This is a genomic window from Hydrocarboniphaga sp., assembly GCF_028291725.1.
Classification (GTDB): Bacteria; Pseudomonadota; Gammaproteobacteria; order Nevskiales; family Nevskiaceae; genus Hydrocarboniphaga.
The window spans coordinates 56353-114023 of record NZ_JAQGNT010000036.1; the positions used below are offsets into that span (position 1 = coordinate 56353).

The 57671-nt window shown below is 65.0% G+C and carries 50 protein-coding genes, 1 other RNA gene and 1 CRISPR repeat array (2 of these 52 only partly in view); of the genes, 27 read left to right on the forward strand and 24 right to left on the reverse strand.

Going from position 1 to position 57671, the window contains the following annotated elements; genetic code table 11:
- The 8 genes from JWQ90_RS09580 to sohB form a co-directional block, all read right to left on the reverse strand.
- On the reverse strand, positions 1–169 hold the beginning of the coding sequence (locus JWQ90_RS09580; protein ID WP_366919483.1) for a 5-formyltetrahydrofolate cyclo-ligase. The gene continues 431 nt to the left of window position 1, outside the view; 169 of the gene's 600 nt are visible here — the first part of the coding sequence; its start codon is at positions 167–169; the stop codon falls past the left edge of the window.
- Positions 159–341, reverse strand: a non-coding RNA gene (gene ssrS / locus JWQ90_RS09585) — 6S RNA. Before ssrS ends, JWQ90_RS09580 begins: the two co-directional genes overlap by 11 nt.
- 107 nt (positions 342–448) lie before the next feature.
- Positions 449–784: a cell division protein ZapA gene (locus JWQ90_RS09590; RefSeq protein WP_299692707.1), complete on the reverse strand. Its 336-nt coding sequence runs from the start codon at positions 782–784 to the stop codon at positions 449–451.
- The gene (locus tag JWQ90_RS09595) at positions 781–975 is read right to left on the reverse strand and encodes a hypothetical protein (protein WP_299692709.1); all 195 of its coding nucleotides are present in this window, start codon (positions 973–975) and stop codon (positions 781–783) included. Before JWQ90_RS09595 ends, JWQ90_RS09590 begins: the two co-directional genes overlap by 4 nt.
- A gap of 104 nt (positions 976–1079) precedes the next feature.
- Positions 1080–2486 (reverse strand): DegQ family serine endoprotease, encoded by a 1407-nt coding sequence (locus JWQ90_RS09600; RefSeq protein ID WP_299692712.1) that lies wholly within the window; start codon positions 2484–2486, stop codon positions 1080–1082.
- Between the two features lie 110 nt (positions 2487–2596).
- Positions 2597–3229, reverse strand: coding sequence for a YbhB/YbcL family Raf kinase inhibitor-like protein (locus JWQ90_RS09605; protein ID WP_299692715.1), 633 nt, complete (start codon positions 3227–3229; stop codon positions 2597–2599).
- Between the two features lie 156 nt (positions 3230–3385).
- A complete protein-coding gene (locus JWQ90_RS09610; RefSeq protein WP_299692718.1) occupies positions 3386–5806 on the reverse strand; it encodes a DUF1302 family protein in 2421 nt (806 codons plus the stop codon).
- A gap of 169 nt (positions 5807–5975) precedes the next feature.
- On the reverse strand, positions 5976–7007 hold the full coding sequence (gene sohB, locus JWQ90_RS09615) for a protease SohB (protein WP_299692721.1): 1032 nt from the start codon (positions 7005–7007) through the stop codon (positions 5976–5978).
- A 224-nt stretch (positions 7008–7231) separates the two neighbouring features.
- Here sohB and JWQ90_RS09620 point away from each other — a divergent pair, with 224 nt between their 5' ends.
- Positions 7232–8323 carry an OmpA family protein gene (locus tag JWQ90_RS09620; protein ID WP_299692724.1) on the forward strand — a complete coding sequence of 364 codons (1092 nt, stop codon included), beginning with the start codon at positions 7232–7234 and terminating at the stop codon, positions 8321–8323.
- Positions 8324–8442: 119 nt separating this feature from the next.
- Complete coding sequence (locus JWQ90_RS09625; RefSeq protein ID WP_299692727.1) at positions 8443–9504, forward strand: OmpA family protein; 1062 nt, start codon at positions 8443–8445, stop codon at positions 9502–9504.
- A gap of 13 nt (positions 9505–9517) precedes the next feature.
- Here the strand turns inward: JWQ90_RS09625 and hemH are convergent, their stop codons facing one another.
- The 5 genes from hemH to JWQ90_RS09650 form a co-directional block, all read right to left on the reverse strand.
- A complete protein-coding gene (gene hemH / locus JWQ90_RS09630) occupies positions 9518–10642 on the reverse strand; it encodes a ferrochelatase (RefSeq protein ID WP_299692730.1) in 1125 nt (374 codons plus the stop codon).
- 58 nt (positions 10643–10700) lie between these two features.
- Positions 10701–12371, reverse strand: coding sequence for an alanine/glycine:cation symporter family protein (locus JWQ90_RS09635; protein WP_299692733.1), 1671 nt, complete (start codon positions 12369–12371; stop codon positions 10701–10703).
- 3 nt (positions 12372–12374) lie between these two features.
- Positions 12375–13817, reverse strand: a complete 1443-nt coding sequence (locus JWQ90_RS09640) for an amino acid permease (protein WP_299692736.1) — start codon at positions 13815–13817, stop codon at positions 12375–12377.
- Between the two features lie 225 nt (positions 13818–14042).
- Entirely contained in the window at positions 14043–14810 is a 768-nt protein-coding gene (locus JWQ90_RS09645; RefSeq protein ID WP_299692739.1) for a hypothetical protein, read from the reverse strand.
- Positions 14811–14897: 87 nt separating this feature from the next.
- Positions 14898–16175: an OmpA family protein gene (locus JWQ90_RS09650; protein WP_299692742.1), complete on the reverse strand. Its 1278-nt coding sequence runs from the start codon at positions 16173–16175 to the stop codon at positions 14898–14900.
- A gap of 343 nt (positions 16176–16518) precedes the next feature.
- On the opposite strand from JWQ90_RS09650, the gene JWQ90_RS09655 reads away from it, so the two are divergent.
- The 12 genes from JWQ90_RS09655 to cas2e all read left to right on the forward strand — a co-directional run bounded on the left by JWQ90_RS09655 (position 16519) and on the right by cas2e (position 28177).
- Positions 16519–16809, forward strand: a complete 291-nt coding sequence (locus JWQ90_RS09655; protein ID WP_299692745.1) for a co-chaperone GroES — start codon at positions 16519–16521, stop codon at positions 16807–16809.
- Between the two features lie 45 nt (positions 16810–16854).
- Entirely contained in the window at positions 16855–18510 is a 1656-nt protein-coding gene (gene groL, locus JWQ90_RS09660) for a chaperonin GroEL (protein ID WP_299692748.1), read from the forward strand.
- A gap of 181 nt (positions 18511–18691) precedes the next feature.
- A complete protein-coding gene (gene cas3, locus JWQ90_RS09665; RefSeq protein ID WP_299692751.1) occupies positions 18692–21382 on the forward strand; it encodes a CRISPR-associated helicase Cas3' in 2691 nt (896 codons plus the stop codon).
- A 55-nt stretch (positions 21383–21437) separates the two neighbouring features.
- Positions 21438–23174, forward strand: a complete 1737-nt coding sequence (gene casA / locus JWQ90_RS09670) for a type I-E CRISPR-associated protein Cse1/CasA (protein WP_299692754.1) — start codon at positions 21438–21440, stop codon at positions 23172–23174.
- Complete coding sequence (gene casB / locus JWQ90_RS09675; protein WP_299692757.1) at positions 23171–23722, forward strand: type I-E CRISPR-associated protein Cse2/CasB; 552 nt, start codon at positions 23171–23173, stop codon at positions 23720–23722. Before casA ends, casB begins: the two co-directional genes overlap by 4 nt.
- 46 nt (positions 23723–23768) lie before the next feature.
- Positions 23769–24815 carry a type I-E CRISPR-associated protein Cas7/Cse4/CasC gene (gene cas7e / locus JWQ90_RS09680; RefSeq protein WP_299692760.1) on the forward strand — a complete coding sequence of 349 codons (1047 nt, stop codon included), beginning with the start codon at positions 23769–23771 and terminating at the stop codon, positions 24813–24815.
- Between the two features lie 3 nt (positions 24816–24818).
- Positions 24819–25640: a type I-E CRISPR-associated protein Cas5/CasD gene (cas5e, locus tag JWQ90_RS09685; protein WP_299692763.1), complete on the forward strand. Its 822-nt coding sequence runs from the start codon at positions 24819–24821 to the stop codon at positions 25638–25640.
- Positions 25637–26296 carry a type I-E CRISPR-associated protein Cas6/Cse3/CasE gene (cas6e, locus tag JWQ90_RS09690; protein WP_299692766.1) on the forward strand — a complete coding sequence of 220 codons (660 nt, stop codon included), beginning with the start codon at positions 25637–25639 and terminating at the stop codon, positions 26294–26296. The genes cas5e and cas6e overlap by 4 nt, the downstream gene beginning before the upstream one ends.
- A gap of 54 nt (positions 26297–26350) precedes the next feature.
- Complete coding sequence (locus JWQ90_RS09695) at positions 26351–26590, forward strand: DUF433 domain-containing protein (protein WP_299692769.1); 240 nt, start codon at positions 26351–26353, stop codon at positions 26588–26590.
- The gene (locus JWQ90_RS09700; protein ID WP_299692772.1) at positions 26587–26958 is read left to right on the forward strand and encodes a DUF5615 family PIN-like protein; all 372 of its coding nucleotides are present in this window, start codon (positions 26587–26589) and stop codon (positions 26956–26958) included. The genes JWQ90_RS09695 and JWQ90_RS09700 overlap by 4 nt, the downstream gene beginning before the upstream one ends.
- Entirely contained in the window at positions 26955–27878 is a 924-nt protein-coding gene (cas1e, locus tag JWQ90_RS09705) for a type I-E CRISPR-associated endonuclease Cas1e (RefSeq protein ID WP_366919484.1), read from the forward strand. Before JWQ90_RS09700 ends, cas1e begins: the two co-directional genes overlap by 4 nt.
- Positions 27875–28177 (forward strand): type I-E CRISPR-associated endoribonuclease Cas2e, encoded by a 303-nt coding sequence (cas2e, locus tag JWQ90_RS09710; protein WP_299692778.1) that lies wholly within the window; start codon positions 27875–27877, stop codon positions 28175–28177. The genes cas1e and cas2e overlap by 4 nt, the downstream gene beginning before the upstream one ends.
- A 107-nt stretch (positions 28178–28284) precedes the next feature.
- Positions 28285–30205: a CRISPR direct-repeat array (repeat unit 29 nt; unit sequence GCGTTCCCCGTGTGAGCGGGGATGAACCG).
- 156 nt (positions 30206–30361) lie between these two features.
- Here cas2e and JWQ90_RS09715 read toward each other — a convergent pair.
- From JWQ90_RS09715 to JWQ90_RS09725, 3 genes are all read right to left on the reverse strand, one after another.
- On the reverse strand, positions 30362–30808 hold the full coding sequence (locus JWQ90_RS09715) for an RES family NAD+ phosphorylase (RefSeq protein WP_299692781.1): 447 nt from the start codon (positions 30806–30808) through the stop codon (positions 30362–30364).
- Positions 30808–31251, reverse strand: coding sequence for an antitoxin Xre/MbcA/ParS toxin-binding domain-containing protein (locus tag JWQ90_RS09720; protein WP_299692784.1), 444 nt, complete (start codon positions 31249–31251; stop codon positions 30808–30810). Before JWQ90_RS09720 ends, JWQ90_RS09715 begins: the two co-directional genes overlap by 1 nt.
- A gap of 164 nt (positions 31252–31415) precedes the next feature.
- Positions 31416–32633 (reverse strand): MFS transporter, encoded by a 1218-nt coding sequence (locus tag JWQ90_RS09725; protein ID WP_299692787.1) that lies wholly within the window; start codon positions 32631–32633, stop codon positions 31416–31418.
- Positions 32634–32824: 191 nt separating this feature from the next.
- Between JWQ90_RS09725 and JWQ90_RS09730 the strand changes: the two genes are divergently transcribed.
- Complete coding sequence (locus tag JWQ90_RS09730; protein WP_299692790.1) at positions 32825–33400, forward strand: Ig-like domain-containing protein; 576 nt, start codon at positions 32825–32827, stop codon at positions 33398–33400.
- A 108-nt stretch (positions 33401–33508) separates the two neighbouring features.
- On the opposite strand, the gene JWQ90_RS09735 is transcribed toward JWQ90_RS09730, so the two are convergent.
- The 5 genes from JWQ90_RS09735 to JWQ90_RS09755 all read right to left on the reverse strand — a co-directional run bounded on the left by JWQ90_RS09735 (position 33509) and on the right by JWQ90_RS09755 (position 38543).
- Positions 33509–35632, reverse strand: a complete 2124-nt coding sequence (locus JWQ90_RS09735) for a family 2A encapsulin nanocompartment cargo protein cysteine desulfurase (protein WP_299692793.1) — start codon at positions 35630–35632, stop codon at positions 33509–33511.
- The gene (locus JWQ90_RS09740; RefSeq protein WP_299692797.1) at positions 35607–36533 is read right to left on the reverse strand and encodes a family 2A encapsulin nanocompartment shell protein; all 927 of its coding nucleotides are present in this window, start codon (positions 36531–36533) and stop codon (positions 35607–35609) included. Before JWQ90_RS09740 ends, JWQ90_RS09735 begins: the two co-directional genes overlap by 26 nt.
- A gap of 69 nt (positions 36534–36602) precedes the next feature.
- On the reverse strand, positions 36603–36878 hold the full coding sequence (locus JWQ90_RS09745) for a helix-turn-helix transcriptional regulator (RefSeq protein ID WP_299692799.1): 276 nt from the start codon (positions 36876–36878) through the stop codon (positions 36603–36605).
- Positions 36875–37852: a serine O-acetyltransferase EpsC gene (gene epsC, locus JWQ90_RS09750; protein WP_299692801.1), complete on the reverse strand. Its 978-nt coding sequence runs from the start codon at positions 37850–37852 to the stop codon at positions 36875–36877. Before epsC ends, JWQ90_RS09745 begins: the two co-directional genes overlap by 4 nt.
- Before the next feature lie 172 nt (positions 37853–38024).
- Positions 38025–38543 (reverse strand): rhodanese-like domain-containing protein, encoded by a 519-nt coding sequence (locus JWQ90_RS09755; protein WP_299692803.1) that lies wholly within the window; start codon positions 38541–38543, stop codon positions 38025–38027.
- A 220-nt stretch (positions 38544–38763) separates the two neighbouring features.
- Between JWQ90_RS09755 and JWQ90_RS09760 the strand changes: the two genes are divergently transcribed.
- From JWQ90_RS09760 to asnB, 5 genes are all read left to right on the forward strand, one after another.
- Positions 38764–39906, forward strand: coding sequence for a cellulase family glycosylhydrolase (locus JWQ90_RS09760; RefSeq protein ID WP_299692805.1), 1143 nt, complete (start codon positions 38764–38766; stop codon positions 39904–39906).
- A 97-nt stretch (positions 39907–40003) separates the two neighbouring features.
- Positions 40004–42751, forward strand: a complete 2748-nt coding sequence (glnE, locus tag JWQ90_RS09765) for a bifunctional [glutamate--ammonia ligase]-adenylyl-L-tyrosine phosphorylase/[glutamate--ammonia-ligase] adenylyltransferase (RefSeq protein ID WP_299692807.1) — start codon at positions 40004–40006, stop codon at positions 42749–42751.
- 154 nt (positions 42752–42905) lie between these two features.
- Entirely contained in the window at positions 42906–43586 is a 681-nt protein-coding gene (locus JWQ90_RS09770; RefSeq protein ID WP_299692810.1) for a sulfotransferase family 2 domain-containing protein, read from the forward strand.
- A gap of 12 nt (positions 43587–43598) precedes the next feature.
- The gene (locus tag JWQ90_RS09775; protein ID WP_299692813.1) at positions 43599–44939 is read left to right on the forward strand and encodes a hypothetical protein; all 1341 of its coding nucleotides are present in this window, start codon (positions 43599–43601) and stop codon (positions 44937–44939) included.
- A gap of 2 nt (positions 44940–44941) precedes the next feature.
- Entirely contained in the window at positions 44942–46759 is a 1818-nt protein-coding gene (gene asnB / locus JWQ90_RS09780; protein ID WP_299692816.1) for an asparagine synthase (glutamine-hydrolyzing), read from the forward strand.
- A 17-nt stretch (positions 46760–46776) separates the two neighbouring features.
- On the opposite strand, the gene JWQ90_RS09785 is transcribed toward asnB, so the two are convergent.
- Positions 46777–47616 carry a sulfotransferase gene (locus JWQ90_RS09785; protein WP_299692819.1) on the reverse strand — a complete coding sequence of 280 codons (840 nt, stop codon included), beginning with the start codon at positions 47614–47616 and terminating at the stop codon, positions 46777–46779.
- Between the two features lie 250 nt (positions 47617–47866).
- On the opposite strand from JWQ90_RS09785, the gene JWQ90_RS09790 reads away from it, so the two are divergent.
- From JWQ90_RS09790 to JWQ90_RS09805, 4 genes are all read left to right on the forward strand, one after another.
- Positions 47867–49012 (forward strand): glycosyltransferase, encoded by a 1146-nt coding sequence (locus JWQ90_RS09790; RefSeq protein WP_299692822.1) that lies wholly within the window; start codon positions 47867–47869, stop codon positions 49010–49012.
- Entirely contained in the window at positions 49009–50103 is a 1095-nt protein-coding gene (locus JWQ90_RS09795) for a glycosyltransferase (protein ID WP_299692825.1), read from the forward strand. Before JWQ90_RS09790 ends, JWQ90_RS09795 begins: the two co-directional genes overlap by 4 nt.
- Before the next feature lie 279 nt (positions 50104–50382).
- Positions 50383–52140: a glycosyltransferase gene (locus tag JWQ90_RS09800; protein WP_299692828.1), complete on the forward strand. Its 1758-nt coding sequence runs from the start codon at positions 50383–50385 to the stop codon at positions 52138–52140.
- 10 nt (positions 52141–52150) lie between these two features.
- Complete coding sequence (locus tag JWQ90_RS09805) at positions 52151–53209, forward strand: hypothetical protein (protein ID WP_299692831.1); 1059 nt, start codon at positions 52151–52153, stop codon at positions 53207–53209.
- A gap of 86 nt (positions 53210–53295) precedes the next feature.
- On the opposite strand, the gene JWQ90_RS09810 is transcribed toward JWQ90_RS09805, so the two are convergent.
- Together JWQ90_RS09810 and JWQ90_RS09815 are read right to left on the reverse strand one after the other, a co-directional pair.
- Positions 53296–54369 (reverse strand): glycosyltransferase, encoded by a 1074-nt coding sequence (locus JWQ90_RS09810; protein WP_299692834.1) that lies wholly within the window; start codon positions 54367–54369, stop codon positions 53296–53298.
- Positions 54366–55400, reverse strand: a complete 1035-nt coding sequence (locus tag JWQ90_RS09815; RefSeq protein WP_299692837.1) for a glycosyltransferase family 9 protein — start codon at positions 55398–55400, stop codon at positions 54366–54368. Before JWQ90_RS09815 ends, JWQ90_RS09810 begins: the two co-directional genes overlap by 4 nt.
- 133 nt (positions 55401–55533) lie before the next feature.
- Here JWQ90_RS09815 and JWQ90_RS09820 point away from each other — a divergent pair, with 133 nt between their 5' ends.
- The 3 genes in view from JWQ90_RS09820 to hldE are tightly spaced (at most 28 nt apart) and all read left to right on the forward strand, a layout consistent with a single transcriptional unit that may run on beyond the window.
- On the forward strand, positions 55534–56454 hold the full coding sequence (locus JWQ90_RS09820; RefSeq protein ID WP_299692841.1) for a branched-chain amino acid transaminase: 921 nt from the start codon (positions 55534–55536) through the stop codon (positions 56452–56454).
- Positions 56455–56482: 28 nt separating this feature from the next.
- A complete protein-coding gene (locus JWQ90_RS09825; RefSeq protein WP_299692844.1) occupies positions 56483–57085 on the forward strand; it encodes a Uma2 family endonuclease in 603 nt (200 codons plus the stop codon).
- Positions 57082–57671: the 5' end (the start) of a bifunctional D-glycero-beta-D-manno-heptose-7-phosphate kinase/D-glycero-beta-D-manno-heptose 1-phosphate adenylyltransferase HldE gene (gene hldE, locus JWQ90_RS09830; protein ID WP_299692846.1), read on the forward strand. Its footprint extends 856 nt past the window's final position; the window shows 590 of its 1446 coding nt (coding positions 1–590); it begins with the start codon at positions 57082–57084; the stop codon falls past the right edge of the window. The genes JWQ90_RS09825 and hldE overlap by 4 nt, the downstream gene beginning before the upstream one ends.

Genomic DNA, 57671 nt, shown 5'->3' on the forward strand with positions numbered 1-57671 from the left:
CGACGCGGCGTGCGTTGCGCGCCCTCAGCGCACGCAGCGCACGACGCGCACAGCGCGCGGCGTGTTCTCTGCGGATGCGCATCGCGACAGCCGCGCGCTGCTGGCGCAGCCTCCGGCGGAGCTGGCTTTTGCCGTCCACCGGTAAAGAATTAAAAGCGGTGCCTCCCACCTGCGCCGTCATTCGCTCGGTACCTTGAGACGAGGTCTCAAGTGGGTGCCGCAATCCGTTTTTCGGGCTTCCCGCCAACAGCGCGGGCTTGCACGCCCAAACAGAATTGGCTCCCGGGGTTTGCAATTAGGCTCAAGGGGATTAGAGCAATCGTCGAACACTGCAGGAGACACCGAGGTCATCATAACACTGCATTCCCGTGCTGCCCGGATCGCTGCTGCCGCTTGTCGCAAAAGCCGCCTCCGCCCAGCGGTGATGCCTGCGGGCGCAGCGCGATGGCTACTCGAGTGTCAGCGTCGAGTCGATGTCGAGACGCATCTGGCGTACGCGCGCCAAGGCCGCGTCATCGGGATGCGCAACCGCATCCGAGCCTTTCAATTCCAGCAGTTCGCGCGCGATATTCAGCGCCGCCATCACCGCGATGCGCTCGGCGCCCAGCGCCTTGCCGCGTTTGCGGATCGCGGTCATGCGCTCATTGAGGAAATCGGCCGATGCGACCAGCGCCTCATGTTCTTCCGCCGGACACATCACCGTGTATTCGCGGCCCATGATGCGCACCGTGACACTGCGTGCGTCGCTCTTGCCGTCGTTATCTGTGGAGACTTTTGGGTTCACGGATCCTGCTCGGTTTCCAGCTGCCGCACACGCTCGACGATGCCTTCGATGCGTCGCCGCAGTTCGCTGTTCAGGGCGACCATGCGATCGCGCTCCTGTTGCGCGCGGCGCGCCTCCAGGCGCGCCTGCCGGTAGGCGGCCGCGAGTCGCTGTATGCGCTGTTCGAGTTGCTCGAGTTCGGCTTCCAGCATGGCGCTGCGCTGCTTGTAGATGTCGCCGCAGTATAGCCGCGGGACGATGAGAAAAACCTCTCTCCGGGGAACGGGAGAGAGGCGGGCAGGCGGCAGGATCGGGATCAGCGGATGATCAGGAACAGCGCGCCGGTGCCGCGCTGAATGTGCAGCAGCAGTTCGCTGGCCTTGGGGCCGGCGAGCTTGCTGAACTGGTCGATGGTCGTCACCGGCTGGCGGTTGACGCTGAGAATCACGTCGTCGGGGCGCAGGCCTGCATGTGCCGAAGCAGAACCCGGGGTAACTTCCTTGACCAGAATGCCGCCGGTGCGCAGGCGTTTGGCGGTCGCCTCGTCGATCGCGGTGAAGCTGGCACCGGCCAGCGCCGGATGCAGCTTGCTGCCGCTGGTGTCGCTGCCGCCTTCGGCCGTCGCCGCCGCCACGTCGGCACTCTTGCCGATCACCACGGTGACGGTCTTCGGCTTGCCGTTGCGCAGGATGTCGAGATCCACTTTCTCGCCGATGCGCATCAGGCCGACGATGTTGCGCAGTTGCTGGAAGCTGGAGATTTCGCGGCCGTTGACTTTGAGCACGATGTCTTCGGACTTCAGGCCGGCCTTCTCGGCGGGCGAACCGGGCAGGATCTGGTTGATGACTGCGCCGCGCGTGGTTGTCAGGCCGAAAGCCTTGGCCAGAGCCGGATCCAGATCCTGGCCACCGATGCCGATGCGGCCGCGCTCGATGCTGCCGTATTGGATCAGCTGGTTCATCACCAGCTTGGCGAGGTTGGCCGGGATCGCAAAGCCGATGCCGATGTTGCCGCCGCTGCGCGACAGGATCTGGCTCGGGATGCCGACCAGTTCGCCGCGCAGATTCACCAGAGCGCCGCCGGAATTGCCCGGGTTGATCGACGCATCGGTCTGGATGAAGTCCTGATAGCCCGCGCCCATGCCCTGGCGGCCGAGGCCGCTGACGATGCCCGAGGTGACCGTGGTGCGCAGATCGAACGGCGAGCCGATCGCGACCACGAAGTCGCCGACTTCGAGTTTGTCGGAGTCGGCCATCGTCAGCGCCTTCAGGTCGTCGGCCTTGATCTGCAGCAGCGCGATGTCGGTGTCGGGGTCCTTGCCGATCAGCTTGGCTTCGAACTCGCGCCTGTCGACCAGGCTCACCTTGATCGTCTCGGCCTGATCGACGACGTGGTTGTTGGTGAGGATGTAACCCTTGGCGGCATCGACGATCACGCCCGATCCGACCGCCTGGGTTTCGCGTTCCTGGGGTTCGTCCGGCACGTCGAAGAAGCGACGGAAGAACGGGTCCTGCAACAGCGGATTCTGCATCTCGGCCTTGGCCGTGACGGCGATGTTGACCACCGCTGGTGTTGCGATCTTGAGCATCGGCGCCAGTGACGGCAGCCCTTGCTGCAACGGCAGCCCCTGGGCCTGCGCTTGCGCCTGCGCCGGCAGCGCGGCGAGGTTGAACACCAACAACAGCGCCAGCGGCGCAACGATCTTGAAGACGGGTCGGAACATCGGGGCAATCTCGGCAATGACGAAAGGAGCGGAGCGGTGGCGCGCGAACTGCGGCGCGCCTAGGACCGTATACCGATACGCGAGTTCGCGCGTCGGGACGGCTGGCGATCTCAATTCAGACGAATGCGCGGATTCAGGCTGTAGCGGCCGGTGATGCTCGCGCTGGCCAGCACATGCGGCCGGATCGCAGCCAGTACATCAGTCGCGGAGAACCTGTCATCGACCGGGCAGCGCTCGATGTCGAGCGCGAAGACTTCGAAGCGGTAGTGATGCGGCACGCTGTCGTTCCACGGCGGACAGGGGCCGTCGTAGCCGAGATAGCTGCCTTCCATATCGGCATCGCCCTTGAACCAGCCGGTGTAGTCGTTGGTGCCCTGGCGCGAGCCTTCGGGGCCGGCCGGCTGCTGCTTGCCGCGAGCGATCACGCCGTTGGAAGACGCACCTTCTTCGATCGAGCTGACACTAGCTGCGATATCGATCATCACCCAGTGCACGAACGCGCTGCGCGGCAGTTTCAGCGGTACTTCGCGATCGTCCTTGTTGACGTCGTCGGCTTTGCTCGGCGCATCCGGATCGATGCACAGCAGCGCGAAGCTCCTGGTATCGGACGGCACGCCGCTCCAGCTCAGCTCGGGATTCAGATTGTCCGACAGGCGCACGCGACCCTTCGGTGCCTTGATTGCGAATGCGCAGCGGCCCGGTACCACGCCACCATCGGGAAAGCTCTTGCTCGTCAGTTTCATGCGGTTCGTCCTGATTGTCGTTTTATGTTCCGGGGCGTCTGCGTGAAGCAGCGACGGCCGCACTCCTGCGAGCACGATCCGCCGATTATGAAACAGAGCGCCGTGAACCGGCCAGCGGATGCGCAGCTGTCGAGCGCATCCGCTGCTGCACGAGCTTCAGAACTGGTAGCGCAAGCCAACCTGCACGAAGTCGCGATCACGCAGCAGATTGTGGCTGCCGCCGCCGAAGAAAGTGGTGTAGCCCACCGCCGCCGCCCAGGCCTGAGTAAAGCGCACCGTGGCGCTGGCGATCACCGACTTGCGGCCTTCAACGAAATTCTCGCCGGGGCCCGGCGACACGCCGGACACGTCGTGCGACCAGATGATGGTCGGCTCGACGCCGATGCCGGGGATCACGTTCTCGTAGCGCATGATCGCGATGACGCGATAGCCCCACGAGAAGTCGGTGACGAAACCGCTCTTGGTCTGGGTCGGGTTGAAGCGGATGCCGGACGGCCCGATCACCGCCGAATTGGACTGCGCCGAACCGTCGGCACCGGTGCCGTCGGCGCCGGCGCCGGCCGAGGTGAACGTGGCCGGGCCTTCGATCTGCAGCTTGGACGTCGGCGGCAGGTCGAAGATCTGGCTGGCGCCGAGTTCGCCGATCAGGATGATCTGGTTGGCGCCGAGCCAGTTCTCCGGGCCGATCACATTGGTGATGCCGAGGTCGTAGTTCGCGGTCTTGAACTTCTCCCAGCCGCGAATGTACTGGCCGGGTGCATAGCCCAGCGGGTCGAGGCCGCGGTAAGCCGAGACGAAATCCGGCACGCCATAGCGCGCGCCCGGCAGCTGCGCGATGGTGCCGGCGCCGGCGAGCACCGCAGGTACGCCGGGCAGATCGCCGACCAGGCCGAAGTCGTAGCTGTCGCCCTGCGCGCCGGTGCCGTTGCCGCGGGGGAAGATGTTCTGCAGCGCCGCGAACGCGAGGTCGGTGTCGTCGACCTGCAGCGGCTGGTTCGGGCGGTACGCGACCTCGCCCTGCAGCGAGATGTCGCCGAAAGCGGTGTTGAAGCTGAAGCCGTAGAGGTCGATGTCTTCCGGGTATTCCAGACGCGCCTTGACCGTGTCGAGCACGAAGGCGTCGCCGTTGGCGCCGATGTTCTGATCCCGGTTCGGCACCAGGCCGCCCGGCAGCGCGCTGGTGACGAACAGTGCCGCATCCGAGCCCGGACAGGCGCCCAGAACGCCCAGGGTGTCCTGCAGGGTTTTGCCGACGCCGATCGCCGCGGGCTGCAGCGCGCCGGGGCCGGACAGGCAGCCATAGTCGCCTTCGTAGAAGCTCAGGTACGGCAGGCGGCTGTGATAGCGGCCGGCATACAGCGCCAGCTCGGTGCCGCTGTTGAGCCACTCCGCGTAGTACTTCAGCGAGATGCCGAACTGGCCGCTGCTCTTGGCCTTGTTCTCCGGCAGCAGTTCGATCGTGCCCGAGGTTTCGGTGATCGCCGACAGCATGATCTGGTCGGGCAGAGCGAGGCGGTCAGGATCTTCGGCGGTCTTGCCGAAATCCAGGAAGATGTAGTCGCGCTGGTTGCCGGAGCCGATGTCGACCGTCGACAGATACGATCCCGCCGGCGGGATTTCGGCCGGTTTCCAGGCGTATTGATAGAAGGCCTCGAGCGTGACGTTCTCGACCAGGCTGGTCGAAATCAGCAGCGCAGGCGTCGGCTCCAGCACTTCCGAGAGTTCCAGGAATGCCGGGCGATACAGCGAGTTCACGTTCGGTGTCGAGAACGAATTGAGGCTGCCGACGACCAGCAAGGTGCTCTCGCCCCAGTTGATGTTCTGGCTGCCGAGCTTGACCGTCACGTCACGGCTTTCGCCGAGCGGGAACGAGGTCGAGATATAGGCGTCGAGCAGCTTGGCGCCGACGCCGATCTGGTCCTCGGTAACGCCATTGCGCGAACGCTTGGCACCCTCGCCGATGCCGCGGCGAATCTGGCCGGGGCCGCTGGTGGTGTTCGCGGTCTGGATGTTCGGGTTGAAATCGCTGCGGTTGTGATTCTCGGCATCGTAGAAACCGTAGCCGCGCACGAACAGATCGAAGCCGCGGTAGTGCGCGGTGATGTCCATCGCCAGCTTGCCGACGGCCTGGGTCAGATCGCCTTTGTCGTAGTTGATGTCGCCGTCGTCGTTGTTGTTCGAGAACTGGCCAGGTGCATCGACCGCGACCTGGTTGGCGCTCGAGCCTTCGCCGATGTAGCTGTTAAGGCCCAGCAGGGCGTGCGAAGGGTCGGCGTAATCGAGGTGGCCCTGGCATGAGGTGCCGGCGCCGTTGGGCGCGACCGGGCACAGGTTGGGGTTGACCTTGTTCTTGGCGATCAGGTCGTTCGAGCGGTTCTCGACGCGCCACTGCGCGCCGACGCTGAGACTGGTGTTGATGATGCCGTTGAGCGACTCGTCCGCAAGGTCGAAATCGAAAGGCGTCGCCTGCGCGACGCAGGGGCCGATGATCGTGGCCGCGATCAGCAGCCTCGCAAAACGGCGCCGGCAAGTACGGGCGAGCAAAGGTGGGCAAGGGCCGCCATTGGCGTTATGCATCGGACTCTCTCCTCTTTTTTGACTCTAATTTTTATTGGTGCCGTAACGGCCAATGGCTGCCGGGCTACTCTTGCCCGAATCACGACAGGCTACCAAGCCCTTGCACTCACCGATAGCGGGTCCACCCCCGGCAACGGTAGTTAATTTGATAGTTAATTTAAAGGGGCTGCTAAAGGGGCTGCAGCATCTCCGAACGCGCCCCGCGCCGCAGGCTCGTTGCCAGCCGCGTCAGGCTGTCGCCGACTCTTTCGCTGAGCGGTCGACGCCGGCGGTAACGCAATTCGTAGACGTCGGCATCCTTGGTGCGCCCCAGCAGATAGTCGTCCGACGTGGCGATCTTGTCGATCAGCTTGAGATCCAGTGCCTGGGTGCCGAACCAGTGCTCGCCGGTGGCGACTTTGGCCAGGTCCAGGCTGGGCCGGTTCTGGGCAACGAAGTTCTTGAACAGATCGTGGGTCGCCTGGATTTCCTCACGGAACTTGGCGCGGCCGGCTTCGGTGTTCTCCCCGAACAGGGTCAGCGTGCGCTTGTGTTCGCCGGCGGTATGCAGCTCGAGGTCGATGTCGTGCTTGCGCAGCAGACGGTTGAAGTTCGGGATCTGGGCGACGACGCCGATCGAGCCGACGATTGCGAACGGCGCTGCGATCACCTGGTCGGCGACACAGGCCATCATGTAGCCGCCACTGGCCGCGATCTTGTCGACGGCAACGGTCAGCTTGAGCCGGCGCTGGCGCAGCCGCACCAATTGAGACGAGGCCAGCCCATAGGAGTGCACCAGGCCGCCGCCGCTTTCCAGGCGCAACAGCACTTCGTCTTCGTCGCGGGCAACCTGGAGCAGCGCGCTGATCTCTTCGCGCAGGCTGGTCACGGCCGAGGCCTGAACGTCGCCATCGAAGTCAAGCACGAAAACACGCGGCTTCGGCGGCGGCGGGGCCTTCTTGTTCCTTTTTTCTTCCAGTTTTTGCTGCTTCTTGCGGGCGGACGATAGTTTTTTCAGATCGGCGGCATCCAGAAGCTCTTCATTCAGGCCATCCGCCAGTTCGCGCAAGCGCTGATTGACGTTCTTAATCTCCAGACGGTTGCCCGTTTGTTGCCGGGCGGAACGTAGCAAGCTGCCAATTCCGGCTACCAACAGCAGGAGAGCCGCGACCCAGGTCACGGTTTTGGCAAGAAACAGCCCGTATTGGGCCAAAAACTGCATCACAGTTTGGAACTCCGTTGAAAGCGGGTATTGCGATCGTAATGTTCCAAGCCCAGGCGTTCAGTCACGGTTTGGTCGTTGATGGCAATGCTGCATAGCGGAAGAAAGGGAAAAATCGGGGGTTTGAGACTTGCCGAGTCTCATTCAGGTACGCCTATAATAGCCGCGCGGTAAGAAGGCTTGGCCAAAAGCTGTTCCGCTTTGCATGAAGGGAGTTTAATTTAATGAAGAGAATCATCCGGGCAGGTCTGCTTCTGGGACTGCTGTCCACCGCATCCATCGGCCATGCTCAGGACTCGGTGGCAGACTCACCGTACGAGATGCGTCCGTATATCTCCGAGCTGTATACCTATACCTTCGAGAACAACGACCGCATCGGAACTGAGCCCGGCCAGGGTGCCCAGCTTAGCGTCGGCAAAGCGATAAACGAGCACTGGGGCTTGGAGATCGGGGGCTTCTACACCAATTTCCCACATGACGACGTACCGGGCTCCTTTGCACAGCGCGAGTATGGTGCCAAGCTCGACGGCCTGTATTTCTACAGCCGCAACCCGTCATTCTCTCCTTACTTCGCAGTCGGTGTCGGCGGTGTCCGCACGGAAATGCGCAACCCGGGAAATGACCGCACGACCGACCCCTTGGCGGATGCGGGCCTTGGATTCATCAAGTATTTCACGATCTGGAATACCGACCTGGGTTTCCGTGCCGATCTGCGCTATCGCCACATATTCTTCGACAAGGATTCGGTGCCAACCGCTGGTAGCGATCTCGGCGAAGCCGTACTGAAGTTCGGCCTGGTCATTCCGCTGGGTGCGCGCGCTGTTGCCGGCGAGACCGTGGTGCCTCCCGGTCCGTGTGCGGACAGCGATGGTGACGGCGTCTGCGACACCGCCGATCTGTGCCCCGGTACGCCAGCGGGTACCGCCGTCGATGCCAAGGGCTGCCCGAAGGTTCCGGCTGATGGCGCCAAGAAGAAGTTCGACGACGTCTACTTCGCCTTCGATCACTCCGATCTGGCCGATTCCGAGAAGGCCAAGCTCGACGCTGATGCGAACGTGATCGGCGGGCTCAGCCAGAAGTACCCGAGCCTCAAGGTCGACGTGTCCGGTCATACCGACTGGGTCGGCACCGACGGCTATAACCAGGGTCTGTCCGAGCGCCGTGCCAACACGGTGAAGAGCTACCTGGTTCGCAAGGGCGTCGATGCCGGCCGCATCAACACCTACGCGTTCGGCGAGTCCAAGCCGGTTGCCACCAACGAGACGGCCGAAGGCCGCGCTCTGAACCGTCGCGCCGAGATTCAGACTCACGAGTAAGCCTGAAGAATAGCCGGGAACTTCTCGGTCTTTAAAAACCCGCCGGTGATACCGGCGGGTTTTTTTTATGTTCAGCGGCTGGACGGTAGTTCCTACAAGCTGTAGGAACTTGGCCGGTAGTGAGCAGCCCGCTAACCTTCCGATTCGCGCCTGGAAAACAGAAGAACGGCGAAGGCATGCGGCTATATCGGGCAAGCATTTATCCGCGGCATCGCGGCAAGACGCGTTTTGGCGCGATTCTGGTCGCGCTGTTGGCGGCCGCGTTGAATGTGGGGGAGTCTCAGGCGCGTGCGCCTATAGTCGACGGCGACGCAGACGGCGTCGACGATGCGGTGGATCAGTGCATATACACGCTGCCGCATGCGGCGGTCGATGCCCGGGGTTGTTCTGCGCAATCGGATCATGATGGTGACGGTGTCCCAGATGGTGCCGATGACTGCCCATATACGCCCTCCGGCGCCGAAGTCGATGGCCGCGGCTGTGCGGTCGATGATGATTTCGACGGCGTTGCAAATGGGCTCGATATGTGCCGGGACACCGAACTGGGTGCGGTTGTCGATCGGCGGGGTTGCGCCAGCGGCCAAGTCGCGCAGTCGATAGTCCAGAGGCCGACGATCTCTAGGCCGGCCACGGCCGCGGCGGCATCGGCCACGAAGCCAGCGCTTGGACCAATTCCGCAGCCACAGGCACCCGTGCAGATTTCAGCTGCTGTTGCCCCGCCGCCTTCGTCGCTGCCACAGGTCCAGGCCAGGGCACCGGTCCGGATCGTGATCCCGGCAGCGCCGGCCGTTGCTTCGGCTGCTGGTGTAACCCCACCAGCTGTGAAGCTCGTCACCCAGTCAGCTGCAGCTCCGAAACCGGCCACCTTGCTCAGCCTGTCGTTCGCGGCGCGCAGCAGCAACGTAGGTGCGAACAGCATGGCCAAACTGCGTAAGACGCTACCCGAACTGCGCGAGGCTTTGAGCGCTCACCGACAATCCGTCCTGCTCGTCGAGGCTTATGCGGACACCCAGAGCGATGGCGTTGCTGCGGACAAGCTTGCGCGTTCGCGTGCCAACACGCTGCGGCGTCTGCTGGAGCAGCAGGGCATCGACGGCAGGCGCCTGCGCAGCGTCGGGCATCCGGCGACCGATGCAGGCCAGGAATTCCGCCGTGCCGATGTGGTGCTCGAAACCGAGTGACGCGCCGGGGTTTCTACGCCGGCCGATCCAGCAGCGTCGGTGATTTCATCTGTGCCTCTGCGGCTTTTGCGCGCGCGATGCGTACAGCGCCATCGGTGTCCGCTTCTGGCAACCAGCCGGTGAGATGTCGCGAAATCATTCTGCCCAGCGCATCGATATGCGCCGGCGCCGCATTCAAGGCGGGCACGTAGCGGAAAGTCCTGCCACCGGCATTGATGAAGTCGTCGCGATAACGCAGCGCCACTTCTTCCAGTGTTTCGAGGCAGTCTGCCGAAAATCCGGGGCAGATCACGTCGAGTGCATGCACGCCGCTGCGCGCCAGCTGCGGAATCACCAGGTCGGTATACGGCTGCAGCCAGGGCTGATTGCCGAGGCGGCTCTGGTAGCTGACTGACCAGCTGTTTCTCTCGAGCTGCAACTTTTCCGCAATCAGGCGTGCGGTCTTTTCGCAGTAGCAGTAATACGGGTCGCCGTCGAGAAAATACTGGCGCGGAATCGAGTGAAACGAGATCAGCAGGTGCTCGGCGCGGCCCTTTGTGTCCCAGTGGTCGCTCAGACTCTGCGCTAGTGCCGTTATCCACGCCGCTTCGTCGTGATAGCTGTTGATCGTGCGGATCTCCGGCATCCAGCGTCGTGTCTGCAGCGCGCGAAACACCGCGTCGAGCGCGGCGCCGGTGCTGCTGGCCGAGTACTGCGGATAGAGCGGCAATACCAGGATGCGGCGCACGTTCTGAGCTTCGAGTTCGGCGAGAGCGCCTTCGATGCCGGGCTGGCCGTAGGTCATGCCGAGTGCAACCGGAACCGGCTGGCCAAGCTCCTGTGCGAGCCACTCGCGCAGACCGTCGCGCTGCAACTGCGAGTGATGCAACAGCGGCGAACCCTGCGGCCCCGGCGTCATCCAGATACTGGCGTAACTGTGCGCGAGCCGGCGTGGGCGCAGCGGCAGGATGAAGGCATACAGGATCGTCAGCCACAGCGCGCGCGGCAATTCGACGACGCGGCGGTCCGACAGGAACGGTTTCAGGTAGCGGCGGATCGCAGCCGGCGTCGGGGCTTCGGGGGTGCCCAGGTTCAACAGCAGAACGCCGGTTGTCGCCAGCACGCTGTGGCGCCGGTCTATCGAATCGATTGCGGACATCGGCTCGGCTCGAACTACCTGGGGCTGCGGAGGTGGCCGCCATGATAGCGGCGCGTCGCTACTTCAGCGCGATTTCACCCGACTTCAGCCGACGGAAATAGCTGTGATAGCTGCGCATCGCCCGGCTGCCCAGTATCAACAGCAGCGGCAGGTTGATCGCGTACATGAAGCCCATGCCGATCGTGCTGATGGTGTCGAGCTGGCCCGAGGTCTTGATGAAGCCGAAGCAGGCCGCGGCCGCAGCAACGCACCAAAGCCAGCGGAACGGCGTGACGGCACGCTCGCCGAACAGATAGATCACACCCTGCTCGCCGTAGTAGCCGTAGCTGATGATGCACGACAGGCCGAATACCCAGACCGCAATCGTGATCAGCCAGCGGCCGAGACCGTCGTGCACGGTATCGAAGCCCTTCGCGACCAGGGTCGATCCGCGGAAGTCGGCGAATACGCCCGGTTCGACCAGTTTCGGCATCTCCACGCTCGCCAGCGGTTGCCAGTCGAAACGGCTGCCGCTGCTGTCGGTGTTGTAGCTGCCGTACAGACGCGTGCGTTCGCCGCCGCGTTCCACCACCACGAATACCGGCGAACCGGCGGTATTGGTCTTCAGGCTGTTGTCGCGAAGCTCGAGCTGCTGCGGCTGCAGCTGCGGCTGCCAGTGTCCGGGAGCGGTCTGCACCAGTGCCGGCGGCTCCTGCCAGGTCGCGGCCGGCGGACGATTCCAGACGCCGGTGATCAACACCACCAGACCGGTCACGGTGCAGACGAAAATCGTGTCGATGAAGGGCTCGAGTCCGGCGACGACGCCCTCGGTGACCGGCTCCGGTGTCTTCACCGCGGCATGTGCGATCGGCGCGGTGCCCAGGCCCGATTCGCTGGAAAACAGCGCGCGCTTCATGCCCCACATGAAGGCGGTGCCGAGCGTGCCGCCGGTAAACGCGCCGACGCCGTCGGTCTTCGAGAACGCACCCGCAAAAATCATCCGGAAGCATTCCGGCAGCGCATCGGCATGCGTAATGATCACGTACAAACCGCACAGCACGTAGACGCCGCACTTGAACGGCACCAGGGTTTTGGTCACGTTGCCGATGCGCTTGATGCCGCCGAGGATCACCGCGCCGGCGCAGACCGCGAGAATCACGCCGGTGATCCAGGTCGGCACGCCAAAGTATTCGCGCGTGGTGTCGGCGACGCTCCAGGTCTGGAACATGTTGCCGCCAGTGAACGCGAAGAGCATCAGCGACACCGCGAACAGGCCGCCGACGATGCGGCCGAATGGCTTGAGCTTCGGCGAGATCGTTGCCAGGCCGTCGCGCGCCACGTACATCGCGCCGCCGTGAGGGTTCTCCGGGTCCTGGGTGTCGCGGAACAGCAGCGACAGCGTGACTTCGGTGGTCTTCAGCGCCATCCCGACCAGGCCGACGACCCACATCCAGAACACCGCGCCGGGTCCGCCGAAGTCGACTGCGATCGCCATGCCGGCAATCGCGCCGAGACCAACCGTGCCGGACATCGCCGCCGTCAGCGCCTGGAAATGCGTCAGCGCACCGGGGCCATGCGAAGTGTCGATGCCGTGACCGGCAACCAGCGCGACACCATGGGTCAGCGAACGGTACTGCGAGAAACCGCTCCAGATCGTGAACAGTAGTCCGATCGCGAGCAGCGCCAGCAGCACCGGCACGCTGAGCAGCACGCCATTGATGGCGTCGAGTACCGCGAACAGGGCTTCCACGGCTTAAGCCGCGATGCTGGCGGCGCGCCCGATGCGGCTGTGCGAATAGCCGTAGAGGAAGTAGACGACCAGGCCGATCGCCATCCAGGTGCCGAACGCGATCCAGGTGTGCGGGCCGAGCTGGTACATCAAGTAGCTGCAGGACGCCACGCCGAGGAACGGTATCAACGGCGAGGCCGGCGAGCGGAACGGGCGGGGCAGATCCGGGCGCGTCTTGCGCAGCACGATCACGCCGGCGCAGACGACGACGAAAGCGCCGAGGGTGCCGATGTTGGCGATCTCGGCGAGGCGGCCCAGCGGAATGAAGCCGGCGAATGCCAGCATGATCACGCCGGACGCCAGAATCGAGCCTAGCGGCGTGCCGGTTTTCGGATGCACGTAGGAGAAGAAACTCGGCAGCAGGCCGTCACGCGCGATTGCGAACAGCACGCGGGTCAGGCCGAAGTACATCACCAGCATCACCGTGGTCAGGCCGGCGATCGCGCCGATCGAAATCAGTCCGGCAGCCCAGTCCTTGCCGATCTGGATCAGCGCGTGCGCAACCGGCGAGGGAACGTTGAGTTCGGTATACGGCACGATACCGGTCAGCAGCGCCGAAACCAGAATGTAGAGGCCGGTGCAGGCGAACAGCGAGCCGAGAATGCCGATCGGCAGATCGCGCTGCGGGTTCTTGGTTTCCTCGGCGGCGGTGGAGACCGCGTCGAAACCGAGATAAGCGAAGAAGATCGTCGCCGCGCCCTTGAAGATGCCGTTGATTCCGAAATGAGGCTGGCCTTCGGCGTCGATGACCTGTTCCGGAATGAACGGATGCCAGTTGGCCGGCGTGACGTGAGGGAACGCGACGACGATGAAGATGCCGATCGCGATCACCTTGACCGTGACCATGATCGCATTGAACTGGCTGCTGACCTTGGCGCCGACCGACAGCAGCAGGCCGAGAATCGCGACGATGGTGAACGCCGGCAGGTTGATCAGGCCCGGCGTTTTCGGGTCGAACGGCGTATGCGTCAGCGCTTCCGGCAGGCCCAGACCGATGGTGCGCAGGCCGTCGGCCGCATAGCCCGACCAGCCGGCCGACACCGCCGGGATCGCCACCGAATATTCGCAGATCAGCATCCAGCCGATGATCCAGGCCGGGAACTCGCCCAGCGCCGCGTAGCCGTAACCGTAGGCGCTGCCGCTGCCGCCGATCGATGAGGCCATCTCGGCATACGACAGTGCCGCGCAGGCGCAGGCGAAGCCGGCGACCACGAACGACAGGATCACTGCCGGGCCGGCCTGGGTCGCCGCGGTGATGCCGCTGAGCACGAAGATGCCGGCCCCGATGATCGCGCCGATGCCGAGCAGGGTCAGGTCGGTGGCGCTGAGCACGCGCTTGAGCCCGGATTCCGAACTGCCGTCGGTGACGATCGCTTTGGTGCGCAGCAGCTTGGCGGACAGACTCATTGATTCTCCCTGGGATGCTTTATAGGTCTTGATAAACAGCTTGATGACCGGACGCGTTGCGCCCGATGTTCGCAGGAAGTATGCCCCGGCGGTACGCAGCCCGCCTGAGCAGGTTCCCGTCGTTGTGCCAGCATCGCCGCGCAAAGAAAAACGGCCGGATGCGGGAAGCTCGCATCCGGCCGTCGGGGCCGTCCACGTTCGGGGCGGCGAGCAGCGTACAGGCGCTTACGGCGCAGTGACGAAGTGGCCGCCCGTGCACAGCTCGTGCACATACATGGCTTCACCGACATTGGCCGAGAGCACGTTGGGCGTCAGTGCGATCGACGCGGTGTCGAAGTCCTTGGTGGTCTTCACGCCGACGAACAGACGGTCCTCGCCGACCAGGTTCTGGCCCAGCAGGTCCAGCGCGGATTCGTCGACCAGGATTTCTTCCTGCTGGGTATCGCCGAGGAAGGTGCGCACCGCGACCTGGTTGAGCAGCGAGGCTTCGAGTACCGCGGCCGGGAAGCGCACCGCGAATACCGCGTAATGGCCTGCGGACACCGTCTGATTGGCATGAACCAGCAGATCGACCGAGTCGATGATGCCCAGCAGGCCCAGCGTCAGCGAGTACGTCGCGAACGTGGACAGCTTGTTGTCGATGACCAGGTCCTTGTTGCTGACGCTGTTGAGCAGCGCGGTCAGAGTTTCGCCGCCGAGGCTGTTCAGCAAGGTGGTCAGCGGGCCGCCGACCAGGCCGCCGGTGGCGACCTCGGTGGTGGCGCCGGTGGTCAGCGCCTGGATGCCGGCTTCACAGATGAAGTTGCCGGTGATCGCGGTGCCGTTTTCGGCAATCGTCGTCGGCGTGGTGCCGTCATTCGGAAACAGCCCGCTATCGTCGCTGTCGTCGAACCCGCTGTCGGTGCTGCCATCGCCCTGAGCGTCACAACCCGACAAAGTTACCGCCGCGACAAGCGCGGCCAAAGCCAATGCCTTCACGTTCCATCGCTTCACGTTTGCTTCTCCCGGAGTACCGCATTTCGATTCGAACAGGTGCGCAGTCGAGCGACTGCGCCCCGGACCATGTGCTTCTGCCGGCAATTACTGCGCCGGGGCCGGCTCGTCGGTGCTGGGCGGAGCCTCCTCCGCCGGAGGCGGAGTCTCTTCGGCAGGTGCCGGTGCCGGGGTTTCTTCGGCTGCCGGAGGCGGAGCGGGTTCGGACGGCGCGGCCATGCCCGAATCGGCGCCCGGCAGCGCCGCGCCGCTGGCGTCGACTGGCACGCTCGGCGGCGCGGTCTGGCCGGCGATGTGCAGTTCCACGCGGCGGTTGAGCGCGCGGCCTGCGTCGGTGTTGTTGTCCGCCACCGGATGGCCTTCACCCATGCCCTTGGCTGTCAGCTTGTCGCCGGAGACGCCCTGCTCGATCAGGAAGTTGCGCACCGAGTCGGCGCGCAGCTGCGACAGCTTCATGTTGTAGGCGTCGCTGCCCTTGCTGTCGGTATGGCCTTCCAGGGTCATCGGCACGTCCTTGAAGTGCGCAACCTTCAGCGCCACGTCTTCGAGGATCTTGCGCGAATCCGGAGTCAGCGAGGCCTTGTCGAACTCGAAGTTGACACCGGTCAGCGTGATCACCTGCTCCAGGCCGCAGCCGACGCCGTCGACCGGCATGCCGGTCGGGGTGCCTGGGCACTTGTCGAACTGGTCCGGGACGCCGTCGCCATCGCTGTCGGCCATGGTTTCGGTCTTGACCACTTCGGTGGGTTCGACCGGAGGCGGCGGTACGACGTGCGGCTGCTCGTAGGGTGACAGCGGCAGCTCGATGCCGACGCTGTAGCGGAAGTCGTTCTGGCCGCCATCGAAATCGTCATAAATGTAGCGGGCCTCGGCGCGCAGGCGGAAGCCGTAAGTGCCATAAGGCCGCGTCACGACGCCGATGCCGGCATTGCCGTAGACGCCGAACTTGTCGTCTTTGTCAGGAACGACGTCGTTATAGTTGCCGCCGACGCCCAGCAACAGAAAGGGTGAGAACGTGCGGCGCTGATTCAGCGAATAGACCAGATCCAGACCGCCGCCGGTGCGGTAGAAGTCGGTCATGTTGGCTTCGTCGGTTTCCAGATTCTGGGCAAAGGCCTGAGCCTCCCAGAACCAGTTGCCGTGGCCGAGCTGGCGGCCGTAGTAGGCGCCGACGCCCCAGCCGTCACTGGGCAGGCGCGCCTTGTCCAGATCGAGGTAACTACCGAGGATGCCAACGTAACTCAGTGTGGGCTTTTCGGCATCGTTGCCTGAGGATGCCTCGTCCTGTGCGTCTGCGTGATGGGATGCGAGAGAAACGATCACGGCTGCGATCGCGGCCGCGGCTTTGCGGCGTGCAAATTTCATAGTGAAACTCCCTTTTTGAAAACACCCTTGGCTTAGGCCCGCGCGACGCGAATCAAGCCAGTCGCCGCCCGGTTTTTCGGATGCTACTGCGCAAAAGCTTAAGCCAAACTGAGATTGGTGTCAGCGAAGTGCCTGTATTGCATCCCGGATTTTCGTTTCATTTTGTGTCACCCCCTTGAAAGCGGGCGCCAGGTGCCCAAGAATTAGCAGCCTTCGTAGTAGAGTGCTAACAATGGGCTGGAGGACGACCCACAAGAATCGTCCCCGGACGGTTAGTACGGCTACACGATGAGGTCCTGGGAATCGAATCAACCAAGCAACATTTAAGATTTAGGAGTGTTCTATGAGTCTGCGTCCCCTGCACGATCGCGTGATCGTCAAGCGTCTTGAAGAAGAAAAGAAGTCCGCCGGCGGCATCCTGATCCCGGATTCCGCGGCCGAGAAACCCACTCGCGCCGAAGTGATCGCCGTGGGCCCGGGCAAACGTTCCGACGACGGCAAGGTTCAGCCGGTCGACGTCAAGAAGGGCGACATCGTGCTGATCGGCAAGTACTCCGGCAGCGAGATCAAGGATGACGGGCAGGATCTGGTCGTGCTGCGCGAAGACGACATCCTCGCCGTCATCACCAAGTAAGCCTTGCTCGCAACTTCCCCTATTTAGCTTCAGGAGTAGATCAACATGGCAGCAAAAGACGTTAAATTCGGCGACGACGCGCGCTCGCGCATGGTCGCCGGTGTCAACATCCTGGCCAACGCGGTCAAGGTCACCCTCGGCCCCAAGGGCCGTAATGTCGTGCTCGACAAGAGCTTCGGCGCTCCGACCGTGACCAAGGACGGCGTGTCCGTGGCCAAGGAAATCGAGCTGAAGGACAAGTTCGAGAACATGGGCGCCCAGCTGGTCAAGGAAGTCGCTTCCAAGACCTCCGACCTCGCCGGCGACGGCACCACCACCGCCACCGTGCTGGCCCAGGCGATCGTCAACGAAGGCCTGAAGTCGGTCGCCGCCGGCGTCGACCCGATGGACATCAAGCGCGGCATCGACAAGGCCGTGGAAGCCATCACCGCCGAACTGAAGAAGGTTTCGGTTCCGTGCAAGGACCGCAAGGCCATTGCCCAGGTCGGCACTGTTTCCGCCAACGCGGACGAGGCGATCGGCAACATCATCGCCGACGCGATGGACAAGGTCGGCAAGGAAGGCGTCATCACCGTTGAAGAAGGCAAGGGCCTGGACAACGAGCTGGACGTCGTCGAAGGCATGCAGTTCGACCGCGGCTACCTCAGCCCGTACTTCATCAACAACGCGCAGAGCCAGACCGTCGAGCTCGACAGCCCGCTGATCCTGATCACCGAGAAGAAGATCAGCAATATCCGCGATCTGCTGCCGATCCTGGAAGGCGTCGCCAAGCAGGGCCGTCCTCTGCTGATCATCTCCGAAGACGTCGAAGGCGAAGCCCTCGCCACGCTGGTCGTCAACAACCTGCGCGGCATCCTCAAGGTCGCGGCCGTCAAGGCTCCGGGCTTCGGTGATCGCCGCAAGGAAATGCTGAAGGACATCGCCACGCTGACAGGCGGCACCGTCATCGCCGAAGAAGTCGGCCTGACCCTGGAGAAGGCCACGCTGGCCGACCTCGGCAACGCCAAGAAAGTGCAGATCGACAAGGAAAACACCACCCTGGTCGACGGCGCCGGCGAGAAGAGCAAGATCGAAGCGCGCGTCGCCGAGATCCGCAAGCAGGTCGACGCCTCGACCAGCGACTACGACAAGGAAAAGCTGCAGGAGCGTCTGGCCAAGCTGGCCGGCGGTGTTGCGGTGATCAAGGTCGGCGCCGCCACCGAAGTCGAGATGAAAGAGAAGAAGGCCCGCGTCGAAGACGCGCTGCACGCCACCCGTGCGGCGGTTGAAGAAGGCATCGTCCCCGGCGGCGGCGTCGCGCTGGTTCGCGCGGCCAAGTTCCTCGAGACGTTCAAGGTTGCCAACTCCGATCAGCAGATCGGCGTGCAGATCCTGCGTCGCGCGATCCAGGAGCCGATGCGCCAGATCGTCAAGAACTCCGGCGACGAGCCCAGCGTGGTGCTGGCCAAGGTGCTGGAAGGCGTGGGCGCTTATGGCTACAACGCCTCCAACGGCAGCTACGGCGACATGATCGAGCTCGGCATCATCGACCCGACCAAGGTCACGCGTCTGGCACTGCAGAACGCCGCCTCGGTGGCCGGCCTGCTGCTGACGACCGAAGCGATGATTGCCGAATCGCCGAAGAAGGATGAAGGCGGTATGGGCGGCATGCCCGGCGGTGGCGGCGGCATGGGTGGCATGGGCGGAATGGGCGATTTTTAATGTCGTCCTGACAAGACGCCGCCATCCCTGGCGGCGTTTTTCAACACAAGCAGTCGCTGCAACGATCGGGGCGCCTTCGGGCGCCCCGATTTTTATGCGTGACGTAAGTCTGATACGAAATCATTTGTAGGCTCGTAAGCTGTGGCAAATCTATCCCGTGTCGTTATTGGGGGCGCCGGTGATGGCGAGTTACTGGGAGTACTGGGGTAAGGCGCGACCGGAGGCCGGCGCTCTGGCTTGGCATCCATTGCCTTGTCACTGCCTCGACGTGGCAGCGGTGGGCAAGACGTTTCTGCTTCAAGCCCATGAGCTGCGCGACTTTTGGGCATCGCGCCTGGGGCTGTCAGGCGAGGCGTTCGTTGACGCCTGTACGTTCTTTCTAACGATGCACGATCTCGGCAAATTCTCACCGGCATTCCAAGCGCAGAGGGCTGATCTGCTTGCGCAGTTGCAGGGTGGGCGCACCATGCTCAAACCCTACGGCCCTTATTTTCACGACAGCCTCGGTGCTGTACTGGTGGGTGATTGGGAGTTCTGCGCGTCTGTTCCTTGGTTGGACGCATTGCTCAGCGGCGCGGATTTCGAGGCCGGGCAGTGCTGGTTCCACGCTGTCACGGGCCATCATGGTCAACCACCCAGGGTTGACACCCACCTCGCCGCTCACTTTTATCCGCCCGACATTCTCGCCGCGCGTGAGTTTGTGGACGACGCGGGCAGTCTGCTCTGGCCCGCGTCAAGTCGCGACGCCTGGGCCGCGAGCCTGCCCGGCATCAGGCTTGACGATCATCGCCGATTCTCGTGGTGGCTTGCTGGGCTGGCGGTGCTTTCCGATTGGCTGGGTTCCAACACCGAATACTTTCCCTACTGCGCGCCTTCGGATGCACTGGAACTCTATTGGCGAAAAGCACAACTGCAGGCGGTACGAGCGCTCGAAAACAGCGGCGTACTACCACGGGCGGTAGCAGAGGAACAAGCGTTCGGCGCGTTGTTCCCGCGTATCCGCGACTCGGGTACACCCTTGCAGCAGAATTGCGCGCGGATCGCGTTGGCCAAGGCTCCGCAGCTCTTCGTGCTCGAAGACGTTACCGGCGCGGGCAAGACCGAGGCGGCGGTAATGCTTGCACATCGCTTGCTCTCTGCGGGTCGGGGCCAGGGTCTGTACTTTGCGTTGCCAACAATGGCAACAGCCAACCAGATGTATGAGCGCATTGGTGCGGTGTACGACCAACTGTTTGCGACGGGTAGCCAGCCATCGCTGGTCCTGGCGCATGGCGCGCGCGATTTGTCCGCCGCCTTCCGCGCCAGCGTGCTGCCCGAGGGCGTCGCGGAGCCCGAATACGAGAAAGACGAAACGGCGAGTCAGCGCTGCACGGTGTGGCTTGCCGATACACGCAAGGCCGCGCTGCTGGCGCAAGTGGGCGTTGGCACCATCGATCAGGCGCTGATGGCGGTCCTTCCGGTCAAGCACCAGTCGCTGCGACTTCTGGGCCTGTTCGGCAAGGTGCTGATCGTCGATGAGGTTCACGCCTGCGACAGCTATATCTTTGGCTTGCTGAAGGAACTCTTGCGATTCCATTGCGAAGCAGGAGGCTCTGCGATCCTTCTCTCCGCTACGCTGCCACAGCAGATGCGCCGCGAGTTGTGCGCAATCTACGCGCCGCGGCACGCGCCCGTCTCGGTCAGCTATCCGCTTCTTACGCACGCGCACGCTGAGGCGCTCACCGAACAGGAAGTGGCGACGCGACCGCAGGTAGCGCGACGGGTCGAAGTGCAGTGGTTGCGCAGCAGCGCTGATTGCGAGCGCAGCGTCTTGGATGCCGCTCGGCAAGGCAAGGCCGTGTGCTGGATTCGCAATACGGTTGCACAAGCCATCGCGAGCTATAGCACTCTGCGTGCGCAGCATCCGGAAACGCAGCTGTTCCACGCGCGCTTTGCCTTAGGCGATCGACTGCGTATCGAGGGCGAGGCATTGCATCGCTTTGGCCGCACCGGCAGCGACCGTGCCGGCCAAGTGCTGGTCGCAACTCAAGTCGTCGAACAGTCCCTGGACCTGGACTTCGATCTGATGATCAGCGATGTCGCGCCCATCGACCTGCTGGTTCAGCGCGCGGGCCGCGTGCATCGTCATGATCGCGGTGAGCGCGGCATGCCGACTCTGCTGGTGCATGCGCCGCAGGCGCTTCCGGATGCCGATGCGCGCTGGCTGGGATCGGAACTGCGCAACAGCGGCTACGTCTATCCCGACCTCGCGCGGCTGTGGCTGACCGTGGACGAGTTGAGCCGACGCGGCGGCTGGCGAATGCCGGAGGACGCGCGTGAACTGATCGAATCGGTCTATGGTCCGGACGCGGAAGATCGCCTGCCCGAAGGGCTTCGTGGCGTGCTCGATGCGCAGGCGGGCAATCGGCAAGCCGCGAAAAGCCTGGCGCTCACCAACACTCTGAGCCTGCCCACAGGCTACGCCTATGGTTCTGCCCCGCTCAGCAACTGGCTGAGCGAAGCCTATACGCCCACACGCCTTGGCGAGCCCACCGCGACGCTGCACCTGCTCAAATGGGCCGAAGGCTGTTTGACGGACTTCTGCCCCGACCCTGATCCGCGTCGAGCAGCGGGTTTGAGCCGCCTGAGTGTTCGCGCGGCGCAGGTCAACGAAGCGGCGGAGCCGGCTAATCCTGCTTTGGCTGCCCAACTGCAAGCTTGGCGTGAACGCATGGGCCGCGGGGCGAAGTGGGTGGTGCCGGTACCTATGTGTTGGAGTGGCGGACAGTGGACGGGTAAGGCGCAGTGGAAGGGCGAGCAAGGAGCAATCGCCACGCGATATCTGTCCTACACCGACGATGCGGGGCTCGAAATCGTCCGGAAAAAGTCATGAGATTGGGTCCATTTGTTGGGCCTCTGATGGTTTAGCGTTCGGTGCAGGAGGAAACATGAACTTGATCGAAGATCGTTGGCTTCCGGTAGTCCGTGCCCAGGGCTACGCGCGCATCGCGCCTTGGGAGATCGCTGACACGGAGAATCCGGTGCTGCGTCTCGCAGCGACGCGGCCGGATTTCAACGCGAGCCTGCTGCAATTTCTGATCGGCCTGATCCAGACCGCCTGCCCACCGACGGGCACGCAGGACTGGGTTGCTGGTTACGTGCAGCCGCCCGGCCCCGATGCGTTGCGATCCACGCTCGCTCCGCTGGCGCCCTGGTTTGCGCTTGGCGGCGATGGTGCGCGCTTCATGCAGGACTTTGCGCCGCAGGATTTGGCTGAGCAGGAACCCGACGACATCGCGGCGCTGTTGATCGAATCCCCAGGCGAGCAGTCCACCAAGTTCAACAAGGATTTGTTCGTCAAGCGTGGCGGGGTGCAGGCACTTTGCCCGCCCTGTGCGGCCGCGGCGTTGTTGACCTTGCAGACTAATGCTCCGGCGGGCGGAGCGGGCAACAACACCTCGCTGCGCGGTGGAGGGCCATTGACCACTTTTGTTGCCGCCACGGGGCAGGACGCGCTCCCGACCACATTGTGGCGAGCGGTTTGGCTCAACGTGCTGGAACGGGCCAGCGTTGGCCCCAATCACCCGCAGGCGGAGATGAATGATCCCACGCTGATCTTTCCCTGGGCGACCCCGACGCGCACCAGCCAGGACAGCAACAGCGTGGCACGAAAAGCCGCCAGGAAAACGGGCGGTGACGCTCCGGAAAAGCACCGGCCGCAAGTCACCTACGCGGACGGACATCCCCTGCACGTGTTCTGGGCGACGCCGCGCCGCATCGTGCTCGACCTTACGAGCGCCGATTCAGGGGAGTGCGACCTTTGTGGAGAGGCGAGTCCGCATCGCGTGCGTCAGTACCGTGCGCGTAACTACGGCGCCAACTACACCACCGGCTGGCGGCATCCCTTGTCGCCGTACTACCGACTCAAGCCGACTGATGTCGAGTGGATGCCGTTGCACCCCAAGGGCGGCATGAACTACCGCGACTGGCTCGGGCTGGTGGGCGCATGCGTTCCCACCGTTGAGCGCGCCGCCGTGGTCGCTGAGTTCGCAATGAAGCGACGCGAAGCGTTATCGCGGCACTTGCGTAACCCGCGACGTTTGCCATTTCGTCTCTACGCCTGCGGTTACGACATGGACAACATGAAACCGCTGTGCTGGCACGAGTCGCACATGCCGCTGCCGGCGGTGGAATCCCGGTACATCGAGGATGTCGTCAGCCAGTGGATCGATTCCGCGGAACTGGCGGCAAGCTCTCTGCGCATGGCGCTCAAGAGCGCCTGGTTTTCGCCCGGTGCCACGGTCCGGGCGGATTTTGATTTTGCAACGGATGCCTACTGGCAGGCTACGGAGCCGGAGTTCTATCGCCTTCTCGATGTCCTAAGCGAAGCAAGCGTCGAAGCGCGCGCCAGCGACGAGGCGCTGCTCGAATTCCGTCTGCGCTGGCATCAAGGCCTGCGCCGCGCAGCCGAACAGTTGTTCGAGCAGTACGCTGAAAGCGGCCCTGCCGAACAGGGCAACGCCAAACGAGTGGCGCTCGCGCGGCATCAACTGATGCGGAATCTCGATGGCGCCAAGCTCAAGAACGCCTTGGGTTTGCCGGACGACATGCCTGCGAGCAGCAAGCCGGCAAAGTCTGCCTCGCGCAGGGCCGCGGCGAATAAAGCAGGAGCCACCCCAGCATGAATCATCTCCCCCGCCATCCCTTTCGCGCCGACGATCCTCTAGGCCGCGTGGTTCTGCGGTATCGGGACTGGCTGCATGACCGCGAACGATCCCACGCCCGTGCGGCGCGCGCGCGTCTGCGCCGCTGCGCCGGGGAGTTGGATGCCGTCAGCGAGCGCGGCGCCCATGAGTTGCTACGCTCAGCCGAGGCCGCATACACGGACCGCGACGACGAACCGCCGCATCACGATCGGCTGCTGGCGCTCGCACCGCTGCTTGCCTGGGTAGAGACGCACGGGGGCGAAAGGTCTCTGCCCGCGCAATTGGCCCAGTCCAAAGAGGGCGCAGATCGCCCTCGTTTGAGCGAGTTGCGGTTTCAACGCTTGCTCGCGGCCCAGGGTGCGGAACTACATCAGGAACTGCGTCGTGCGCTTCAACTTCTCGATAAAACCGCCAACGCCCTGTGGTTGGCCGAGGCGGTCTGCGACTGGGACAACGAACTATTTGGCACCGCGCTTCGTCGGCGCTGGGCCTACCAGTACTACAGCCATCTGCCCAAGAGCGCATGAGGCACCTTGTCGCCCGAATCAGTTACGAAATTAAGGAAATGACACCATGACCCAGTTCATCCAGTTGCATCTGCTCACCAGCTACCCGCCTTCGAACCTCAATCGCGATGACCTGGGCAGACCCAAGAGCTGCATCATCGGCGGTGCCAGCCGTCTGCGCGTATCCAGCCAGAGTTTGAAGCGCGCATGGCGCATGTCCGAGGTATTCGAAAGCGCCTTGGGCGCGCATCGTGGAACGCGCACCAAGACATTGGGACGGGAATTGTTGCCGCGATTGATCGGTGCAGGCGTGGACGAGAAGAAGGCAACCACCTGGCTTGGCGCCATCGTCAAGCAGTTCGGTAAGCCGGAAGCTGCCGATCCGCTCAAGACTGGCCAGCTTTTCCACTTGAGCCCTGAGGAGCGCGCTGCGGTCGAGCGCCTTGTGGCGCTGCTAGCGGTCGAACAGCGCGCTCCCAGCGAGGACGAACTCAAACTGTTGCGGCGCGATAACAAAGCGGTGGACATCGCGCTGTTCGGTCGCATGTTGGCAGACGTGCCGGTCTTCAACATAGAGGCCGCGGTCCAGGTTGCGCACGCCTTCACGGTTCACAAGGTGCAGATCGAAGACGACTACTTCACGGCGGTAGACGATCTGAACAAGGGTGAGGTAGATGCGGGCGCCGGACATCTGGGCGAGACCGGATTCGGCGCGGGCGTGTTTTATCTCTATCTCTGTATCGACCGCGACCTCTTGCAGCAGAACCTTCAGGGCGATGCCGCGCTCACGGCGAAGACCTTGTATGCCTTGCTGGAATGCGCGGCAACAGTAGCCCCTACGGGCAAGCAGAACAGCTTTGCAAGCCGTGCCCACGCGCTCTACTGCCTGGCCGAGAAAGGGCCACAGCAGCCGCGCTCGCTATCGCTGGCATTCACCCGGCCGGTGTTCGATGCGCGCGACGGCGACGTGCAGGCGCAAGCCATCACGGAACTGAACCGTCTTGTGGCGAACATGGACCAGGTCTACGGGCCGCGCTGCGAGGGGCGAAAATCCTTCAACGTGCTTACTGGCGAGGGCAGCCTGCGCGAGATGCAAGACTTCATCACGGAATAGCTCATGGCCGAGATCCTGCTATTCCGCCTGTATGCACCACTCGCCAGCTTCGGCACCGTGGCGGTGGGTGAGCAGCGCCCGAGCCAGACGCATCCAGGCAAGAGCCTGATCGTGGGGCTGTTGGGTGCCGCGCTGGGGATTCGGCGTGATGAGGAAGCGCGTCTTGCTGGACTATCCAGCGCGTACGGCTTGGCTGTGTTGCAACTGCGGCCGGGCCAACTGCTTCGGGATTACCACACTGCTCAAGTTCCGAGTCAGACCGACTTGAAGAAAGCGCCGCATTTCACGCGCAGGGACGAGTTGCGTGCCGCTCCTCGATCGGAGTTGAACACGATTCTCTCCGCACGCGACTACCGCAGCGAGGCGTTGCATGTGATCGCAGTATGGAGGCGCGCAGATTCTACCGAGACGCCGACGCTGCCAGAACTGGCTACGGCACTGGAACGTCCGCGATTTACGCTCTACGTCGGGCGCAAGAGTTGCCCGCTTGCGTTCCCGTTGGCGCCGCAGATCGTGGATGCCCCGGATCTGCTTAGCGCGTTCAAAGTCGAGCTGACGGATTTTTCCAGCCGCTGGCAGATAGTGAGCAGTGGTCCGGGATTTGATCGACGGCTACTGCCGCAGCGCTTGGGTATCGGCCGCTTGCTGGGAACTGATCCGGCTTGGCTGTTCTGGGAGGATGGTGACGCCGCTGACCCACCCTCGGGGCTGGAGACCCTGCAAACCCACACCCGTAACGACGCCAGCCTCAGCCGCAAGCGCTGGCAGTTCGGCCCACGGCTGGAGCAGATGGCGGCGTGGCCCAAGGCGGAACTGTCCGCATGAGCTATCTATCCAGAGCCAGGATCGACGCTGCCGATGCCCGCGGCCGCGAAACCCTGCGGCAGCTTGCCCGCGGCCCGTACATCGAGCACCAGCGGTTGTGGACGTTGTGGGGCACCCGTCCGGATGCGCAACGCGATTTCCTGTTTCGCCGCGTCGAGGGCGGCACGCCTACCTACTACTTGTTGTCCGAATCGCCGCCCGTCATGGAGACCCCCGGTTGGCAGATTGAAACCAAGCTCTTTCAGCCGCAACTCGAAGAAGGTGATGAACTGGCGTTTGATCTGCGCGCCAACCCGGTGGTGACTCGCCGTACCGAAGGCGGCGCCCGCCGACATGACGTGGTTTGCGATGCGTTGCGGACGCAGGCTGGCGAACCCATCGACCGCGCGCTGATCGAGAGGGCGGCCGGACTTGCCTGGCTGGCCAAGCAGGGCTCGCGCTGCGGTTTTCGTTTTGACGAAGGCGAAGTTCGCACGGGCGCGTACCGACAGGAGCGGGTGCGCAAAGACGGTGGCGGCGATATTCGTTACTCCACGCTCGACTTCAGTGGACGGCTTACGGTGACCGATCCGGAACCGTTTCGCGCTGCTCTGCGAAACGGCTTAGGAAAGGCCAAAGCCTTCGGCTGCGGCCTGCTGCTGGTGCGGCGAGCTTGAGTCCGTCGCCTGACCAGCAGAAGATCAGGGTTCGGGAAGTTGAGGAACAGAGACATGGAATGGCGAGACCGCATCACCAGTGACCCGGCCATACTGGTCGGAAAGCCCGTGATTAGAGGCACACGGATTTCCGTTGAGCTGATTTTGGGCTGGCTTGCCAACGGCTGGTCGCACCAACAGCTCCTGGAGTCCTACCCGCACATCACGCGTGAGGACATTCTCGCGGCGCTCGCCTTTGCCGCTGAGATGATGCACGACGAGCAATACATTGCTGCTCACAAGGCTGTTGCGTGATCCCTCCGCTGATCGTCAACGAGAACTTTCCGGCGCCTTCAGTGCGTCTGCTGAGAGCCGCGGGCGTGGATGTACTCGCGGTGCAGGAAGCGATGCCAGGCGCATCGGATGAGCGAGTGCTGATGGCAGCGCACGAGTCAGGGCGGTGGCTGGTGACGTTTGACCGCGACTATGGCGAACTGGTGTTTTCCAAGCGTCGGGCGCCACCGCCGGCGATCCTCTATTTGCGTCAGGAGCCCGTACCTCCGACGTGGCCAGCCGAGCGATTGCTGGAGTTGTTGGCCGCGCCGGACAAGCTCGTCGGCAATCTATCCGTCATTACCGAACATGGCGTGCGGCTGCGGCGCTTGCCCGGACAAAACCCCTGAGCGAGCGTCTGCCACCGATCAAGCCCATTCCAATCAAGGATCGGATATCGGTTCTTTATGTCGAGAAGGGCAATCTCGACGTGCTGGATGGGGCCTTCGTCGTGGTCGACAAGAACGGTGTCCGCACCCACATTCCGGTGGGCGGCGTCGCCTGCTTGATGTTGGAAATCGGTACGCGCATTTCGCATGCAGCGGTCCGTCTGGCGGCGCAGGTCGGCACACTGCTGGTATGGATCGGCGAGGGAGGCGTACGGCTCTACTCCGCAGGTCAACCGGGTGGCGCGAGGTCCGATCGCCTGCTGTATCAGGCACGCCTGGCACTGGACGACGATGCCCGGCTCAAGGTCGTACGCGAGATGTATCGTCGCCGATTCGGTGAGGAGCCGCCTGCGCGGCGCAGCGTTGAGCAATTGCGTGGTATCGAAGGCGCGCGCGTCCGCAAAACCTATCAATTGCTGGCGCAAAAGTTCGGTGTGGAATGGAAAGCCCGCAATTACGACATCGAAAGCTGGGATGCAGGTGATTTGCCCAACCGCTGCTTGTCAGCCGCAACATCATGTCTGTACGGAGTGACAGAGGCGGCTGTGCTGGCAGCTGGCTATGCACCCGCGATCGGCTTTATTCACAGCGGCAAACCGCTGTCCTTCGTCTACGACATGGCCGATCTCTACAAATTCGAGACCGTGGTGCCGATCGCATTTTCCACGGCAGCGGGTCAGCCAGCCGAACCGGAGCGGCAGATCCGGCTGGCCTGTCGGGATGCGTTTCGTCGCACTAACCTGTTGGAGCGGATTATTCCCGACATCGAAGCGATCCTTGCCGCTGGAGAACTCGCGCCGCCGCAGCCAACGGGGGAGCAGATTCCACCGGCGATTCCAAATCCCTCAAGTTTGGGCGACCCGGGGCATCGATCCGGATGATCGTAGTCGTGCTCGAAAATGCGCCCCCGCGTCTGCGCGGCAGAATGGCGATTTGGCTTCTGGAAGTGCGCGCCGGTGTCTACGTCGGGGACTACAACCGGAAGATTCGAGAATATCTCTGGAATCAAGTCCGCGAGGGAATCGAGGGCGGCAATGCCGTCATCGCATGGAAGGATGCCACCGACGAAGCCGGGTTTCGCTTCGATACTGTCGGCCAAAATCGGCGGGTTCCTGTCGACTACGACGGCACTCGGCTTGTGGAGTTCTTACCCCAGGACGCGCGGCTTCCCGATACGTAATTGGTTCTTCAGCAATCAAGGGAAATCGATATATGATCGCGCCTCAGATTGGCGGTAGAATTTCGAGACCTGAAAATAACTAATGCTGTCAGTTATTTGCGTTTAGTGCGTTCCCCGTGTGAGCGGGGATGAACCGACTGATCGGCTTTCGGATATCGTTTCGCTTGTGCGTTCCCCGTGTGAGCGGGGATGAACCGCGATGGACGATATGAGTGCCAAGGCCGAGAACGCGTTCCCCGTGTGAGCGGGGATGAACCGGCATCGCCGCCGAGCGCATCACAGTGCCCGACGCGTTCCCCGTGTGAGCGGGGATGAACCGGATTCCCGCCGGCTCTGGCAATGGAAGGCCGCGCGTTCCCCGTGTGAGCGGGGATGAACCGAATGCAACGACGAAGCCAGGCGATCCGATCGAGCGTTCCCCGTGTGAGCGGGGATGAACCGCCGCTCGCCTTGCGCTCGATCAGGGTGCAGTCGCGTTCCCCGTGTGAGCGGGGATGAACCGGCCTCGGCGAGCAGTGGATGCACGACTTTCGACGCGTTCCCCGTGTGAGCGGGGATGAACCGTTTCGTGACGAATACTGCGAGCAGGCAGCGAGGCGTTCCCCGTGTGAGCGGGGATGAACCGGCTTGTTCGGCAATTCGTCGCGCGGGCTGCGGGCGTTCCCCGTGTGAGCGGGGATGAACCGAATTTCGAGCAGAGATCCATCAAGCGCTACGCGCGTTCCCCGTGTGAGCGGGGATGAACCGAGAGCGAGCGTTGCGTTCGTCCTCAGGCATGGGCGTTCCCCGTGTGAGCGGGGATGAACCGGCATCAGCAGGCGCCCCCATAGGCAACACGAAGCGTTCCCCGTGTGAGCGGGGATGAACCGTTCCTGGCTGCGGTAGAGGCTGGCGATATCGGGCGTTCCCCGTGTGAGCGGGGATGAACCGGTGTAGCGGTGGCAGTAGCGCGCACAGGCTTCGCGTTCCCCGTGTGAGCGGGGATGAACCGGGTGAGGCCACTTACCGCGCATGCCTTGAAACGCGTTCCCCGTGTGAGCGGGGATGAACCGGCAAACTTGTTCCGGTGTACGGCTGCGAGCCTGCGTTCCCCGTGTGAGCGGGGATGAACCGCCCAGCTAGAGGCGTGCAGAGCGGGGGCTGAGGCGTTCCCCGTGTGAGCGGGGATGAACCGGTGCCGGATCTAGCCAGGGGGACCCTCTCCCTGCGTTCCCCGTGTGAGCGGGGATGAACCGCCCAGCAAATCAGACATGGACGGCGGCCAGTTGCGTTCCCCGTGTGAGCGGGGATGAACCGGATAGTGAATCCCTCGATACCGTCAATACTCTGCGTTCCCCGTGTGAGCGGGGATGAACCGGAAGACAAGGCGGTGCTCGAAGGTCTCGTGAAGCGTTCCCCGTGTGAGCGGGGATGAACCGCTCTGGGTGCGGCCGGAAAACGTTGAACGCGTGCGTTCCCCGTGTGAGCGGGGATGAACCGGTACTGGAACACGGCGCCGACTGGGGTAAGAGGCGTTCCCCGTGTGAGCGGGGATGAACCGTCTTACAAATGCAGTGCAGGCACGCTCTATTTGCGTTCCCCGTGTGAGCGGGGATGAACCGGTCGGCGATCAACTTCGCCCCGTCGCTCTCCAGCGTTCCCCGTGTGAGCGGGGATGAACCGTGATGACCCAGGTTGACGACACGGTAACGGTAGCGTTCCCCGTGTGAGCGGGGATGAACCGTTCGGCACCTGGGATCTGGCGCTCATGGCCTAGCGTTCCCCGTGTGAGCGGGGATGAACCGCCCGACTACTGACGGGGGGACGCGAGGCAAGCGCGTTCCCCGTGTGAGCGGGGATGAACCGAAGTCGCTAGGCTGGGTGCCTTTCAATACTGGGCGTTCCCCGTGTGAGCGGGGATGAACCGGTGCCGCTGCTCGCCGGACTCATCCAGAGCGGGCGTTCCCCGTGTGAGCGGGGATGAACCGGCAGAGACGACGCGACCCAATGCCGCCGCCAAGCGTTCCCCGTGTGAGCGGGGATGAACCGGTTCTACCTACCAGGCCGCGGCGAAACCGTTGCGATCAGCATCGCCAAGCGCGATCAACTTCGATTGTTGATCGACGATCGCGATGCCCGAGCCTATGCCAGAGCTTTGAATCTCTACGGCCGTATTTGAATCCCTACGGAATTGCCAGCGCGTTTTTAACGAAGGTATCGCTTATCGAACCAGAATGGCTCGATATTTCCTTCCATCAGATGCATCGGTGCCTGCGGGTGGGCCGGGTTGATGATGTAGTTAGTGGAATGAGCCAACAGAGCCGACGGCACGGGCAGCAATAGCCCGGCACCCGAGGCTAACCAAGCGTCGCCGACTGCCTGGCTTGTCGGTTCGTTGGCCTGCCAGCCTGGCGGGAGCGTTGGAGATGGGGAAATCACTGCCCCGTCCGCTACGTCAATCGGTATCAGTTTCAGCGTCAGCGGAATCGACGTCAGCGTGAGTCGCATATGAGCCATGGTCTCGATCATCGCCAAGGCTGGATGCTCCCCGGCGTAGATAACCAGACGCCCTACGGTATGCCAGCGGCCGGAGGTGTGAAGTCCGCCTGTTCCGTCAAGACCCGGCCAGGCGGAAATCCGCCACAGCCGCATCAGACAAACCCATAGGCCGTGCGACTGATGTGCGACTCAACCAAGCGAGCGCCGGCATCCGTCGCTGCCAAGGCCATGGGCGTAATCGGCGCCTGATCGCGTAAGTATTCGGCAGGAGTATTGAACCATTCGAGGGCGGCACTTTCATCGCCGAACAGTCCGACCGCTTCTGAGAACACGCGCGCCAGACGGACAACGCGCTCGGATTCGGCTTCATTAAAACGACCGCTGCTCGTGAGGCGGCGTCGCACGGTGCTTTCGGGCGCTACCATGTTGGCCGGGAAGCGGAGCTTGTTCGCTATCCGTTTGTAGGTGCGCACGGTGATGCCCTGCGTGACAACGCGGATGACATCCACCTCGGAATCGACCTTTAGATCAAGCAGGCGGCCGATTCGGGTGAACACATTTTCAACTTCGGTAACTGGACCAGGAACATCGCTCATAGGCCGCCTCCATTTGAGCGGTATTGTACGCCATATGGCGGGCAGCGCCAGCACGGCCTGTCAGCACGGTAGCCGTGCTGCTGCGGGCTATCCCTGCCGTCCCGGATGCCGGTAAGCCCACCCTATGAGATGCCATATGACTCCGACGGTTTCGCTCCCCTCACTTAAACCATAGCCGCCTTCGATTTCGACTGTAGCGGCGGAAACGCCAGCGCCATCACCGCGGCAGCGATACCGATACCGAAGGAGCCGATGTAGAGCCCGTCGTAACTGCGGAAGCTGTCGTAGATCCATCCGCCGACCGCCGGGCCGAGTGCCATACCGAGGCTAGAGATCATGGCGGCGGCGCCGAGTACGGTGCCCATCATGCGCAGGCCGAAGTAGTCGCGGATCAATAGCGCGTAAAGCGGCATGGTGCCACCGTAGGCCGCGCCGAAAATGGTTGCCAATGCGTAGAACGTGCCGAGGTCACGCGCGAACATGTAGGCGCCTGCGGCGATGGCCTGCACCGTCAGGCCCGCGATCAATGTGGTCTTGACGCCGATGCGGTCGGCCAGCACACCCAGCAGCACGCGGCCACCCAGACCGGCCACACCTTCGACGCTGTAGATGGTCACCGCGGCCATCGTCGGCAGGCCGCAGCCGATGGCGTAGCTCACCGTGTGGAAGATCGGACCCGAGTGTGCCGCGCAGCAGCCGAAGAAGACCAGGGCCAGGATGATGAAGTGCGGCGTGTGCAGGGCCTGGACTACGGTCGATGCGCCCGAGCTGCCGATATCCGCTGTCGTGTCGATGGGAGCGCCTGCCGCCGCAGCGGCCTTGGGCGGCGAGCGCACCAGCAACGTGGCCGGCAGCAGGATCAGCGTCGCGAGCGCGGCGATGATGAGTTGGGCGTTGCGCCAGTCGGTGTGCGTGATCAGCCAGGCCGCGAAAGGCGACACAGTGAGCGGCGCCACGCCCATGCCGGCGGAGACCAGCGAGACGGCGAGGCCGCGATGCTCGTCGAACCAGGCCGAGACAATGGCGATCATCGGCGCGAAGAAACTGCCGGCGGCAATGCCGACGATGCCGCCGTAGTAAAGCTGGAACTCCAGCAGGCTTTGGGCGCGGCTGGCCAGGAACAGGCCCAACCCCAGCAGCACGGTGCCGCAGAGCACGACGATGCGTGCGCCGTAGCGGTCGCTGAGCGCGCCCCAGCCGAAGCCGGCGACGCCCATCGCGATGAAATCCAGCGTCATGGCACCGGAGATGCCGACGCGCGACCAGCCGGTAGTGTCCGCCATCGGTTGCAGGAATACGGCGAGTGAGAACAGCGCGCCCATGGCGACGCAGGTGATCAGCGCGCCAGCGGCGACCACAACCCAGCCGTAGTGCCGCTTCATGATGATGCTCCCTCACGGATACTGCTGTCCTGAGTCACTTTGACTATCACCCTAAATCGCATCCTGAGTTCTCCGGTTTCGCCAAGCCTGCAAGCGCCTGTTTTTTACCGCTCATATGGATACGACGAACAAGGTCAGCGGAAATCGACGCGGCCGACAAATTTTTTTTGCCCGTCGTGTGGAGCCCAGCGGTGGGAGGCGCCGACATCGACCCCACCACCACGATGGGACAATTCACCGAAGTCGGCACCAATATCTACTTCAGCGCGCGATCCTCACTGCTCGGTGACGAGCTCTATGTGCTGCGAAGGACCGAGGCTATCGCCGGCGATGATTCTGCACACACCGCCATTGGTACGCCGGTTGTCATCCCGGTCATCGCCAATGACGGCTCGTTGCTGGGTACGGTGAATCCCGGGAGCGTATTACTGTCCGATCCACCCGAATCGGGCACTGCAATCGTCAACGGCGACGGCACCATCCGTTACACGCCCAATTCGGGTTTCAGCGGACTCGACCGCTTTCGCTACACGGTTCAGGACGACCTCGGTCATTCGTCAAAACCTGCAACGGTGCAAGTACTGGTTGCGCAACCTTCTGGCCCGGCTCCGGGAACCTCTCCTCCGTCAGGCGAAGTGCCGTCGCCCGGCGGTAGCGGAAGTGGCGGAGGCGGAGGTGGTGCACTCGATCTGGCCTCGCTCGGAGCACTGCTGACCCTTTTGCTTGCTAAACGTCGACTTCCTCAGCATGCGAAAGCGCAAACTTAAAAGCGGATATTCACATCGGTTGAAAGCGCTTGGGAGACGAGGGACGCGGACTATTGCCCATATTCTTTTGTTTGCGAATCTTCTGAAGAACTTTTTGTGGGTCGGGCTTCAGCCCCGGCGATTCGCGTTCGCGACCAGCCGGTGCAGCGCCGCCACCATCGTGTCGATTTCTTCGAAGGTGTTGTAGAACGCGATCGACGGACGCACCGTGGCCTCGACGCCGAAGCGGCGCAGGATCGGCTGCGCGCAGTGATGGCCGGAGCGCACCGCGATGCCGTCCTGGTTCAGCGCCTTGCCGACTTCTTCGGTCTGATACCCGTCGAGCACGAAGGACATCACGCTGGTCTTGTCCTTGGCGGTGCCGATCAGGTGCAGGCCGGGAACCGTCAGCAAACCCTGAGTGCCGTATTCCAGCAGCTCGTGTTCGTAGCGCGCGATGTTCTCAAGGCCGATGCGTTCGACGTAGTCCAGCGCCGCGCCGAGTCCGACCGCGTCGGCGATGTTGCCGGTGCCGGCTTCGAAGCGCGCCGGCGGGCCGTGATAGATCGTCTTGTCGAAGGTAACGTCCTGGATCATGTTGCCGCCGCCTTGGTACGGCGGCGTGTGCTCCAGGATTTCGCGCTTGCCGTAGACCACGCCGATGCCGGTCGGGCCAAAAATCTTGTGGCCCGAGAACACGTAGAAGTCCGCGCCGAGTGCCTGCACGTTGACGCGCAGATGCGACACGGCCTGCGCGCCGTCGACCAGCACTTTCGCGCCGGCACGCTGGCCCATCTCGACGATCTGCTTGATCGGCGTGATCGTGCCGAGTGCGTTCGATACCTGCGTGACCGCGACAATTTTGGTGCGGTCGTTGAGCAGCTTCTGGTACTCGTCGAGACGCAGCTGGCCGCTGTCGTCGACCGGAATCACCCGCAATTTCGCGCCTTTTTCAGCGCACAGCATCTGCCAGGGGACGATGTTGGCGTGGTGCTCCAGATGCGAGACCACGATCTCGTCGCCCTCGAGCACGTTCTGCCGGCCCCAGCTGAAAGCGACCAGATTGATCGCCTCGGTGGCGCCGCGCACGAAGATGATTTCCTCGGACGAACTCGCGCCGAGAAACTTCGCGACCTTGTTGCGCGCGGATTCGTAGGCGTCGGTCGCGCGCGCGGCCAGCTCGTGTGCGGCGCGATGGATGTTGGAGTTCTCGTGCGCATAGAAATACGCGAGCCGGTCGATCACCGATTGCGGCTTCTGCGTGGTCGCGGCGTTGTCGAACCAGATCAGCGGACGGCCGTTGACGCGCTCGCGCAGGATTGGAAAATCGCGGCGCACCGCATTGACGTCGAAAGCGGGCCGTGCGCTTGGCGTGGCGGGCTCGTCGCGATCGACGTGCTTCGGCTCCGGGTGCGACAGATCGGTGAAGTAGTAGCTCGGTGCGGACGCGGGCTTGCGTACCGGGTCGGCTGCAGGCTCTGGCACCTGCGCCGCCTGCAACTTTTCAGAGCCCGGCAAGGCAAACGACTGCGCACTGATCAGATCGCTGGAGGGTGCTCCGCTGGCCGTGGCCGGATAGCTGCTGGATTCGCCGACGAAGTAATACGGTGTCGAGGGAACCGGCGCATTCGGCGGCGTGGGTGCGCCCGCGAAGGTCGGCAGTGAGGGCTGCACATCCGGCGACTGCTGGCTCGGCGAGGTGCCGCCGCGTGTCTGCGGATAGCCATGGCTTTCACCGAGAAAGTAGAACGGGCTGTCCGGTTTCAGCGACGCCGGCGCAGCCGGGATAGCCGCAGGCACGCCGAAATCGGCGAGCCCCGCAATCGGCGCAGCCGCTGGCGCATTTGCCGCATAAGCCTCGGGTACGCCCTGCAGCGGACCGCTGCTGCGGCCCGAAGCCGGCACGGCGGTCGATGCGGCGGCCGGCACGTCCGGTGTCTGCGCCATCGTCGGTACCAACCTTGGCGTGATCGCCGACGGCGGCGCCATATGCTGAGCGACCGCCGACTGCGTGACCGGGAACGGCGGTGTTGCCGGCAGCGATGTCGGCTGCGGCATGACGTTGTACTGGCCCAGCGTTGGAACGCCGGGCGCCGGCGGCGCACCGAAACCGACAGGGCGCGTCGGTGCCGCCGGCGACAGCTTGCCCAGCGGCGTCGTGCCCGGCTCTGCCTGGAACAGCTGGTTCGCCAGTGCCGTCAGCGACGCGATATCGGGCAGCGCCGACTCACTTGTAGATGTCGGGATAGTCATGGAACTTGTTCACTTCCACGTCTTCCAGCACCGCCAGCGCGTCTTCGGTCAGCACCGCGAGCGAGCAGTACAGCGAGATCAGGTACGAGGCGATCGCGTACTGGTCGATGCCCATCAGGCGCACCGACAGGCCCGGGCTCTGTTCGCCGGCGAGGCCGGGCTGGAACAGGCCGACGATGCCCTGGCGCTTCTCGCCGACACGCAGCAGCAGAATCTTGGACTTGCCGTCGGCAACCGGCACCTTGTCGCTGGGGATCAGCGGCACGCCGCGCCAGGTGATGAACTGGCCGCCGAACAGGCTCACGGTCGGCGGCGGTACGCCGCGGCGCGTGCATTCGCGGCCAAATGCGGCAATCGCCAGTGGATGGGCGAGGAAGAACGCGGGCTCCTTCCAGACCTTGGTCAGCAGTTCGTCGAGGTCATCCGGTGTCGGCGCGCCGCTCAGCGGATACACGCGCTGGCTCTCGGCGACGTTGGCCAGCAGGCCGTAGTCCGGGTTGTTGATCAGCTCGCTTTCCTGGCGCTCCTTGATCGTCTCGATGATCAGCCGCAGCTGTTCCTTGATCTGATCGTGCGGGCTCGAATACAGGTCGGAAACACGGGTGTGGATGTTGAGCTTGCTGGCAACCTGACGCAGCCAGTATTCGCGCGGATGCTCCTCATAATCGACGTAGGAGTTCGGCAGCTCGCCGCTCTCGGTGACCGAGCAGGCGGTGCGGATGTCGGCCGGATTCCTGACCTTGTTGACGCGGAACACGCCGGCTTCCACCGGCAGCCACTGCAGCAGATGCACCAGCCAGCGCGGCGTGATGATGGCCAGCTGCGCATGCGTCTTGGTGGTATTGGCAAGTTGATGCGCGGCGGCGTCGCCCACGGTTGGTGGGGCAATGTATTCGGCCATGACGGTTCCTTGTCTTAATGGATCAGAAAAAAAATCTAAAGATAGATTGGCCGGACCTAAGGAGTCTGGCTACAGGCTATCGCCACCAAGCCGACGAACCGGCGATTTACTGGTGCGTGCCGAGGCCGCTTGCTCGCAGCGGCTCACCAGCACCGACAGTCGAAGATGCAGCGCCGACGCGAGCTTGTCGGCGGTGACCAGCGAAGCCGTAACCTGGCCGCGCTCGATCTCGCCGAGATAACTGCGGTTAAGGTCCGCGGCTTCGGCGAGCCGCTCCTGCGACCAGCCATGATCCATGCGCGCTTCGCGAACGGCGCGGCCGAAGCGTTTTTCCAGCAGGGTCATCGGCCCTGTGCTTTGTCGATCGCCGTCGTGGATGCGCCGACGGCATGTTCCAGCCGTGCCTGCGTGACCTGGCTGCCGGGCGGCACGCTGCGTGTCAGCCAGACGTTGCCGCCGATGCTGGAGCCGCGGCCGATGGTGACGCGTCCCAGGATCGTCGCGCCGGCATAGACGACGACGTCGTCCTCGACGATCGGGTGCCGCGGCCGGCCTTTCTGCAGCGCGCCGCCTTCTTCAGTCTCGAAGCGCTTGGCGCCCAGCGTCACGGCCTGGTAGATGCGCACGCGCTCGCCGATCTCGGCAGTTTCGCCGATGACCACGCCGGTGCCGTGATCGATGAAGAAATGCGCGCCGATGCGGGCGCCCGGATGGATGTCGATGCCGGTCTCGGAGTGCGCGAGTTCGGCGACGATGCGCGCGATCAGCGGCACGCCGAGTTGGTACAGCTGATGCGCGAAGCGGTGATGGATCAGCGCCAGCACGCCGGGGTAGCACAGCAGCACTTCGTCGACGCTCTGCGCAGCCGGGTCGCCACGAAAGGCGGCCTCGACGTCGGAATCGAGCAGCACGCGCAGGCGCGGCAGCTGCGCCGCGAACGCGGCAACGATTTCACCGGAGTGCCGCGCCAGTTCCTGCGTGCTCGGCTCGCTGCCGTCGCCACGCCAGCGGCAACTCAGCTCCAGGCGCACCTGCGCGGCGAGCCCGGTCAGCGCGGTATCCAGTGCATGGCCGATATAAAAGTCTTCGCCCTCGCGCTTCAGGTCGGGCGGGCCGAGCCGCAGCGGAAACAGCGCGCCGCGCAGCAGCGCGACGATGTCGCGAACGCTATCGCGCGACGGGAATTCGCGCTCGCCCAGATCGCGGCTGCGGCTGCGATTCTCGCGCCAGCGGCCGCGCACTTCGCGCAGCTCGGCGACGATCGCGTCCAGATCCCAATGGCTTTGCGCCGCCAGAGGCGGCGCTTCATGCAGACTCATGCGGCGATGCTCCAGTGTCCTGTCTCAGAGATTGCTTGATGAATTCGCGAGTCACTTTTCGTGTCTGGCAAGGCGCGACGACGAGCCATAGTCGAACTATGGCGAGGAGGAGCAACGCGGCCAGGCGCGAAAAGGGGCCGCGAAGTCGCATGCGAATCTCTGAGACAGGACACTAGTCCTGTATCCAGGGCAGGCCGCGCAAGCGCCAGCCGTCCCGCTTGCCGCGCTGATGCGCGGCGTCGAGCTCGCCCTCGAAGCCTTCGAGCACGTTGTAGATCTGGGTGAAGCCGGCCTTGGCTGCGGCTTCCGCTGCCAGCACCGAGCGCTTGCCGCTGCGGCACAGCAGAATCGCCAGCTGGTCCTTCCTGACCTTGGCCTCGAGTTCGCGGACGAAGCGCGGATTGCGCGTCAGCGCGGTGCCGGTGGCCCAGGCGACGTGCACGCTGTTCGGCACCTCGCCGACGAACTTGCGCTCCTCGGCGCTGCGCACATCGACCAGCACCGCAGCACCGCTTGCGACCAGGTCCCAGGAGTCCTGCGGACTGATGCTGCCAGCGTATGCCAGCTTCGCCTGGACCGCCTCGGCGCGCGCGCGGGCAACCGCCGCCGGAAGTTCCGAAGCGCCGTTCGGCACGCCGGCGGTAGCATCGGCGATGCGCTGCTCGATGCTGGCAACAGCTGGGTGGCTCATGCGATCTTCCTGAGGTTGTAGGACAGCGACCTTGCCGGTGTACCGGCCTGCCCCTGAAGCGGCCCACTGTAGAAACGCCCGTTATGTTTTAGAACGAACTTAATGCGATGTTGTAATGTTTGAATGGAATAAAACCTCGGGCTCGCCCAGCGAGATATCGTGTCGCCGCCCTAATCAGGCACCGATCAGGCCCGATCAGACACCCGAAATACAAGGACAAATGGAACGATCGAACTGGCTGATGCGCTATATGGGCCTGTTCATGTCGGGCCTGCTGCTCGCGGTATGCAGCGATACCGCGCAGGCGGAGGTGCCGTCCGCGGTGCAGGCGCGGCTGGCGCGCGGCATCAATCTGTCGTTCTGGTTCACTTATCGTGGCAACCCGACGATCGACCCGCAGCTGTTCCGGCCCGACGATGCGGATCTCGCCAATCTGCGGCGCATGGGTTTCCGCCACGTGCGTATCGCTTTCGATCAGGCCTGGCTGGTCGATGCGGGCATGCCCTCGCGCGCGAATCCGCAGCGCGCCGCCGAACTCGCCGACGCGCTGCAAAAAGTCGCCTCGCACGATCTGATGGCGGTCGTCACGATGAACGCCGACAACGCATACTTGAAGCGCCTGCTCGGCGATCCGGCCACGCTCACCGCAGCGTCGGCTTTCTGGTGGAGTCTCGCCAAGCAGCTGTCGTCGCGTCTGCCGCCTGCCATGCTGGTATTCGAAGTGCTCAACGAGCCCGGCAATGACGATGCGGCCGCATCACTGAAAGTCATGCAGACCCTGGCCGGATCGGTGCGCGATGCGGCGCCGGCCTACACCATTGCGGTCGCCGGCCATAAGTATTCGTCGATCGACGAGCTGCTGGCGCTGACGCCGTTCCAGGATAAAAACCTGATCTACAGCTTCCACTTCTACGAGCCGTTCAACTTCACCCACCAGGGCGCGACCTGGGGCTGGCCGATGTGGGCCAGGTTCCGCGGGTTTCCGTATCCCTCTTCGGTCGAGGCGCTGGCGCCGGTATTGCCCGGGCTGGATGCCGACGCGCGCCCGCATGCGGCCTACTACGGCCAGCAGAACTGGAACCGCGCCAAGCTCGCGTTGATGCTCGACCGCGTTGCCGAATGGAAGAACCGGAACCAGGTACCGGTCTGGTGCGGCGAATTCGGCGTGGTCAAAACCTATGCGCCGCCGGGTTCGCGCGAAGCCTGGCTGCGCGACACGCGCGAACTGCTGGAGGCGCGCGGCATCGGCTGGACCCATTTCGATTTCACCCAGCATATGGGGCTGGTCGATGGCCCGCAGGGTGCGCGGCTGTGGAATCGCGGCGCGGTCGAAGCCCTGGGTCTGGAGCCGCCCGCCCGATGAATCCCAGAACCGGAGTAGGGCGGGTCGTGACCCGCCGTTCTATCCTCGACCGAAAACGGCGGGTCGCGACCCGCCCTACACTGGGTGCTCCCTGGCAATGAAGGATATCGAACGCGCCTGCGCGGCCAGCCGCTTTCTGCAGCGCGCCGTCGAGCGCCATCCATCGTGGCTGGGCGACGGCAGCCTGGTCGCCGCAAGGCACGCCGGCGGCATGGCGGCCGAACTCGCCGCCGCGCTGGCCGACATGCAAGACGAGAGCGGGGTGATGCGCCTGCTGCGCACGGTCCGCGAACGCGAGATGGCGCGCATCGCCTGCCGCGATCTCTGCGGCCTGGCCGAGCTTGACGAGACGCTCGGCGATCTGTCCGAGCTTGCCGAAGTCTGCCTGCGCGCTGCGCTGGATTTTGCGCTGACCCAGCTGCGCCAGCGCTACGGCGAGCCGCGGGACGCCGCCGGCAAGCGGGTGCAGCCGGTGGTGCTCGGCATGGGCAAGCTCGGTGGCCGCGAGCTGAACTTCTCGTCGGACATCGACCTGATTTTCTGCCATACCGCCCCTGGCGAAACCGATGACTGCGGCAGCGGTTCCGGTGCGCTCGACAACGCGGAATTCTTCAAGCGCGCGGCGCAGTCGGTCACACGGCTGCTGTCGGAGCGCACCGAGCACGGCTTCGTGTTTCGCGTCGATCTGATGCTGCGCCCATTCGGCAGCGCCGGCCCGGTGTCGATCGCGATCGACGCGGCCGAGGACTATTACCAGGAGCACGGCCGCGAGTGGGAGCGTTACGCCCTGATCAAGGCACGGCCGGTCGCCGGCGACATCCAGGCCGGCCTGGAATTCCTGCGCAGCCTGCGGCCTTTCGTGTATCGCCGCTATCTGGACTTCAACGCGATCGGCAGTCTGCGTGCGCTCAAGAAGCTGATCGCCGATGACGTCGCACGGCGCCGGCAGGACGACAACGTCAAGCTCGGCACCGGCGGCATCCGCGAGCTCGAGTTCATCGCCCAATCGTTCCAGCTGGTACGCGGTGGCCAGGAAGCGCCGCTGCGCGATACACGGCTGCGGCCGGTGCTGCGCTGGCTCGGCCAGACTGGTTATCTGTCGCCGGAGACGGCGCAGCGGCTCGACCAGCACTACGTTTTTTTGCGCCGGCTCGAAAACGCGATCCAGATGTACGCCGACGAGCAGACGCATTCGCTGCCGCACAACGAGGAGGCGCGGCAGGCGCTCTGTCTGGCGCTCGGCTTCGCCGGGTGGAGCGAGCTGAGCTTGCGCTTCGCCGAGGTGCGTGCCCAGGTGCACGAGGAATTCCGCCGGATCTTCGCCGAGCCCGGCGACCAGCAGGCCGAAGTGGGGCTGGCCGGATGGCTGGTGGAATTGTGGAACGAACCCGAAGGCCAGCCGCTGGCGCCCGACGCCGCCGGTTTCGGCGATGCGGCGGCCAAGGTCACCAAGGCGCTGCGCGATCTGCGCGATTCTCGCAGCGTGGGCAGCCTGAGCCCGGCTTCGCAGCAGCGACTTCAGCAGCTGTTGCCGCTGCTGATTGAAGAGGCGCAGCGCCATGCCGATCCGGCGCTGGCGGCGGTGCGCACGCTGGCCGTGGTGCAGGCGATCGGCGGCCGCTCCACCTATCTCACCCTGCTGCGTGAATCGGCAGTCGCGCGCGACCATCTGGTCAGGCTGTGCGCGGCCAGCCCCTGGATCAGCCAGCTGCTCGCGTCCAACCCGGGGCTGCTCGATACCTTGCTCGACACGCGCGCGCTGTACGCGCCGCCGGATCGCGAGGGCATCCGGCAGGATCTGGCCGAAGTGCTGTCGCATATCCCGGTGGATGAGGTCGAAGCCGGCATGGATGCGCTGCGCCGCTTCCGGCTGGAGACCACGCTGCGCATCGCTGCCTGCGACGTCGCCGGCAGCTTGCCGGTGGTGCAGGTCAGCGACCGGCTGACCTGGCTCGCCGAAGCCGTGCTGCAGGCCGCGTTCGATCGCGCCTACACCGAGCTTGGCAAAACCTACGGCGAACCGCTGCGGCTCGACGATACGCGCGCCGGATTGTGTGCGCTGGCTTACGGCAAGTTCGGCGGCATCGAGATGGGCTACGGCTCGGATCTCGACCTGGTCTTCATCCACGACTGCGACGCGCCGGAGCGCGACACCCGCGGCGGCGAGCGCAGCATCGTCGGCAGCACGTTCATGGTGCGCTGGGCGCAGCGCGTCATTCACTGGCTGGCGACGCTGACGCCGGCCGGCCGCGCCTACGAAGTCGATCTGGAACTGCGCCCCAGCGGGCGCTCGGGCCTGGCTGTGGTCAGCGTCGAGGGCTTTTCCGAGTACCAGCGCCGCGAGGCCTGGACCTGGGAGCACCAGGCGCTGACCCGCGCCCGTCCGGTCGCCGGCAGCCCAGCAATCGGCGCGCGGCTCGAAGCGCTGCGCCGCGACGTGCTGTGCCAGCCGCGCGACGCCGAAAAACTGCGAGCGGATATCCGCGACATGCGCGCCAGGATGCGCGCCAAGCTGGAACGCCGCGAGCCTGGCTGCTGGGACATCAAGCAGGGCGAGGGTGGGCTGATCGATATCGAGTTCATCACGCAGTACTTATTGTTACGCGAAGCGCCGCGCGCACCGGCGCTGGTCGAGTATTCGGACAACTGGCGCCAGCTCGAGGCGCTGACCGTGGCCGGTGTGATCACGCCAGGGGACCGCGATGCGCTGATTCAGGCCTATCGCGTACTACGCGCCTGGAGCCATGCCCGCGGCCTGCAACAGCAGCCGGTGGTGGCGCCCGAGGATGCGTTCAGCGTAGAGCGCGAACGGGTGAGCCGGATCTGGAGCGCGGTCGGGCTGTAGCGAGTAGGTTGGGGTGAGCGCAGCGAACCCCAACATCGGCGCGGACACACGTTGGGGTTAGCTGCGCTCACCCCAACCTCCTGGTGAGTCGTCGCGTGAAACTCCTGTCATCGATCAACCGCTAAACTAGCCGCCTACCTGCGCGAGCCACACCGTGGTCCTGAGCCATCGTTTCCGCTTCCTGTACGTGCATATCGCCAAGACCGGCGGCACCAGCGTGCGCGCATCGCTGCGTCGGCTGCAGCTGCGCGATCCGATGTATCTGCTGCAGCTGATCTGCTCGCGGCTCGATCACCTGTCCGGTCACCGCATCGCGGCCAAGCTGCCGCGCCACGCCAAGGTGATCGCGGCGATGGAGATGCTGCCGCGGGATTACTTCGAGTCGCTGTTCAAGTTCGCGTTCGTGCGCAACCCCTGGGATCTGCAGGTCAGCAGCTATCACCATCTGAAGCGCGAGCGCCCGCATCTGCTGAACGGCCACGAAACTTTCGACGAATTCCTGCGCTGGAAGCTCAACCCCGAGCGTCCCTGGCAATACCACATCGACACCTCGATCACGCTGCAGACCGACTACCTGGTCGATCTGCACGGCAAAAACGTCATCGACTTCGTCGGCCATTACGAAAGCCTGGCGGACGATTGGGCGACGATCTGCAAGCGCCTGAACATCAAGGTGCCGGAGCTGCCGCACAAGCGCCAGGCCACCGATCGCTCGCGCGATTTCCGCGGCTATTACACCGATCAGACGGCCGAACTGGTTGCGCGTTATTTTGCCCGCGATATCGAGATGCTCGGCTATCACTTCGACGGCGCCGGCGCGCCGGCGCCGGGCTAGCGGCGTCGGCGCATGGCGGCACGGACGCTTGCCTTCATCGAACTGCCGAGGCAGCTCGGCCAATACTGCGTCGAGACCGGCCGGCGGCTCGCGGCCGGGACCGGTGTGCGCTGCCTGCATTATTCGCTGCGCACCGAGGTGCGCAGCCTGCTGCGGCGCTGCGGCGTTGCGGTCGAGCCGGTCACGACGGGGCTACCCGCAGCCGCCGGCGCCCGGCTCACGCTGGACCTCAGCCTATGCAAGCTCGCCAACAGCGGTGACCGGCGCTGGCTCGGCCAGGCCGCGCAGTTGCAGGCCGGGCTCGCCGAATACTTCGACCGTCACGCAGTCGATGCGATCTTCGTCTGGAACGGCAGCGATCTGACGGCTGCGGTGGCCGTCGCACTGGCGCGCCAGCGTGGCATGACGGTGCTGTTCGGCGAGAACGGCTATCTGCCGGGCACGCTGCAGATCGACACCGGCGGGGTCAATTGCCTGTCGTCGCTGAACGCGGCGATCGCGGCCGGCGAGTTTCGCGGAGCAAGCCTGCCGCCGGCCGAGCGTGCAGCGCTCGAGGCCTCGCTGGTGACGCTGCGCAGTGCGGCGCGCCGCGCGCCGGCCGCCGCGCAACTGCGCCGCGTGCAGCCGTCCAGGCTGGCGCTGGCCGAACGCGAACTACTGCGTCCGCTGCAGCTCAGCCGCGTGTCGCTGCACCCGCGGCCGCGCGAGTTCGCCGCGAGCGCGCTGCCCGCCGATATCGGCCCTTACGTGCTGCTGCCGCTGCAGGTGCTCGGCGATTCGCAGCTGATCCAGCATTCGCCGCTGATCGGCAACGACATGCCGAGCTTCGTGCGGCGCGTCGCGGAGGCGCTGCAGCAGGTCGCGCCGGGCACCCGGCTGGTGGCCAAGCTGCACCCGATGGAGCAGGTCTACGAACTCGGTGCGTACCGCCGCCTGAGCGGCCGCGTGCCGAACCTCAGCTGGGTCCGCGACGTGCCGGCGACGAGGCTCGCGGCCGGCGCGGACGCGGTCGTCACGGTGAATTCCACGGTCGGTTTCGAGGCGCTCGCGCTCGGCAGGCCGGTGGTCACGCTGGGCCGAAACTTTTATTGCCACGCGCCGCTGGTGCATCCGGTCACGCAGCTCGATGCGCTGCCGGCGGCGTTGCGGCAGGCGTTACACACACCGCTGGATCTGGAGCTGCGCGACCAGTTTCTTGCGTTCGTCTGGCAGCGCATCCTGGTTGAGACCAGCTATCGGGATCTGTCCGAGCGCAGTCTCGGCGCGCTGGTGCGCCGGCTTGCCGCGCTGCTCGGCTACGGCGTAGCGCAGCCGCCCGGCGTCAAGACGCAAGCCGCGACCGCGGCCCACTGACGATGTGCGGAATTGCCGGGCAGGTGCTGAGCAGCGGCGTCGTCACCGAGTCGGCGCTCGCCAGCATGTCGTCACGGCTGACGCATCGCGGGCCGGAAGACACCGGGTTCTACATTCATCATCATGGCAGCGGCAGTTTCGGCATCGCGCACACGCGGCTGGCGATCATCGATCTGGCGGGCGGCCATCAGCCGATCTTCGATGCCGCCAAACGCTACGCGATCGTCTGCAACGGCGAGATCTACAACTTCCCGGAGCTGCGCGCGGAGCTGGAAGCCCGCGGCCAGAAGTTCTCCTGCGATTCGGACAGCGAAGTCGCGCTGCAGGCTTATGCCGCCTGGGGGCGTGCATCGTTCAAGCGCCTGAACGGCATGTTCGCGTTTGCGCTCTACGATCACCAGCAGCGCGAACTGTGGCTGGTGCGCGACCGGCTCGGCATCAAGCCGCTGTACTACGCGGTGCTGCCGGACCGGGTGCTGTTCGGCTCGGAGCTGAAAGCGCTGCTGCCGCAGATGCCGAAGGTCGATGTCAGCGAGGCGGCGCTGGCGCAATATTTCCAGAACCAGCATTCCAGCGGCGAAGACACGATCGTGCGCGGCATCCGCCGCGTGCTGCCGGGCGAGGCGCTGCGTATCGACGCGGACCTGCGCATCGAGCGGCATCGCTACTGGTCGGCACTGGATGTGCAGCCGCGCCAGCTCAGCGAAGCGGATGCGCTGGCCGAGTGGGACGCGCTGATCGATCAGGTGATGCGCGAGCATGTGCGCTCGGACGTGCCCTACGGCCTATTCCTTTCCGGCGGCGTCGATTCCGCGGTTTTGCTGGCCTTGTTGAGCCAGCGTCAGCGCGAACCGATCCGCACGTATTCGATCGGTTATGCCGACGTGCAGATGCGCGACGAGCTCGACCAGGCCGGGATGATCGCGCAGCGCTTCGGCGCGCTGCACACGCCGATCCGTCTGACGCGGCAGGCGGTGTTTCACCGGCTGCCGCGCGCGGTCTGGGCGGCGGACGATCTGATGCGCGACTACGCCTGCCTGCCGACGCTGGCCCTGGCCGAAGCGGCGAGCCATGACCTGAAAGTGATCTTCAGCGGCGAAGGCGGAGACGAGGCTTTTGCCGGCTATGGCCGCTATCGGCCGGACTGGAGCGAGCGCCTATACAAGAGCATCCGCTTCCCCGGCAGTGGCGGCTTCCGTGTGCGCGGCGAGCTCGATGCCGCCTGGACGCGCAGGCTGTTCATACCGGAATTGCAGCCGTATCTGGCGGCGCACCGCGCGCCGGTGATCACGGCCTGGGGCAGCACGCCGCGGCAATGGAGCGAGCTGCAGCGGCGCCAGTACACCGATCTCGTCACCAATCTGCCGGACGATCTGCTGGTCAAGAGCGACCGCATGCTGATGAGCTGGTCGGTCGAAGGCCGCGTGCCTTTCGTCGATCATCGCGTCGTCGAGTTCGGCCTGTCGCTGCCCGACTCGCTGAAAGTCTCGCGCAGCGCCGGCAAGGTCTTCATCAAGCGCTGGGCCGAGCGATATATTCCCCGGGATCATCTGTGGCAGCCCAAGCGCGGCTTTCACGTGCCGGTCGGTGAATGGCTCAACGGCGAGTTCGTGCGCGGACTCGCCGATCGGTTGCCCAACAGCGAGGCGATCCGGCGTTGGTGCCAGCCGCAGGCGGTGCGCGAGCTGCTGGCCGGCGACACCGCGCTGCGTTCCCGCGAAATCTGGAGCCTGATGCAATTCGCGATCTGGCATCGCTTGTTCATCGAGCGTCCCGACCAGCGTCCCGGTGCGGATGAGGATCCGCTGGCCTGGATCTGAACCGGCAGGCGGCTTGATCAGCCGGTGCCAGGCTGCGGCCACAGGCTGGTCCAGTGGCGGAACGAGCGCCCGGTGAAAGTCTCGAGGCGCTCGGCGTCCGCTCGATACATCCCGACAATATCGGCATGCCGCTGCGCATCGAAAACCGGCGTCGGAATCGGACGCGTCAGCGTCTTGCGCAACAGCGGCGTCCTGCGCAGCCGCCGACGCCCGATCAGCTTGCGCACCACTCGGCCGGCCGGAGTTTCACGACACTTGTCACCGCTGTCGTTGTGCACCGCGCCCCAGTCGGAGTGGCCGAACTCGGGATCGACACCCAGGAACTCCAGCACCGGTTTGAGTGTCCGATCCGCATCCGCGATCAAGTCCTCGAAGCAAACCACCCGGATCGCGCTGGCCGGAAAGCATTCGAGATAGCGCTGCAGCTGGTAGTGATAGCAGCCGATGCTCAGTGTCAGTTGCCGGTCCGGCGCCAGCAGCAGATCTTCAAAACGACGGTGTTCCTGGTTGTCATCATAGTCATGCACATACTGCGACATCAGGCGCGCGATCGGATCGCGTACCGCGTACACCAGCCGCACTTCCGGCAGCAGGCTGCGGATTCGCGCCGGCACGCCCGGATAGCGGTCACGCATCGAATAGCGCGTCGACGACTCGCCGCGCATCGGTGTGTTGCCGATCCAGAAATCGCGATACCAGTCCGTGCCGCGATGCCAGCTCAATTCCTCGACGAAGAAATTCACTTCCTTGCGCTTCTGCGACATCTCGATCTGCGGATGGCTGTGCAGATAGTGGTGCAGGCTGTAGGTCCCCGCCTTCATCGCACCGACGACGAGGAAATTCGGAAATGCTGGCATGATGTCAGGCCCCCTAAACGGACTGGCAAGATGGGAAAACAAGGATGATTCCGAGGATGCGTCCGTTGACTGCGGCCCCCTTGCCCAGAACGGTGTCGAAACCAGCTAACAGCTCCCTTGCAATCATTGCACCGAATCCGTTCCCTGATTCAAACCGATTCGCCCGTGTCCAAATCGGAAGGATGTTCCGGGCCGGGCGCGCCGCGATCCGAGCGCGCAACGCGGCCGGCGCGGCAGCAGATCTACTCGCATGACGGTGACTGGCCCGGCCGCGCCCAGAATCGCCTTGTTCATGTCGACCTCTGGCCACAGCGGCGTGGACCGCGCGATACGCCATCTGGCCCCGGCACTCGCCGGGCGCGGCTATGCGGTCGACCTGCTCAAGGTGCGCCGGCACGGGCCGGAGCTGGCCGAGATCCCGCCTGGAGTTCGCGTGATCGACCTGGGCGCATCGTCCACCTACGGCGCGCTGCCGGCACTGATCCGCTACCTGCGCCGCGAACGGCCGGCGGTGCTGCTGTCCGACAAGGATCGGGTCAACCGCACCGCGCTGCTGGCGCGCTGGCTTTCGGGCGTGAGCCAGCGGACGCGCCTGGTGCTCAGCTCGGGCACCACGATTTCAGTGGATCTGGCGCACCGCGGAGCCTTTGAGCGCTGGATCCAGCGCTGGTCGATGGGGAATCTCTATCCGTTGGCCGATCAGGTCATCGTCACCTGCAAGGCAGTGGCAGCCGACATGGCGGCTTACACCGGGCTGGCGCGTGCGCGTATCCGCGCGGTGTTCAGCCCCGTGGTCCCGGCCTCGTTGTTCGAATCCCGTCCGCCGCCGCCGGATCACCCCTGGTTCGCGCCTGGCGCCCCGCCGGTGTTGGTGGGCGTTGGCGAGCTGGCGCCGCGCAAGGATTTCCCGACGCTGATCCGCGCGTTCGCACAGCTGCGCCGGGGCCGCGAGCTGCGGCTGATGATCGTCGGCAAGGGCCGTGATCACCTGAGGCTCCAGACGCTGTGCGATGAACTGGGCGTGTCCGGCGATGTCGAGTTCGTGGGCTTTCGCCGCGACGTCTATGCGTTCATGGCGCATGCCGCCGTGTTTGCAATGACTTCGCGCTGGGAAGGCCTGGGATTCGTGCTGATCGAAGCGCTGGCCTGCGGTACTCCCTGTGTGGCGGTGGATTGCCCCAGCGGCCCGGCCGAGGTTCTGGGGCAGGGTCGATACGGGCAGCTGGTGCCGATCGGCGATGCGGGCCGCCTGGCGGCGGCGATCGGCGCCACGCTGGATGACCCGCCGTCACCCGAACAATGCCGCGCCGCCGCGAAGCCTTACGAGATCGAACAGGCCACCAATGACTATCTGCGCGCCATGAACCTGCCGGCTTTCGCGACCGAGGTCCGATGAAACGTCTCGCTGTGTTGATCTCGTTCTCCGGCGACGGTGGTGTCGAGCGCATGATCACTAACCTCTGCGCCGAATTCGCGGCGCATGTGCAGGTCGACCTGCTGGCCTTGCGCGCCGAGGGACGCCATGTCAGCCGCATTCCGCCGCAGGTGAACCTGATCCAGCTGAAGGCGAAGCATTCGTGGACCAGCGTCGGCGAGATCGCCGAGTACCTGCGCCGCGTCCAGCCCGACGCGCTGCTGGTGGCGAAAGACCGCGCCGGACGTGCCGCGATCCGCGCGCGAGCCAAGGCCGGCGCGGCGATGCCGCTGTGGATCCGGCTCGGCACCAACCTGTCGGCCGCGCTGGAGCGCAAGTCCGCATTCAACCGCTGGTTGCGCGTGACGCCGATGCGCCGCCTGTATCCGCTGGCCAGTGGCGTGATCGCGGTCTCCGAAGGCGTGCGCCAGGACACGCTCGCTATCACTGGCCTTGCGGCCGGGCGCGTCGTCGTGATCCGCAATCCGGTCATCACCCCGGCGCTCGCGCTGCAGGCCGCCGAGCCGACGCCGCATCCCTGGCTGGCCGACAAGCTGGTGCCGGTGATCATCGGCATGGGCCGGCTGACGCGGCAGAAGGATTTCCCGACCCTGCTGCGGGCGTTCGCGGCGATCCAGGAGCAGCGGCCGTCGCGTCTGATCCTGCTCGGTGAAGGCGGCGACCGTGCCGCGCTCGCGGCACTGGCCGCCGAACTCGGCATCACCGAGCACCTGAGCATCGCCGGCTTCCAGAAAAACCCGTATGCCTGGCTGGCGCGCGCGGATCTGTTCGTGCTGTCCTCGGCCTGGGAAGGCTCGCCCAATGCCTTGACCGAGGCGCTCGCACTCGGCGTGCCCTGCGTGTCGACACGCTGCCCTAGCGGCCCCGAGGAATTGCTCGCCGACGGCCGTTACGGGCCCTTGGTTGCGGTGGGCGATCACGCGGCGCTGGCCCAGGCGATGCTCGCGACCCTGGCGTCGCCGCTGCCCGCAGAGCAGCTTCGCGCAGCGGTCGCCGAATACCGCGTGGAGCTCAGCGCGCAGCGCTATCTGCAACAGCTCGGCCTGGCCTGACCGCAGGCTCCGATTCACAGAACCGAATCACAGAACCGATTCACAGAACAGGGTGGTCGCGGCAACGGAAAGCCGAGGTTCAGGCTGTCGACGCAACCATGAACTCGGACAAGGATTCCGACACCGCCAGGCTCCGTAACGCGACATCTCATGGACGAGACAAGGTGGCGTCGCAGCCTTGCGGCAATGTTCATTTGCGGTAGCGAGGCGGACCGAATTGAAGAGTGCTTGCGAACTGTCGGCCTGCGTACCCGGCACCGCACTGCTCGTGCGTGCCGCATGAGCCGGCAGCTGCGCGTCCTGCACCAGATCCTGCTCGCCCATGACGCCTGGGGCGGCATGGAGAAGCAGTTTGCCAACCTGCTGCAGGCGAGCGCGCGGGATACACGCGTATCGCATTATCTTTCGGAAGATCTGCGTGATGTCGCCCCCGGCGTTGCCGCGGCGCTTAACGGCCTGCAGTCGCCAGCCGCCGATGCGCGCCGCTGGCACGGCGTGACGGTACCCAACTGGCGCGGCATGCGTCAGTCGCGCCAGGCCAGCCAGGCGCGCGCCTGGGGCATCGATACCGTGCTGAGCTGGAACCGCTTCGCCGATCCGCGGCCGGTGCGGCTGGCTTCGCGTATCGGTGCTGCCTCGGTCTACTGGGAGCGCGGCGCCGCCTGGTTCGTCCGTTCGCGCGCGCCGGAGGAGGATTTTCTGCGCGGTTTCGATTGCTACATCGCCAATTCGCAGGCCTGTGTCGCGATGCTGCGCTACTGGGGCGTTACCGCGCCGATCGAGCTATGCAGTCCCGGCATCTATGCGCCAGCGATCACCGCGCCGCGCTCTGCGCCGGGTTCGCCTTTGCGTTTGGGTTTCTGTGCGCGCCTGCAGACGTTCAAGGGCGGCGTGCTCGCGGTGCATACGCTGGCGGCGCTGCGCCGCCGCGGTGTCGGCGCGACGCTGACGATTGCCGGTGACGGCGCCGATCGCGAGGCGATGGAGCATGTCGCGCAGCGCCTCGGTGTCGGCGATCTGCGCTTCCTCGGGCGCCTTTCCGCGATGGACGCGTTCTACGCCGATATCGATCTGCTGCTGCATCCGGCGCTGCGCGAGCCGTATGGCAATGCCTGCGCCGAAGCGCTGATGGCCGGCGTGCCGGTGGTCGCCACCGCGGTCGACGGCCTGCCGGAAGTGATACGGCACCAGGTCGATGGCCTGTGCGTAGTGCCGACCCTGGATCTGGCCGACTACGCCGAACTCGGCGGCGATCCGTCCGGCGTTTATCCGCGTGTCTGGCGGCCCGATCTGAACCGCGTTGCCGAGCCGGGTGTGCCCGATCCGGATCGTCTTGCCGATGCGGTGATGCAGATCGCCGGCCAGGCCTCGCGCTACGCAGGCTACAGCGCAGCGGCCGCGCAGGCCGCACCGCGACGCTTCGACTATGCCGCGCATGTCGACCGCCTGCTGCAACTGCTGAATCACGTCCGCGCCACTCGTGATGGTCCGCGACAGCTGCCGGTCAGGCACAACCGCGAAGGCCAGAAACGCCCGGCCTGGCAGGACCGCGCCGACAAGGCCGCCAGCCTGGTGGTGCAGCTGCTCGAGGGCCACGCCGCGGCGCGCCGCCGTGTCGCCGACGTCGCTTGCGGAGACTGCAAGCTGCGCGAAGCGCTCGCGCGGCTGGGCACAGCTTGCGAATACCGCGGCTACGATCTGCTGCCGCGGAGCGCCGACGTGGCCGCGCTCGATCTGGCTCGCGATCACCTGCCGCAGCCCTGCGATGTCGCCGCGATGCTCGGCGTCAGCGAATACCTCGAGTCGCTGCCCGGCACGCTGGCCCGGCTGCGCCTCGACGCTTCCGCGCTGGTGGTCAGCCACACGCTCGGCGACCGGCCGCGCTCCGCCGCAGAATTGCAGCGCCTGGGCTGGCGCAACTATCTGTCGCGCGCGGAATTCGAGGCGCATCTGGAACAGGCCGGCTGGACGCCGTGGCAGCAAGTGATGACCGACGACGGCAGGACCATGATCTGGTCCTGCGTCCGGCAAGCCTGAACGCAGCGCAGTGACCGCGTCCTATGCGCTGCTGACGCCCTACCTGGAACCGCCGTCGCAGGCCGGCAGCAGGCTCGCCAACCTCAGCGATGGCTTTGTCCAGCGAGCGATCGAGCGCCTGCTCAAGCCGAGTGCGCCGATCGGCCGCTATTCGCCGCGTGCGCCGCCGCCGCCGGTCGCGCAGGCAGTGATGGCGCAGGCGCGGCACGTGGTGTTGGCCGGCGCTGACCAACTCGATGATCGTTACAGCGTCTGGCCCGGCATGACTGCCGAGCAGTTGCGACAAGGCGCCTGGCGCTTCGTGTTTTTCGGCGTCGGCCTGAACCGCGATCCGGATCGCAGCAGGCGCATGTCGGACGGCACGCGCGAGATTCTCGAGGCGATCCATCAGCGCACCGAGTACTCCTCCTGGCGGTGCCCGGCGACCGTGCGTTATCTGCGGGCCGAGCTGCCGCATCTGGCGGATCGCTTCCTGATGACGGGCTGCCCGGTGCTGATGGATCAGCCGCTGCTGGACGGCCAGCGCTTCGACGGCGGCGAGCGCAGCATCGCGGTGACCGCAACCGAGCGCGGCGATTTCTGGGCGCGCGAAGCCGCGATCATCGACCGTGTCGCGCGGCGTTTTCCGCGCGCGCGCCGCTACTTCGTCGTGCATCAGGATTGCCGCCCGCGGTCGGTGATCGAGCGCTGCAGCGACAGGCTGCACGGACGTTCCGGTGCCGCCGATCCGGCCAGGGCGCTGGCGCTGCGCCGTTACGCGGCGAGCCGCGGCTACCAGGTGCTGGTGCCGGACAGCGCCGATGTTGCGGCCGCGATCTACGATGCCATCGACCTGCATGTCGGCAGCCGCCTGCACGCGCATCTGCTGTTTCTGAGCCGCAACAAGAAGAGCTGGCTGGTGCCGGCCGACGGGCGTGCGCGCGGCATGGCCGAAGCTTTCCCTTTTCCGCTGGTCACCGCGTCAGTGCCGGAGCCCGACTGGAACTTCGATTTCGAGCCGCTGCGTCAGCAGGTGCAGCGCGTGCACGGCGATATGCAGCGTTTTTTGACGAGCTGGGCAAGGCGCTAGAGGTAGGTTGGGTAGGTTGGGGTGAGCGCAGCGAACCCCAACATCGGCGCGGATCAAATGTTGGGGTTCGCTGCGCTCACCCCAACCTACGGAGTCAGCTCCCGGTAGACGGCGAGGTTGCCTTCGATCATCGCGGCTGTGGAAAACTCGGCGTCGATCAATCGTGCTCCGGCGGCGCCGAGTTCGTGCCGCAGTCCAGCGTCGGATGCGAGCCTGCCGATCGCCAAACCCAGCGCCGCCGAATCGCCCGGCGCAACCAGCAGGCCGTTGAGGCCATCGCGGATCGCCTCGGGCATGCCGCCGGCGCGGCTGGCGATGATCGCCACGCTAGCGGCGGAGGCCTGCAGCAGCGACACGCCGAGGCCCTCCATCAGCGCCGGATGCACCAGCAGATCCAGGCAGCCGAGCCAGCGCGGCAGGTCCGCGCGGAAGCCGGCGAAGCGCACCGGCAGCGGCAGGCTCGCCGCTTCGCTCTCCAGCGCCGCGCGCAAGGCGCCCTGGCCGAAGATCACCAGGGCGAGCTTGTGCGTCGTCTGCAAACCGCGCAGTGCCTCGAACAGCACGCGATGACCCTTGCGCTCGATCAGCTGCGCGACGACGCCGATGATCAGCGCATCGCGATCCACGTTGAATTCGGCGCAGAACGCCTCGCGCGACTCCGGCCGGCGCCAGGGCGCGGCCTGAACCGCGGAGCGCACCACGCGGATGCGTCCGGCGTCGACACCTTCGCCGCGCAGCACCGCGGCAATGCCCTCGGAGATGCAGATGATGCGCGCGTAGAGCCGGTATTTGCGCCGCGCCCACCAGGGGTTCTCGGCGTTGTCGACGCGCCGCGACAGCAGCGCCGGGATGCCGGCGATTTTCGCCGCGACGCCGCCGAGCACATCGGCGCCGCGGCGGCTGTGCAGATGCACCAGGTCGGGCTGCTGTTCGCGCAGTACGCGGGCCAGCCGCGGTACGAAGCCCAGATCGGCATCGCCGCCGCAACGCAGCTCGACGACCTTCACCGCCGAGCCCGCGAAGTGCGCCCCGATCGCAGCTCCCGGCGGGCAGACCAGCAGGTTGTCGATGCCGCGCGCAGTCAGGCCTTCGAGCAGGTACGCGACCTGCTGGGCGCCGCCATAGAGATGCTGCCCGGTTTCGACGTGCACCAGTTTCACGCGGCCGCCGATCCGAGCAGCGCCCGCGCCGCAGCGGCAACGCGCAGCGGCGTCAGCCCGCGCAGGCAGTCGTAGCGGCCGTCGCAGGTCGGGTGGCGTTTGCAGGGTGAGCAGGCGAGCGCGTCGTACAGCACCGTCAGCGGCGACTCGGCGCCCTGAAGGTAGGGGCAGGTGCTGCCGAACAGCGCCACCACCGGCCGCTGCACCGCGACGCCGATATGGGTCAGGCCGGTGTCGACGCCGATCACGACGCCGGCCTGCTGCAGATAAGCCGGCAGCTGATCGAGCCGGGTCTTGCCGGCCAGATTCACCACCGGGACCGGCGCGGCCGAGCCGATCCGGGCGGCGGCCTGTGCATCGGCCGGGCCGCCGAAGATCGCCAGCTGACGGCCGTCGAGCAGGCCGGCCAGCTGCGGCCAGTAGTCTTCCATCCAGTGTTTCTGCGGCCGCGTCGTGAACGGGCACAGCGCGACGTAGCCGGGCCGCAGGCCGTGTTCCGCCAGCGCCGCGACGGCCGCGTCGCGGGCCGCGCCGGCCACGATCAGCCGCGGCGGCGGTGCCGGCTGGCCGCTCAGCACCTGCGCCAGGTAGCGATATTCCGAGGCGATGTCGCGGATGTCGCCGCCTTTCGCTACCCGGTGTTTCAGCAGGAAGCCCAGCGGCTCTTTGGAATCGAAGCCGACCCGCGCCCCCGGCGCCATGGCCGCGAGCAGCCGCGACTTGGCCAGGCCCTGGGCGTCGATCACCCAGTCGAACGCGCGCCGCTTCAGCCCGGCGCGCAGGCGCCACAGCGCGGCTGGGGATTTGATCGTGTCCGCAGCGACCCGGATCAGCTCGTCGAGGCGCGGGTCACTGTGGAGAATGCCGGCGAAACCGGCCTGCACCAGCCAGGCGATATGCGCCTGCGGCCAAGCCGCCCGCAGGCCGGCCAGCAGCGAGGTCGCGAACACGATATCGCCCAGGGCCGACAGCCGCACGATCAGGATGCGCGGCGCGGCACCGCGGTAGGGCAGCGTATCGGCGAGAGCCAAGGGGGCGGGGACGAAGACGGGCAGACCTCTATAATACCCAGCCGCCGCGGCCGCATCGTGGCGTGAACCTGCCGGCCCGCCGCGGCCGCCCCGACCGAATCAATCGAAGAATCAATCGAAGGATCTACCCGCAATGAGCATGTCCGATCGCGACGGCTATATCTGGTACGACGGCAAGATGGTGCCCTGGCGCGAGGCGACCACGCACGTGCTGACCTATACCTTGCACTACGGCGCCGGCTGCTTCGAAGGCGTGCGGGCCTACGAGACGTCCAGGGGCACCGCGATATTCCGCCTGCAGGAGCACACCAGGCGCCTGTTCAATTCGGCCAAGATCATCGGCATGGAAATGCCCTGGAGCCAGGCCGAGCTGAACCAAGCCCAGCTCGAAGTGCTGCGCGCCAACCATCTGAAGGAAGCCTACCTGCGGCCGATGGTGTTCTACGGCTCGGAAGGCATGGGCCTGCGCGCCACCGGTTTGAAGACGCATGTGATCGTCGCCGCCTGGACCTGGGGCTCCTACCTGGGCGCCGACAACATGGAGCGCGGTATCCGGGTCAAGACCAGCTCGTTCCAGCGCCATTACGTCAACAGCTCGCTGTGCCGCGCCAAGGCCAACGCCAACTATCTGAACTCGTCGATGGCGCTGAACGAGGTGCTGAAAGACGGCTACGACGAAGCCCTGATGCTCGACCCCGAAGGCTACGTGGCCGAAGGCTCGGCCGAGAACATCTTCGTGGTCAGCGACGGCGTCATCAGCACGCCGGACGTGACCTCGGCGCTAGACGGCATCACCCGCCGCACGGTGATGAAGCTGGCCCAGGACCTGGGCTATACGGTGCGCGAGCGCCGCATCACCCGCGACGAGATCTACGTCTGCGACGAGGCCTTCTTCACCGGCACTGCCGCCGAAGTCACGCCGATCCGCGAGCTCGACAATCGCCCGGTCGGCAGCGGCAGCCGCGGACCGATCACCGAGAAGCTGCAGCGCACCTACCTGGCCCAGGTCAAGGGCCAGCGCGAGCAGTATCCCGAGTGGCTGAGCTACGTTTAAGCTCAGGCAAAGGCTATAGGCACCCGACATGACAGCTGTCCTCAGACCGCGTTTCACCCAAGCCGAATATCTGGCGGCCGAGCGCGCGGCCGAGCGCAGGAGCGAGTACGTCAACGGCGAAATCCTGTTGATGACCGGGGCGAGCTATGCGCACTCCGAAACCGTTGGCGGTTTGCTCACCGCGCTGAGAGTCCGGCTCAAGGGAAGCGCTTGCAGGGCCGTGAGTCAGGACCTGCGCACTCGGGTCGATGCGACCGGCTTGTACACTTATCCGGATGTGGTCATTGTTTGTGGGGAACCCAAGTTCAGCGACGCTCACCACGATACGCTGACCAACCCCACGGCGATTTTCGAAGTGCTGTCGCCGTCGACCGAATCCTGGGACCGCGGCGGCAAGTTCCAGCACTACCAGCGCATAGCATCCCTGCAGGAATATGTGCTGGTGACGCAGGACGCGCCGCGTGTCGAGCGCTTCCGCCGCGACGGTGTGCGCTGGAGCTACGAGCGGTTCGACGGACTGGACGCACTGCTCAATCTGGAGTCGCCGGTGCTGCAACTGCCGCTCGCCGAAATCTACGAGGGCCTGGAGTTCTCCGGCGTCGCCGAGCCTTCACCGCCGCCGCGCTCGTGAGTCAGCCGCTACCGGATTTCGCCGCCGCGCGCGTGCTGGTCGCCGGCGACGTGATGCTCGACCGCTACTGGACCGGTGCGACGTCGCGGATCTCGCCGGAAGCGCCGGTGCCGATCGTGCGCGTCGGCCGCGATCGCGCCCAGGCCGGCGGTGCCGCCAACGTCGCGCTGAACCTGGCAGCGCTGGGCGTCGGCACGCAGCTGCTCGGCGTGATCGGCCGCGACGAGGCCGGAACCCAGCTGCGCCGGCGTGTGAGCGACGCCGGCATCGGCGCCAGCTTCATCGAGTCCGCGCTGCATCCGACGATCACCAAGCTGCGCGTGATGTCGCGCAACCAGCAGGTGATCCGTCTGGATTTCGAGGAGTCGCTGGCCGATGCCGGCGCTTTCGATCGCGGAGCTTTCGCGGCTGCGTTTGCCGAGCGGCTGCAGCATGTCGATGCGGTGATTCTGTCGGACTACGGCAAGGGCACGCTGTCCGACGTCGCGGCGCTGATCGCGATCTGCCGCGCCGCCAACAAGCCGGTCACGGTCGACCCCAAGGGCAGCGACTACGCGCGCTACGCCGGCGCCACGCTGCTGACGCC

What these genes read in the sequence shown, in the direction of transcription:
- JWQ90_RS09695 (WP_299692769.1), top strand. Translation starts at nt 26,351, where the DNA reads ATGGAATGGCGAGACCGCATCACCAGTGACCCGGCCATACTGGTCGGA.
- JWQ90_RS09790 (WP_299692822.1), top strand. Translation starts at nt 47,867, where the DNA reads ATGACGGTGACTGGCCCGGCCGCGCCCAGAATCGCCTTGTTCATGTCG.
- epsC (WP_299692801.1), bottom strand. Translation starts at nt 37,852, where the DNA reads ATGAGTCTGCATGAAGCGCCGCCTCTGGCGGCGCAAAGCCATTGGGAT.
- groL (WP_299692748.1), top strand. Translation starts at nt 16,855, where the DNA reads ATGGCAGCAAAAGACGTTAAATTCGGCGACGACGCGCGCTCGCGCATG.
- JWQ90_RS09650 (WP_299692742.1), bottom strand. Translation starts at nt 16,175, where the DNA reads ATGAAATTTGCACGCCGCAAAGCCGCGGCCGCGATCGCAGCCGTGATC.
- casA (WP_299692754.1), top strand. Translation starts at nt 21,438, where the DNA reads ATGAACTTGATCGAAGATCGTTGGCTTCCGGTAGTCCGTGCCCAGGGC.
- JWQ90_RS09725 (WP_299692787.1), bottom strand. Translation starts at nt 32,633, where the DNA reads ATGAAGCGGCACTACGGCTGGGTTGTGGTCGCCGCTGGCGCGCTGATC.
- JWQ90_RS09640 (WP_299692736.1), bottom strand. Translation starts at nt 13,817, where the DNA reads ATGAGTCTGTCCGCCAAGCTGCTGCGCACCAAAGCGATCGTCACCGAC.
- JWQ90_RS09740 (WP_299692797.1), bottom strand. Translation starts at nt 36,533, where the DNA reads ATGGCCGAATACATTGCCCCACCAACCGTGGGCGACGCCGCCGCGCAT.
- JWQ90_RS09745 (WP_299692799.1), bottom strand. Translation starts at nt 36,878, where the DNA reads ATGACCCTGCTGGAAAAACGCTTCGGCCGCGCCGTTCGCGAAGCGCGC.
- casB (WP_299692757.1), top strand. Translation starts at nt 23,171, where the DNA reads ATGAATCATCTCCCCCGCCATCCCTTTCGCGCCGACGATCCTCTAGGC.
- JWQ90_RS09720 (WP_299692784.1), bottom strand. Translation starts at nt 31,251, where the DNA reads ATGAGCGATGTTCCTGGTCCAGTTACCGAAGTTGAAAATGTGTTCACC.
- JWQ90_RS09820 (WP_299692841.1), top strand. Translation starts at nt 55,534, where the DNA reads ATGAGCATGTCCGATCGCGACGGCTATATCTGGTACGACGGCAAGATG.
- glnE (WP_299692807.1), top strand. Translation starts at nt 40,004, where the DNA reads ATGAAGGATATCGAACGCGCCTGCGCGGCCAGCCGCTTTCTGCAGCGC.
- cas2e (WP_299692778.1), top strand. Translation starts at nt 27,875, where the DNA reads ATGATCGTAGTCGTGCTCGAAAATGCGCCCCCGCGTCTGCGCGGCAGA.
- JWQ90_RS09595 (WP_299692709.1), bottom strand. Translation starts at nt 975, where the DNA reads ATGCTGGAAGCCGAACTCGAGCAACTCGAACAGCGCATACAGCGACTC.
- JWQ90_RS09715 (WP_299692781.1), bottom strand. Translation starts at nt 30,808, where the DNA reads ATGCGGCTGTGGCGGATTTCCGCCTGGCCGGGTCTTGACGGAACAGGC.
- JWQ90_RS09795 (WP_299692825.1), top strand. Translation starts at nt 49,009, where the DNA reads ATGAAACGTCTCGCTGTGTTGATCTCGTTCTCCGGCGACGGTGGTGTC.
- cas6e (WP_299692766.1), top strand. Translation starts at nt 25,637, where the DNA reads ATGAGCTATCTATCCAGAGCCAGGATCGACGCTGCCGATGCCCGCGGC.
- hemH (WP_299692730.1), bottom strand. Translation starts at nt 10,642, where the DNA reads ATGTCCGCAATCGATTCGATAGACCGGCGCCACAGCGTGCTGGCGACA.
- JWQ90_RS09825 (WP_299692844.1), top strand. Translation starts at nt 56,483, where the DNA reads ATGACAGCTGTCCTCAGACCGCGTTTCACCCAAGCCGAATATCTGGCG.
- JWQ90_RS09600 (WP_299692712.1), bottom strand. Translation starts at nt 2,486, where the DNA reads ATGTTCCGACCCGTCTTCAAGATCGTTGCGCCGCTGGCGCTGTTGTTG.
- JWQ90_RS09785 (WP_299692819.1), bottom strand. Translation starts at nt 47,616, where the DNA reads ATGCCAGCATTTCCGAATTTCCTCGTCGTCGGTGCGATGAAGGCGGGG.
- JWQ90_RS09800 (WP_299692828.1), top strand. Translation starts at nt 50,383, where the DNA reads ATGAGCCGGCAGCTGCGCGTCCTGCACCAGATCCTGCTCGCCCATGAC.
- asnB (WP_299692816.1), top strand. Translation starts at nt 44,942, where the DNA reads ATGTGCGGAATTGCCGGGCAGGTGCTGAGCAGCGGCGTCGTCACCGAG.
- JWQ90_RS09620 (WP_299692724.1), top strand. Translation starts at nt 7,232, where the DNA reads ATGAAGAGAATCATCCGGGCAGGTCTGCTTCTGGGACTGCTGTCCACC.
- JWQ90_RS09760 (WP_299692805.1), top strand. Translation starts at nt 38,764, where the DNA reads ATGGAACGATCGAACTGGCTGATGCGCTATATGGGCCTGTTCATGTCG.
- JWQ90_RS09610 (WP_299692718.1), bottom strand. Translation starts at nt 5,806, where the DNA reads ATGCATAACGCCAATGGCGGCCCTTGCCCACCTTTGCTCGCCCGTACT.
- cas5e (WP_299692763.1), top strand. Translation starts at nt 24,819, where the DNA reads ATGGCCGAGATCCTGCTATTCCGCCTGTATGCACCACTCGCCAGCTTC.
- JWQ90_RS09735 (WP_299692793.1), bottom strand. Translation starts at nt 35,632, where the DNA reads ATGACTATCCCGACATCTACAAGTGAGTCGGCGCTGCCCGATATCGCG.
- cas3 (WP_299692751.1), top strand. Translation starts at nt 18,692, where the DNA reads ATGGCGAGTTACTGGGAGTACTGGGGTAAGGCGCGACCGGAGGCCGGC.
- cas7e (WP_299692760.1), top strand. Translation starts at nt 23,769, where the DNA reads ATGACCCAGTTCATCCAGTTGCATCTGCTCACCAGCTACCCGCCTTCG.
- sohB (WP_299692721.1), bottom strand. Translation starts at nt 7,007, where the DNA reads ATGCAGTTTTTGGCCCAATACGGGCTGTTTCTTGCCAAAACCGTGACC.
- JWQ90_RS09655 (WP_299692745.1), top strand. Translation starts at nt 16,519, where the DNA reads ATGAGTCTGCGTCCCCTGCACGATCGCGTGATCGTCAAGCGTCTTGAA.
- JWQ90_RS09605 (WP_299692715.1), bottom strand. Translation starts at nt 3,229, where the DNA reads ATGAAACTGACGAGCAAGAGCTTTCCCGATGGTGGCGTGGTACCGGGC.
- JWQ90_RS09755 (WP_299692803.1), bottom strand. Translation starts at nt 38,543, where the DNA reads ATGAGCCACCCAGCTGTTGCCAGCATCGAGCAGCGCATCGCCGATGCT.
- JWQ90_RS09775 (WP_299692813.1), top strand. Translation starts at nt 43,599, where the DNA reads ATGGCGGCACGGACGCTTGCCTTCATCGAACTGCCGAGGCAGCTCGGC.